Origin of the sequence: Pseudomonas frederiksbergensis (assembly GCF_000802155.2) — a bacterium.
GTDB lineage: Bacteria > Pseudomonadota > Gammaproteobacteria > Pseudomonadales > Pseudomonadaceae > Aquipseudomonas > Aquipseudomonas frederiksbergensis_A.
Map to the genome: position 1 here is coordinate 57,672 of NZ_JQGJ02000016.1, position 56,249 is coordinate 113,920.

The window sequence follows — 56,249 nt, forward strand, 5'->3', positions numbered from 1 at the left end:
TGGCTGACCTTGCCGCTGGACCCGGACCGCCTCGAACATCCGACCGCAGACCTCGATAGCCCCCTGCAAGGCGCACGGGTGCTGGTGGTCGACGACAACGACACCTGCCGCAAAGTCCTCGTGCAGCAATGCAGCGCCTGGGGCTTGAACGTCAGCGCCGTGCCGTCGGGCAAGGAAGCCTTGGCGCTGCTGCGCACCAAGGCTCACTTGCGCGACTATTTCGACGTGGTGCTGCTGGACCAGAACATGCCTGGCATGACGGGAATGCAGCTGGCAGCCAAGATCAAGGAAGATCCGAGCCTGAACCACGACATCCTGTTGATCATGCTGACCGGCATCAGCAACGCACCGAGCAAGATCGTGGCGCGAAACAGCGGCGTCAAGCGCATCCTCGCCAAACCGGTGGCGGGCTATACGCTCAAGACGACCCTGGCGGACGAACTGAACCAGCGCAACAAAGGCCAGGCGCCGAACCTGCCGGTCAATGCCGGCCCTCCCACTCCCGTGCAGGTTCCCAGCGATTTCCGGATCCTGGTGGCTGAGGACAACACCATTTCCACCAAGGTCATCCGCGGCATGCTCGGCAAGCTCAACCTGCAACCCGACACCGCCAGCAACGGCGAGGAAGCCCTCAAAGCCATGAAAGAACAGCGCTACGACCTGGTCTTGATGGACTGCGAGATGCCGATCCTCGATGGATTCTCCGCCACCCAACAGCTGCGTGCCTGGGAAGTCGGTAACCAGCGCACCCGTACGCCAGTGGTGGCGCTCACGGCGCATATCCTGGCCGAACACAAGGAACGCGCCCGCCAGGCCGGAATGGACGGGCACATGGCCAAGCCCGTGGAACTGTCGCAGTTGCGCGAGCTGATTGAACACTGGGTGGCCCAGCGCGATCAGCAGAACCGCACGGCACAAACCTCCTGAGCCGACAGGCGCCGAAACGCCTGATAGACTCCCGTCGTGTTCCTCCTTTCTCGAGTCTTGCCATGCTCCATGTGCTGTTCAGCGTTTACCTGAAGATGCTGGTGCTCTACAGCCCCTTCTTTGTCCTGTCGTGTTTTATCAGCCTGACTCGCGGCTACTCACGCAAGGAACAACGTCGACTGGCCTGGAAGGTGGCGACCGCAACGCTGGTGTCCAGCGTATTGCTGTACTTGTTCGGAAGAGTGATTTTCAGCGTGTTCGGCATCACGGTAGATGCGTTCCGTATCGGCGCTGGCAGCGTGCTGTTCATTTCGGCGCTGGGCATGGCCCAAGGCAAATCCGCCGTACAGACCGATAACGTGCAGCAGGACGTGACCATCGTCCCGCTGACGATTCCATTGACCGTCGGCCCCGGCACCATCGGGGCCCTGCTGGTGATGGGCGTGAGCCAGCCGCACTGGGACGACAAACTCATGGCCATCATCAGCATCGCCCTGGCCAGCTTCACCGTTGGCGTCGTGCTTTACCTGTCCAGCCGTATCGAACGGATTCTTGGCGACCAGGGCTTGCAGATTGTCAGCCGCTTGATGGGACTGTTCGTCTGTGCGTTGGCAGCGCAGATCATCTTTACCGGGGTGAAAGGCTACCTGGCGCCGTGACCCTGGCCAGTATTGAACTCAGGCATGCTTGCGACGACTGAAACGCTTGCTCAAGACTTCCCGACGATGTACGCCCAGGTATTCTTCGATTTCCTGCCGGTAGTCCTCGTAACGTGCCGGATTGAAGGTCACGAACGATTTGCCACGGAAGATCTCCCGCGCCGAAGCGCGCCAGTTTACGAAGAGCACGCCACCGTTACTGGAGGACCCGGTCTGTTTGACCGAGCTGGAGGACGCAATCAGAATACCGTTGGACAGTTGTTCGCAAGGAATGACGGATAGACGTGCGCCATCGGCCGCCTTGGCCTGGGTGCCGAACAGATTGAGGGTTTCCTTGTCCTGCTTCAAACCATCGATCGTGGTATTGACCACGGAACCCAGCACTGTCGCCGCGGGGATACTGGCTTTCACGCCGTCGACGATCCCTTTGACGATATCGCTGATCACCAGGTCCATATCCACCTGCAGGGAACTCTCGGAATAGCGGGAGTAACCGTCATCGGCGACGAAACAGCCGAGGTCCTGCAGGCAGCGAATGAAGGCGTCATACCATCCGCGGGTGTTTTTGCCACCGGGCACTTCGAAGTTGGCTTCCATGATCGCCATGGTCATCAGGTTTTCCATGATTGCCATGTTATTGAGCGACATGCCTTGGCCGTAGCCCACCAGTGCATCCCCCAGCATCAGCGCATCCATCTCTTTGGTTGGGTTGTCTTGTAGCGACTGTACCGCCGACCTGCGCATGCGCCGCATAGTCGAAGCCAACGCCTTGCGCCTGTTGATACGTGCACTCACCAGCTCAACGCTCTGTTCAACACTTACGTTACTTTCTAAAATTTCCATGATGCTTCCTTTATTAGATAAACGACCGCTCCTGCGGACAACTCAGAATCTAATTTATCGAACTAGGAATTAACATTGAAAACTAAATACAATATATGTAGCGCAGCCATTCCAAAACAACACATTCAGAGGCCAATAAAAGTTTCAACAGACTTGAATATCCTCACCGCAGCTGTATTCATATAACCTTCTACAACAGCAGACGGATGATTACCATGGACGAACAACCCTTAACCGGACTGGTGACAGGCCCGAATCTTTTTTCATATATCGGCGCGCCTCTTCAGCAAGACCACGACGACATCGCCGATTGCAATAACATAGCCACCGGCTCGGCCGATCTCGGTTATCACCGCTACGCCGATCCCAAGGGCTGGTTCGAGGAGTATGTGCGCACCCTTAATTTCCTGGGCTGGTCGCTGTACCACGACTCTATCTACACAACCACCCAGCATATGGTCTCGGGCTCCGTGGCGGATTTTCTGGTGGAGAGTGCCCAAGGCATGCGTGACTCATCACAGGCCAATGCGATGATCGATACGCTGGATACGCTGAAAACCAGCGAGGCGGCCATGCTGTCGCTGGACACGCAAACCCGCGAGGGCGAGTCATTTCAAATTGTTCCGGCGCGCTACGATTCACGGGGCAATCTGGTTATAGCCTTGTACAAGTTAGAACTGAGCGTCAGCACAAGAAAGCACGGCTTCTTGTTCTGGGAGTGGACAAAGAACTCTGCCAGCATTACCCAGCGAAAGGCATATTTGAAGTTGGACAGAAACGAGCTGGACAAGCGAAGAGCGCTTATCCGAAAGAAGCTGGATACACACGTCATGAGGCGTTTTGCCCTGCGAAAGAACGCTTGATCAAACTTGATTCGAAGCTATTACTTTCACCCGATGGGAGGCGGCGCAATAGATATAAAAGCCAATAGACATATGATCAAGGGTTGCAGCTGATGATGCCTGCAACCCTTTTTGTTCACTCATGGATCGTCCATCTAACCCATCAAGTTGTCGGGACCGCCGTCACCGCAAATACCTTACCCAGGGTTGTGCCGTTCTGGTTATCCGATAAAGCCCTCATACTTGATATCAAGAACGAAAGCTCACAGTGTCGGTCGTCACCGAAACTGAGCAACACATCGCCAAGCAAGTTGTCATCCGTGGCAAATACGTCGCGACCAATCACACTGCGCCCGCTGTCCGGGTCGATGATGACCAAGTGCTCGTCGACTTTGCTGAGCAGCAGTTGGTCGGGTTTATCCAGCTCCCAGATAAACTTGGACGGACTTGTCACCACGCTGCCCAATAAACGTTGACAGTCAAGGATGACCGAGTCGACCAGTAACAAGACCGTCTTTGACAAACGATAAGTGGTCTCCCCCAGCCCCAAGCGCAAGACAAGAGTGCGTACATCATCCGGAACCAGCGGGCGCAGGTCCCCGCTTTTCAAGGCCTGGCCCTCGACGACCATCACTTCCCCCTCACGTAGGACATAAGCGAGTGACGCGGTCTGTTTCGGCTTTGGCAAGAGGCGCAACTTTCCATCCGTTTTATCATGGAGTAATACGTTGTTGTGACTTAAGGTTCCCAACACGTCGAAGACTTGCGGGGCGGCGGACTTGGGAGCCTGGATCAATTTCCCGGTCGCGGCGACGAACCACTTGAGTTGATCGGCATCTTCCACCGTCAGCAGGGCACTGCACGACGGCTGGGCCGCCAGTCGCTCAAGCCCCTCGATTACCCGGTCCCCTTGGATAGCCACCCAATCCTCCGTGACCCCCGTGATCAACGCCGGCTCGCCTTCGCGCAGCGTAACGATCACACCTTCGAAGGTGACGCCCCGAAGCCCCGGCCCGTCGGTGGTCAGTTTGATGAACTGCAGGGGGTCCCATTCGCGTTCGGCGGCGGGTATCGCGCCAGCCTTCAATAACTTCGATCCGTTGCCAAACGCGAGCGTCAACGCTTGCGGGTCGATAAAGGCCTGGCGATACACCACGCCACCGGAAACATCGAACAACCAGGCGGCCTCGCTGTCCGGATTGGCCCTCAACAAGCGGACATCCTTTGCATAGCCGAGGTTAGCCAGCAATAGCCTGCCGCCCATGTACCAGGCGCATAATTTCGAGTCGCCAGCGGCATTGGTCAAACCGGCGATAGCAAAGCTATCAACCTTGTATTTTTCGCCTAGCGCTTCCAGGTCGGACCACCAATGCTGGCGGTCCTTGAGCCACAGCTCACCCACGCCGGCGAATGACAATTCGAATTGAGGCGTCAGGTTGAAAAACAACCCATCGCCATCCACCGCCACATACCCATTGTCGGCAGCCACAATATTGTTCAGTTTTGCGGGACGTTTCCAGCTAACGGTCCATTGCCCCTTGCCCCCCACGAGTGTGCGTTGCTGGTGACAAAGGAACTGGGTGAGTCTGTTGTAGATGATAAAACTATCACCACCATCTACCGGGGGAAGCAACGCCAGATCGGTCAGGTTCTTGATTGAATCGGGCCAGGCACGATAATGCTTGGGCCGTGGCGAGGGCCGGATGATCAAGCGATCACGGCTGCGAATCCATGCCATATCCCGTGATTCGTCATCAATCTTCCAGCAAACCGAAACGAAAGGAGCCGGCTGCCAAACTACGGTATCGAAGGCATGCCCGTTCGACAAATGCGCCTGGACGACAAAAGCCTCACGAAGCACGCTCGACCAGTCTGCCAACGTCTCGGCAGCATTGAAAACCGACTCCAGCCTGTTATCCCGGCCTCGAATCACTGAACTGAGGAGCAGTTTTTCGTCATGGATCAGATAACCCAACACATCGCGGGACCCGTCTTTATGGGCAACGTGCTGTGAGAAACTGATCATACCGCGGGCATCGACCTCGATACTTTGGACCTTGCTCGTCATGCTTTGTGGACACCACAACCAATAACAGCGGATCACCTGGCCATTGTCGGCGTCGACTTGCCAGATTCGCACTTCCTCCGGGTTGTAGAACCAGGCATAGCCGTCGGTCACTGCCCCGAGCTCTGCGTCTTCGACGCCCGGTATCTCATCCCGGATGTAGAGATGACGGTCCTTCTCGGCGTCGTACCAGGCCGTGACGTACCGGGGCTCATCCGGGTCCTCGAACGGAACCAGGTACTGGTGGACCGGCGTATAAGGCGCGACCAGACGATGCTGCTGGGCCAATGTTTTCATGTAATCGTGCGCGGCTTGCGAATCCATGCCAGGTTTCAGTCCCACCACGACATGGGATAGTTCGCCGGCATCAACCTTGAGTATCTGGTCTCGGTTGATCCTTATCAGCATGTCGTTATGCCCCGTTCCGGTAATCGACACCGCAACGTCACCGATGAATAACTTGTCGCTTCCCTCCAGTTGGACGTCGCTTTCCTCGGCCCAGGGTGCATCCAGCATCCATGCCGATTTCAGCGGCGCAGTCGTTTCGAGAATCAGGCTCACGCCTGGGTGGAGCAGCACGGAGCATCGTTTTCCGGCACCGCGAATGTGATATTCGATCTTGTCCATCCAAATCGGCTGCAGCTTGGGCACGAGCAACGAGCGATCGACATCGTCGAGCCAGACATCAACTGTCGTAGGGCGATAATCGGGACTGAAGAGACGATTGAGTATCTGGTGGCTCGGAAACGAATAGAAGGAAAACTGGAACAGCCATTGGCCTTCCTTCTCTTGCCATTTCTCCAAGCGCCGCGCCGTATCGAAACCGGTCCAATGGTACGAATTGGCAAACGGTAGCGCCTTGTATTCATAGCGATAACAGCTATGCGGGATATAGGGCAGGACAATGCCCTGGTTCGCCAGGGGCTTGAATTCGACTTGATCAGGCAGGCCAAGCTCCTTACGGATATCGATCGCCCGGTCGTAATCAAGGATCATGGTCGGCACGCCCAGATGATCGCGTTGCGGATACAGTTTGGGCCCGTCCACCGATAGGGTGGAGCTGCGCAGATCCATCGTCTTGATCACCAGGGACGAGTCGGGTTTCCAGAGCGTGTGGGTGGTATCGAATGTGTAGGCATGGTGGTGAGCCTTTTCGACATCATCGAAGAACAGCCCGACTTGCTTGGCTTGCTCGGCGATCACGGCGAAGCCCTTGACCACCGCCGACACCCCGAAGGCCAGCCCGCCCACTATCACGGCCGCCCCGCCAAGCACCGCCCCGGCGGTGGCGCCGGCGGCATAAGCCCCTCCCCACAACAACAGGCTTGCCGTATCGAAAGCCAACTGAGTGCCGAACTCGGCGCGCTCAACGTCGTTCTGTGTGGTTGCCAATTGGTAGATGTCGAGACCGACGCTCACAAACTGCAGCAGCCCGGCGGTCGCTTCGCTCACGCTGCTTCCCAACGAGGCCTTGATGGCCGGCGCAACGGTACTGGCAATGACCTTTTCGTCTTTCAAGGCCTCCCGAACCAGCTGGACCATAGCGTTGATATCGCTCAGGTGCCCCTGCGCCAATTGCGCATAACCCACATAGGCGTGCAACCGGACCGCCGTCGTAAGGGACCGATCATCCCCTTCGCGGCCCTGTAGCGCGTGCATCAGCGCCAAGATGCTGAAACCGGCATTCAACGTGTGAACGCCACCTACGTGGGTAGGGTCTTCCAACATATCGGGGGTGTTGGCCCCCATGGCCGTAAAATGCTCCGACAGATACCGTTTGATCTGTTTGAAACGAGGATCTTTCGTTTTGGCGTAGGTCACTCGCTGCGGCTGCTCACGATCAATCAGGGTGATGCGGAACCCACCCTCCGGCAGAGCCTCCAGGCTGTCGAACAGGGGCACCAGCGAAGGCGCCAGGTTGTTCGCTTCCCGCAGCTGAGTGGTCGCCTCGCTGATCTGCTGCGCCTGCCTATGGCCGTCCAGTGCCCGCAAGCTGCTGCCCAGTTCGACGTTGTTTTGAAGCGACTGTCCCAGAGCGCTGGCCATCCGTTTTCTGGCCGGGATCAATGATTGCCCAGGCAAGGCTCCAGGCCGAATCAGCTGCGAAACGGTCACTTCACCTGGCAATGCCAGGCTCGACAAACGTGCGCCGTCCAATTCGATCAAATCGAACGTTGTATGACCTGGGCCAAACGCGTCATATCTGGCAGCCATTTTCTGCTCGATGAATAACCGTTCCAACAAGTCCTTGAACATCAAGGTGTCAGTGGGGGAAAACAAACCGATATTTGGATCATAGAGATGATAAGTGCTGCTCGTGCCGTTGAAGACCCGGGCCACGAGCATGGCATGGTTACCCGAGTTGAGCATCAACGTAGCGGTCGCTGACTTGGCTTCGAGCACATCGACGATATTTTGCAGAGTCGAACGTTGCGTGGCGCCGAGGACAGTGTCGAGCTTCACGGTGCCCACCGACTCCAGTATGTTCAAAAACGTTGCCGAGTCGCTTGCGCCATGATCGTTCATCACCGCATAAAACCGGTCGAACAGGACGTCGACCGCCCCCCGGCCTTCCGACAAAGCGGCCGCCGTCACCAAGGACAGCGGGTAACAACGTCCACTTATGGAACCTTCTCTCGAGGTCAGCAGGTCCTGCGGTGCCACCTTCATCCGCGTTTCGGGCAACCCGTCCACGATCTTGTTGACCTGATTCTTCGTTGCTTTGTGTTCCAGTTGAGCGACCCGCTTGACCTCGGCAACACACCGCCCCCACTCGCGCAATGTCAGCCGCTGGTCCAGTGCGTAAGACATCAATTGCGAGGCGGTTTTACCATGCACCGGCGGGTAGTCACCCGTGCTGGCAAGCCCCGCCATGAATTCGGGCGCCCTGGACTGGAGGAGCGTTTGCTCAATTGTCGTATAACCGAAGGCGGTGCCAAACCTGCTGGTATTGTCGGCCAACTTGTCCAACTGCGGTCGAGCCGCTTCAAACCCGTGATTATCCAAAGCCTTCGCACCGATCAAGGGTCCCAACTGCAAGCGCTCCAACGGGCTCAACTCAATGGCAAGCAGTGGGCTTTCGGCATGCCGCTCCAACAACTCGCGAACAGACCGCTGTTTGTTTTGCGGATCGTTCAAGAAAGCCGGTGCAACAACGCCTTGGCTGCTGACATATTGGCGTTCTTCAAAGCTCAGCGGTATGGGCGAATCGAAGGTCTTCGAAACGTCGTGCCCGCGTTGCATGGCATCCTTGAAGGGCTCGCCCAGCTCTGCGGCCAGATGCTGCAACAAATCGGTGGACAAGATCGGGTGCCCCTCGATCGCCGGCCAGCCGCCGTTGAATTCAAGGGTGCTGCCTTTGAGCAATTGTGCGATCTTTCCCGCGTAACGGACCCTGAATTTCCCTTCTCGCCAGGATGTTGTCTCGCGCTCAAGCCAGCTTAGTTCAGGCGCATTCTCTAGCCATGAATGATCGGCCTCCTCCTCCGTAGCGTTGTTGAAACCCATATAGAGTCGAACGGATTCGCGGACGGCCCCAACCACGTCTGGCGTGAAAGCCTTGTCGTTATATTCTTCCAGCCCCGCTCGCAACGCCCCCGGCCCCGTCAGGTGTATCGTGCCTCTAGCCTGGGGCCGGATACCATCACTGAAATAGTCGGACATACTAATCGCCAAATTCTCTGGCCCAAGGTTCATCTGGTCTATTTTGGGCTGGGCGAAGTGGATTCGATCTTTGATCACTTCTATCGCGAGCTCCCACAAGCGGTTGGACTCATGGAATCCGATATTGCTCTTCAAGGCTTGGCGCTCGATCTCGAGCAAAGCCTGATGGTAGGTCTCGAAGCGCCGGATGATGGTCCACAAGGGAGCCGAACCGGGATGACTGACAATCAACGCATTGGATTCGCCCCCCTCGATGGACGGCAAACGCAAGCTGTCGACTGGAACGCTGGTTTGCTTGAACGGAGCAAATACCTGTTCCAGAGGCGGTCTGCTTTTTGCAAATCGCTCCAGCGCATCGCGATCATCTTTAAGAATAAAACGGATGTGATCCTTAAACCCTTCGCCCGACGCCCGGCGGCCAGGCATCCACTCGGGATTGTTGTCGAGCAACAACTGCAACACCCCCCGTCTCGGAGCGGTCGCCAACTGGTTGATATCGATACCTGCAACGTCATCGACAAACGGCGGCAAGAAATCCACGTCGCTGTAGATACCTCCCTCGGCAACTTCAACCAGCATCCGGACAAGATCGGAGGCCGCCGCAAGATTTCCACGCAGGCCCATTTCACGGTGGTAAAACTCCTTCAGCTCAGGAAATGTCGGAAGTTCGGTAACATTGCGCAATTGCAGCCCGTCCTTAACAAGGTCGCGCATGACCTGGGCATTTCTTTCCTTGAGTGCGCGCAGACGACTTTCATCCTGCCCATATCCTTTCACCAATAAGTCGATACGCGCCTCATCCGCACTTTCACCCCGCGCCATCGCTCGATTGATGTGCAAGAACATTTCGCGTTTCAGTGCGGTGATTCTTGCTTCATAGCGATCAGCCAGAACTTCAGGCGAACTCTGCGCCTGATCTTCGCTCACCCATGTCGCTGCTTTTCCCGCTTCGACAATAATCCGCGTGGCTTCGTGCGCCAACAAACCATCTTCGTCATGCCAGACATTCACGACGTAATCGTCCGGCATTACTTTTTTCCAGATATTGATGTAGTCAAGTTGAATCTGGCCCAGCGCCCCACCGAGCCAGACGAAATGCAATTTTTTCGGCACCGCGGTGGCAGGGGGGCGCTCAATACCATTGCGCAGTCGCGCTTCATAGTCCGTGACTCCTCCGACCACCTTTGTCAGGCCAACAGTACGGCCGCTATCGGGCCCCGCTGGCGTACGGCGTCGCCGTCCCCTCCCCTGTAACCCCTCCAACGTTTGCCTGAGCAGGCTGAGCGGTTCGAGCAGTTGCGCAGACCCCATTGAATCGACACAGCCGTCGTAATATCGAACCGCCTCTTCGTATTGTTCACTGTTCTTGTACGGCTCCAATACCCGCTCAAGTTCCTCGCGCGTCAACATGCTGACAAAATCAACATAAACTTCTTTTTCCGGCAACTTAACTTCACTCATTGACAACACATCCCTTTATTGCAAACAAGCAAGTACGCACAACCGACACCATGAGCATCGGCAGACACACCAGCACTAAAAAACAAAAAACTGAAATCGAGAAATAATTACTCACCCGAGCGAGCTTTCAAACCAACTCATCACCCTCAGAGCAATACTGATCGAGACCAACATACTTCACCCAGATGAAACACCACAACAAACCAAGGCTTCCAAAGATTTTCCAAATAAAACAAGTTGAGATATTACAAGCACATCCTCACCGCGCCGGCAGGCATCAGAACTAATACCTGCAACTAACGCATAAAGCCCCGTTCAATTGATTGAACGGGGCTTTATGCGTTAGTTGCAGGAAAACAATAGTAAGAAAAAACACCGCCTGAATCTGTCAGAGCGGTTTGTCGCCATACCAGCGCGGTGTGTACACCCAGTGGCCACCCTCGGCGCGAGGGAACACGCAGGTCGTGGAAGAGCCCACGATCACCAGGGTCCGCATGTCCACCTGATCCGGCGTCAATTGCCCCAGTGTCGTGACGCGCAAGGTCTGGCCGGGCCGGCCAATGTCACGCCCCAGGACGACAGGAGTGTCCGGTGTGCGATGTTGCGCGACGATCTCCAGCGCCCGCCCCAACTGCCATGGACGAGCACGCGAGATGGGGTTGTAGAACGCCAGTGCAAGGTCGGCTTGCGCCGCAAGGTCCAGGCGCTTCTCAATGATCGACCAGGGCTTGAGGTTGTCCGACAGCGACATCACGCAGAAGTCATGCCCCAGTGGTGCGCCGGCCTGGGCGGCCGTGGCGAGGGAAGCGGATACGCCCGGCAGGATCTCCAGATCCACCTGGTGCCAGGCCGGATCACTGGACTCATGCAGTGCTTCGAGCACCGCCGCCGCCATGGCGAATACGCCAGGATCGCCGGAGGACACCACCACCACCGAACGCCCCTGGGCTGCCAGTTCAAAGGCATGCCGGGCGCGCTGCATCTCTTCACGATTGTCGGTGCAGTGTTGCACCTGGTCGGCACGGAAAGGACCGGCCAAGCGCACATAGGTCTCATACCCCAGCACGTCGGTGGCGCGGTCAAGTTCGGCGCGCACGGCCGGCACCATCAGCTCAGCGGCGCCAGGGCCCAGGCCGATCACCGCCAGGCGCCCTCGCGCGCGGCCGATCCGTTGCGGGTCGAGGGGTTTTGCGGCGACGGCAATGGCAATGCTGCCCACGGCCTGGATCGATACCGACTGGCCCAAGGCATCTTCCAGCCACTGCGCGACATCGCCCACGGGCTCGACGAATCGCAACGGTACGCCCAGGGCCGAAGCCGCTTGCTGCAGTTCTGGACGCGCCATGTCGCTGTCCGCCGCCAACAGACAGGCCAGCGACTGCTCCGCGAGATCAGCCTGGGCCAGCGCTTGGGCAATAACCGTGGAGACATCCGCCGTGCCGGCACCTACTGCAATCACGACATTGCGCGGATAGATCCGTAACTCGTCCGCCGCCGGCGCGCCTGCGGCACTGTCGATACGAATCGCCAGCCGCGCCTGCGCATCCTGCGGCAATTGAGCCTGATCCAGCCACGGCGCCGCGCCTTCGATTCGCACCGGTTCACCGGCCAGCAGATCGGACACAAAGCGCTTGCCCTGCTCCAGGTCGCCGAGGCTGTAGCCGCTTGGCGGGTTGAGCAGGCACGTGCCGAAACGCAATTCGCCGCTGGTGGTGATCGCCGGGGCGACTTGCAGCGCTGTCGCAATCTCCCGGGCCATGACATTCACCCCGCCCAGGCCACCCAGCAACGGCACCACGGCGCTGCCGTCCTCGGCCACCGCGAGCACCGGCGGCTCGACGCCCTTCTCCAGCAACAGCGGCGCCAAGGTGCGGATGACGATGCCGGCCGCGCACAGGGCGATGATCGGCGAATCTTGCTGATAGAGCTGGCGAAGTGTTGCGCCGAACTCGGTGTATTGACGATCACAGCCCTCGACCCGACCGGCCAGGCCGTGGATCAAAGCCCCGGGATAACGCTGTTGGATTCGTCGGGCCGTCGCCAGGCTGCCCTGGCCGAGGATGACAATTGCCGCAACCGTTGGAGTCATCCCTGCCACCGTTCGCCAGGGACAATGATCAGCGAGAAATACGGCGAGGACATTGGTTCCACTTCATCCAGCGGCACGATTTTCTGGTTGGCCATGGTGGCCCGTTCCACATACAACGCCCGCCCGTCCATGCCCAGTTCCTGGAGCACCTGGCGAACCTTGGGGAAATTGCGTCCCAGCTTCATGATGACGGCGGCGTCGGCGTCGGCCAGGCGGCGCTTGAGATCGTCGTGGGGCAAGACACCGGAGAGCACCGACAAGCTCTGGTTGCGATAGACCAGCGGCGCACCGAGCACCGAGGCGCCACCGAGCATCGAGCACACCCCAGGGATGACTTCGGCGATGTAACGCTCGGCCAAGCGATCATGCAGGTACATGTAGGAACCGTAGAAGAACGGATCGCCCTCGCAAATCACCGCCACGTCACGCCCTGCGTCCAAGTGCACGGCCAATTGCTCGGCGGCGGTGTCGTAGAAATCGGCGATCACCTGTTCATAGGACAACGGCGCCGGCAGCACTTCGGTGGTGACTGGGTAGACGAGCGGCAGCAACGTCTGCACGTCTTGCAGATGGGCTTCGATGATGCCGAAGGCGTTGCCCTTCTTGCCCTTGGCGACGAAGTACGCCACCACGGGCGATTCGCGCAACAAGCGCAGTGCCTTGACTGTAATCAGTTCCGGGTCACCGGGCCCCACGCCGAGGCCGATCAGACGTCCAGGCTGCTGCATCATTCGATCTCCGTGGCAAGGGCGTTGACGGCGGCGGCAGCCATGGCACTGCCGCCCAGGCGACCTTGCATGATCACGAACGGCACGCCCCGGCTGTTGGCCGCCAGCGCGGCCTTGGATTCGGCGGCGCCGACGAAACCCACCGGGAAGCCGAGGATCAGGGCCGGTTTCGGCGCGCCGGCGTCGAGCATTTCCAGCAGGTAGAACAGCGCGGTCGGCGCGTTGCCGATGACCACGACGCTGCCCTCCAGGTGCGGTCGCCACAGCTCCAGCGCCGCCGCCGAACGGGTGTTGCCCAGTTCTTCGGCCAACGCCGGGACGCGCTCATCGCGCAGGGTACAGATCACTGGATTGTTGGCCGGCAGGCGGGCTCGGGTCACGCCTTCGGAGACCATCCGCGCGTCGCACAGGATCGGTGCGCCGGCGGCCAACGCCTGGCGCCCGGCCGTGCCAGCGCCCTCGGAAAACTGCAGGCCATCGACCGCCTCGACCATGCCGCAGGCGTGGATCACCCGCACCGCGAGTTTTTCCAGATCGGCCGGAATGCGCGCCAGGTTGGCCTCGGCGCGGATGATCGCGAAGGAGTTGCGATAGATCTCCTGGCCGTCGCGGATGTAATCAAGCATCAAGGGGGCTCCGGGGGTGAGCGTCGAGCCAGTGGTCGAGCGCTTCGATAGTCAGATTGTGTGCCTGCAACGCGCCGAAACCCGGCAGCGTGGCATCGCGAAAATACAGGTCATAACGACCGGGGGCGACCGCCAGCAAGGTGGCAGGCGCGATATGGGCCGCCGCGCAGGATCGCGGGCAACCGGAAAGATGGAATTCTAGCGCCTGCCCTCGTCCTTGCAGCCGCTCGGCCAGTCGGCGGGCGTCGGCCTTGGTGTCGGCCAAGGCCTTGGCGCAGCCACTGGAACCGGTGCAGGCGATGAGTTGCGCCAGGGGCTGATCGCTCGAAGCTAAAAACCCCAGTTGCTCAAGCCGCGCCAGCACTTCATCGGCATATTCGCGGCGCACGTTGGGCAGCAACAGGCTTTGCCAAGGGCTGAAGCGAAGGCTGCCATCGCCCTTCTCTCGCGCCAGTTGCGCCACTCCTCGTAGCATCGCTGCATCAAGCCGGCCCAAGGGTGCCACCGCACCGACGTAAACGCGGTCGTCGTACTGGGAATGGACGCCGATGTGCAGGCCATCGATGGACGCACCCCGCTGCCAATCCGGGCAAGGTTGCAGCGGCACGCGGCGAGCCAACCGAGCCAGGAGTTCATCCGCGGGGATGTCCGCCAGCAAGTGGCGCATGCGGTTCTGGTCCGGGCGGGCCAGGTCGAGAAACAGCTCCAGCACCGCCACCACCAGGGCATGCCCCTGGGCCAGGGGCACCCGGCCTGCCGGCTTGTCCAGCGGGACACCGGCCAAGCCGAAGGCCAGCCAAGGCTTGCCGTCGCCGGCCAGCGCCGACAACCAAAGATCATGGTGATGTTCGAGCATCGCCAGCGCTTCGCCACCGTCCAGTTGCACGGCGAACTTGGCCGACAGCTCATGGAAACGCTCATGGGTTTGCAGGGAAACGAGGATCTGCTCGGCCAACGGGCGCGTGTCGAACAGCATCTGCCGATCGATCCCGGCCGAGGGGCTGAGCATCAGGTTGCGCACGTCATCGCCGGCCGGGTTGCGCGGGCCAAGCCCGGCGGCCAGCAATGGAGCGATCAGCGCGTCTTGCTGCGGCCCGATCCCACGGATCTGCAGGTTGGCCCGGTTGGTCGCCTCGATCACGCCATCGGCGAACCGCTCGGCCACAGTGGCCACGGCGTCGGCCTGATCCGCCAGGATGGAACCACCATCGAGCTTGATTCGACATATCCCGCCGTCCAGCGCCTGGACGACACGCAGCAATCCCGGGCAACCGGAGGGGCGTACGACGCTGGAAGATGGACGTTCGTTCAAGGCTGGACCGGCAGGTAAGAAAACGCCACGACGGCGAGGGGTCGCCATTATGCCTGCTTTGCCGGGGGTCATGAAAAGCTTGCTGGTCGGATTAGCTGATGGCGGGGTACACAAATCCCTGGTTCACCACAAAATCCCCTGAGGGAGCGAGCCTGCTCGCGAAAGCGGCCTGCCTGAAAAACGTGACGCAGCCATCGCGAGCAAGAAAATCCCCATGGAGTTTGAAGATTACGGGGTATCCCGCGCGGCTCATCTGCCCAACCGCCGTATGATTTTTACCTTACCAAACAAATACATACCTCGACACAAAGGCGTCTTTGAACAAACAGAGAAACTTCGCTTTATTCATAAGGCAGTCAGTTACTTCATAATCGATAAGGAAATCGAGATATGTCAGAAGATTCAAAAAACTACACTGAACAAGAACTCACAGCGGCATTTGATGACATCGCCCTCGCACTGTTCAAAGACGTCACCGCAGAGCCAATACCCAAGATTCTCGTCGTCGCTGGCCTGCAAAGCTCGGGCAAAACCTACCTGTTGGAAAAAAGTCTGCTGCCCTCCGGGCGCTACGACAATTATGTTCGGCTGTACCTGCCCGAATACCGAGAAAAACATCCCCGCTACACAAGACTCATAGAACACGGTGTTCTGCACGCTTACGAGCACACCGAAGCGTTCATTCGGGACATTGGCAGCAAAATCTTCGAAAGGGCATTCGCTCAAAAATACAACATCGTCATGGAGGCAGCCTTCGACAGCCTGGGTTTCGCAGCTTTTCCTCCAGCGGCAACGAAGGCCGGCTATCAGTTCGAAACGCATGTCGTCGCCTGTTGCAAGGACTTCGCTCATTTATCCAGCATCAAGAGAGCCTTTAAGAGCATCCAGGTGGGTGAAATGGAAAGGTTCGTCACTGTGCCGATGCTCGATGCAAGCCTGGACCATGCCAAAGCGGCCCTTCCTGCGCTGGAGACGGCCACTCAAGCAGTCAGCGGTTCGACGTTCTATTTTTATGAACGTGGATTTGGCGCGTTCAAAGAACGACGTTTACGCGCGCGGAGCACTTATACCAAAGATGCGGAGAGAGACTTGATCATCTCTGGGGACCAGCAAAATTATGCGAGTCTTTTTGAAACAACCACCCGTCGTCCTATCTATGAACTGAAGGACCGAGAAGAAATGGTAAAGGAATGTCATCGGGCGCTACTCGCGACTCAGACATCGACTACACCGATGCCCGACTCCCTGTATCACGATCTTTACAGCTATATCCTCAGGTATGTGTATCGATAGCCCCAACCAAACCGCGCCCACAGGGTCGCGCCTTAACCTGAGGGGCACGGTATGATGGCGGCCCGGTTCGCGGCGGCATACGCCTGTCGATCAACCCCATCTATTCGAGGAACAGAGATGACCCCCTGGCTGACCGTAGTGGGCATCGGTGAAGACGGCTTCAAGGGCCTGGGCCGGACGGCTCGCCATGCCTTGCTGCGGGCGTCACGGATTCTGGGCAGCGCGCGCCAGTTGGAACTGTTGCCACTGTGTATCCGCGGCGAGCGGGAGCTGTGGCCCAGCCCGTTTTCCCTGGAACCGCTGCTGGCTCGGCAGGACGAACCGGTGTGCGTGCTGGCCAGTGGGGATCCGATGTTCTATGGCGTGGGCGCCAGCCTGGCCAGACAGGTGCCAAGTGATCGAATGCTGATCATCCCAGCGCCGTCTTCTTGTTCGCTGGCCGCGGCGCGCATGGGCTGGCCGTTGCAGGACGTGGTCACGCTGTCGCTGGTGGCCCGCCCTCTGGCGGCGCTCAATGTGCATTTATCCACAGGCGTCAGGCTGTTGCTGCTGAGCAACGATCGCCACAGCCCTGCCGCCGTGGCCACGTTGCTGCGTGAACGCGGATTCGGTCCGAGCCCCATAACCGTCCTGGAGCATCTGGGCGGTTCAGCAGAACGACGGATCGAAAGCACTGCGGCGCAATGGCACGATGAGACCGTCGCCGACCTGAACCTGATCGCTATCGAATGCCTTGCCGAACCCTCGACGCGCTCCCTGTCACGCCTGGCCGGCCTACCGGACAGCGCGTTCGAACATGACGGCCAGCTGACCAAGCGCGACGTGCGCGCCATCACCCTGGCCCGTCTCGCGCCGACGCCCGGTGAACTATTGTGGGATGTCGGCGCCGGCAGCGGCTCCATCGGCATCGAATGGATGCGCGCCCACCCCAGTTGCCGAGCGCTGGCCATCGAAGCCGACGAAGGCCGCCAAGGCCTGATCGAACGCAACCGCGACACCCTCGGCGTGCCGGGCCTGCAATTGATCCGCGGCAGCGCCCCGCAGGCGTTGGAAAACCTCGAACGGCCAGACGCGGTGTTCATCGGTGGCGGCGTCACCCGTGAGGGCGTATTGGACACCTGCTGGGCCCAACTCAAACCCGGCGGTCGGCTCGTCGCCAACGCCGTGACCCTGCAAAGCGAAACGGCCCTCATGCACTGGCGCGAACGTCACGGCGGTGAGCTGACCCGCATCCACATCGCCCAGGCCCAGCCCTTGGGCGAATTCGACACTTGGCGCCAGGCGCTGCCGATCACCTTGCTGGACCTGACGAAACCTCTCGATGCGTGACGAAACCGCCGAACAACCCGCCCCCCTGCGCAGCGGCCTGACCACCGGCAGCTGCGCCACCGCCACCAGCCTGGCGGCCGCTCGATTACTGCTGCGCGGCACCGAAGCCGACGCCGTGGAAATCATCCTGCCCAAGGGCAAGCAGGTGCAGATGCGCCTGGAGTTCTGCCGTTTGACCGCACAAGGCGCCGAGGCAGGGACGATCAAGGACGCCGGCGATGACCCGGACGTGACCCACGGCGCCCTGTTGTTTTCCCAGGTGCGCTTGACCGTCGAACCCGGCGTGCGCTTCGTCGCCGGGCGCGGCGTGGGCACGGTGACGCGGCCGGGATTGGTGCTGGGGGTCGGTGAGCCGGCGATCAACCCGGTGCCACGCCAGATGATCAACGATCACTTGGGCCGATTGGCCGAGGAAAACGGCTACGCCGGTGGTTTCGAAGTCACAGTCAATGTCGAGGGCGGCGAAGCCCTGGCGTTGAAAACCATGAATCCGCGACTGGGTATTCTCGGCGGCCTGTCGATCCTCGGCACCAGCGGCATCGTCCGGCCCTTTTCCTGCGCGGCCTACATTGCCTCGATCCACCAGGGCATCGACGTGGCGAAAACCAACGGCTACCTGCACATCGCAGCCTGCACCGGCAACGCCAGCGAAGACACCATGCGCCGGGTCTACAACCTGCCGGAAATCGCCCTGATCGAAATGGGTGACTTCGTGGGCGCCGTGCTCAAGCATGTGCGCAAGGTGCCGGTGGAAAAACTCAGCCTCTGCGGCGGCTTTGGCAAGATCAGCAAACTCGCCGCCGGCCACATGGACCTGCACAGCCGCCACTCGAGCATCGACCTGCCGCAACTGGCCGAATGGGCCGCCGCGATCGGTGCCGATGAGGTTTTGCAGCAAGGCATCCGGGAGGCCAATACCAGCCAGCAAGCCCTGGCGATGGCCAGTGCCGCCGGCATCGCCCTCGGTGACGCGGTGTGTGAACACGCGCTGGCGTTCGCCCGCAGTGTGGTGCCGGCCCAGGTCCAGGTCGAAGTCTTCGCCATCGACCGCCAGGGCGGGATCGTCGGTCACGCCGGAGCCTTCTCATGAAACGCATCCTGCTGCTCGGTGGGGTCACCGAAGCCCTGGCCATCGCCCGCACCCTCGGCCCCCAGCACATCTACAGCCTGGCAGGCATCGGTCGCATCCCCACCGACCTGACCTGCCAGGTGCGCGTCGGCGGCTACGGCGGCGCCCAAGGGCTGGCGCAATTCATCCGCGCCGAGGGCATCGACCTGCTGCTGGATGCGACCCACCCCTACGCCGCGCAAATCAGCCACAACGCGGCCCATGCTGCCCGCGCCTGTGGCGTCCCCTGCTGGGCGCTGCGCCGTCCGGCATGGCAGCCCCGGGCCGGCGATGACTGGCGCGAAGTGGTCGACTGGGCCGAACTGATCCATGCCCTGCAACCCTTCCACCGCCCCCTGTTCACCCTCGGCCGTGAGCCACTGCAACACCTGCATGAAATCCCGCCAGAGCAATTCTGGACCTTGCGAGCCCTGGACGTTTACCCCGGCAATGAACGCTGCGAAGTGATTGGCGCCCGCGGACCGTTTCACATCGAGGGCGAGCGTGAGCTGTTTGAACGGCGGCGGATCGATGTGCTGGTGAGCAAGAACAGCGGCAGCATGGCTACCGAGCCGAAGCTGGACGTGGCGCGGGAGCGGGGGGTACCGGTGTTGGTGTTGAAGCGGCCGGTGTTGGCGGGGGTAGATCGGGAGTTTGGCACGGTGGATGAGGTGTTGCAGGGGCTGCGGCAGTTGGTCTGACAGTCTCCAGCCCTCGCTCCCGCAGAGCTCTGTAGGAGCTGGCGAAGCCTGCGATCTTTTGATCTTCGCTTGAGACTCAAGTGCCGAGGGAAAAGATCGCAGCCTCGCTTCGCTCGGCGGCGGGGACTCCCTCGCCACAAAAGCGCCTACTTGAAGATCTATTGCTACTGTTAACACCAGCCCTGCGACCCTACACCGCACGTGGCCTTTTTACTTCTGCCCCCCGATCAGGCTAAATACCGCCACCTGATCGCCCAACCGAGCGGATTGCCCCATGTCCCGACAACGGCTTGCATTTGCCTGGATCGCCTGCTTCGCAGTGCTGTTCAACATGCTTGCCATGCCGCTTTCCAACAGCGGTGGCGCGACCGCTGATGCACCAGCCGAGCAGCTGTTGTGGGGCAGTTTCTGCTCATCCAGCGGCACGAAAATGGTGGCGATTTCCTTGGGCACGTTCGAACAGGGCACGCCGCAACAGGACAATCATTCGACGATGCAGCATTGCTGGTGCTGCTCAGGTCCGGCGCCGTTGGTGGCGCTCGCCGGACATGCGCCGCAGTTGTATCTGGACGCACAACGGGCCCCTCGCAATACCGTCCATTCACAGCTCGACTCCCCCACGCCGCGCCAGCAATGGCCCAGTCTCAATCCTCGCGCCTCGCCTCTGGCCTGATTCTTCCGCACACACCTGCGTCCTGAATCGTTCCGGAGAACTGCCATGTTGAACAGACTTATCCTGCTGGCCGCCCTGCTGCTTCCCATTGGCTTCGCCCAAGCTCACCAATACAAAGCGGGCGAGCTTGAGATCGCCCATCCATGGTCCCAGGAATTGCCGCCCAACGCGCCGACCGTGGCTGCGTATTTCGTCATCCACAACAGTGGCACGACCGCAGACAAACTGCTCAGCGTCGACTCGCCCATCGCCGGCAAGGCCGAGCTCCATGAGCATGTGATGCAAAACGACCTGATGAAAATGCAACCGGTGCCCGTCGTGGCCATCGCCCCCGGTGCGACCATCACCTTCGCGCCGATGGCTTATCACGTGATGCTGCTGGACCTGAAGGACCGCAGCCTGCTCAGCGACGGCAAGCGTTTCCCCATGACCCTGCACTTCGAAAAGGCCGGGGATGTCACGGTGGATGTCGCAGTGCAGAAAAAGGCACCGGACGGCACCAAGACGCATAAGCACGAACAGTAAGACGTAGCCGCCCCATGCAACCTCGTCGCGCCAGCCTGCCCAACCGCCGCCGTCAGCCCATGAGCCTGACCCGCGGTAGCTGGATCAGCCTGTTCGCCATGCTGATGATCTTCATTGGTCCACTGGTTTCCCAGTCGATGCCGATGGATCAACGCATGTCCATGCCTATGAGCATGAACATGGAGATGGGCATGGACATGTCGGCGCACGAAGCGCCGGCAGCCGAGCATTGCCCGCCACAAAGCGAGCACCATGCGCTGTGGGAAAAGTGCGGTTATTGCAGCCTGTTGTTCAATTGCCCAGCGCTACCGGGCGGCCACACCTTCGCCGCCTTCGACACACCCCATACCAACACCTACACCAGCCCTTCCCCACGCCTGGGTCATGCCCGGCCAGCATTCTTCCCCGGTGCCCGTACCCGCGCACCGCCCATCGTCGCGTAAGCCCGACACTTATCTCACCCCGGTCGCAAAAGACAGCCCCAGGCTGCCCGACCGTGTCGTCTACGTCTGTTCGATGGAATCATCATGTCCAGGTTTTCTGCTGGCATCGCTGTGGGCTCTGCCCAGGTCCGCTGCCCTCTGAACGAGCCACCGGTTCGTTTGCGCCAAACCCTCACCGCACTTTGCGGCGTGCTGCTCACCCCGTTCGCGGTGGCCGACGAGCACGAGCATCACGGCCATCAGGTCGAAGAACTGAGCCCGACGGTCATCACCGCCATCGCGCCCAGCTCGCCGCTGACCGTCGTCACCAACCCCAAGGACCCGCGCCAACCGGTGCCGGCCAGCGATGGCGGCGACTACCTCAAGACCATCCCCGGCTTCGCCCTGGTGCGCAACGGCGGCACCAATGGCGACCCGGTGTTGCGCGGTATGTTCGGCTCGCGGCTGAACATCCTCACCAACGGCAGCATGTTGCTGGGTGCCTGCCCGGGCCGGATGGACGCGCCGACGTCCTACATCTCGCCGGAGACCTACGACAAGCTCACCGTCATCAAAGGCCCGCAAACCGTGCTCTGGGGCCCCGGTGCCTCGGCTGGGACCGTGCTGTTCGAGCGCGAGCCGGAACAGTTCGGCGAGCTCGGCACGCGGGTCAACGCCAGCGTGCTGGCCGGCTCCAACGGCCGCTTCGACAAAGTGGTGGATGCCGCCGCCGGTGGGCCGCTGGGTTATGTACGGGTGATCGGCAATACCGCGCATTCGGACGATTACCGCGACGGCAACAATGACACCGTGCCGTCGCGCTATGACAAGTGGAATGGCGACGTCACCCTCGGCTGGACCCCGGACACCGATACCCTGCTGGAGCTGACGGCCGGCAAGGGTGACGGTGAAGCGCGCTACGCCGGGCGCGGCATGGACGGCTCGCAGTTCAAGCGCGAAAGCCTCGGGCTGCGTTTCGAGCGCTCGAACATTAGCGAGGTGCTGGACAAGGTCGAGGCCCAGGTCTACTACAACTACGCCGACCACGTGATGGACAACTACACGCTGCGCACCCCGTCCGGCACTGGGATGATGGCCGGGCCCATGGCCTCCAACGTCGACCGTCGCACCCTCGGCGCCCGCATCAAGGCCACCTGGCGCTGGGCCGATGTGCAATTGATCAGCGGCCTCGACGCCCAGACCAACGAACATCGCCAACGCAGCAGCATGGGCGTGGATACCTACAAGGCGCTGCCGTACACCAAGGATGCCGACTTCCACAATTACGGGGGGTTCGGCGAACTGACCTGGTACGCCGCCGACCGCGACCGAGTGATCACCGGCGCCCGGCTCGATCGCGCCTCGGCCAAGGACTATCGCCAGAGTATCGGTTCCGGTATGTCGGCCCGTCCCAACCCCACCGCCGGCGACACCCGTGCCGACACACTGCCCAGCGGATTCCTACGCTACGAACACGACCTGGACGACAGTCCCGCCACCCTCTATGCCGGCGTCGGTCACGCGCAACGCTTCCCGGACTACTGGGAGCTGTTCTCGGCGAACGTTGGCCCCAGCGGTTCGTTGAATGCCTTCGACGCGATCAAGCCGGAGAAAACCACTCAACTCGACTTCGGCCTGCAATACAAGACCGACAACCTCGAGGCCTGGGCGTCGGGTTATGTCGGGGAAGTCCGCGACTACATCCTGTTCGATTACACCCCCGGCATGATGGGCACCACCTCCCGGGCCGAGAACATCGATGCGCGAATCATGGGCGGTGAACTTGGCGCGGCCTACAAGCTGAGCGAGCGCTGGAAAGCCGATGCCACCCTGGCCTATGCCTGGGGCAAGAACAGCAGCGACGGCAGCGCCCTGGCCCAGATGCCGCCGCTGGACGCTCGCCTGGGCCTGACCTACAGCGAAGACCGCTGGAGCGCCGGCGCCTTGTGGCGGGTGGTGGCGGCGCAGCACCGAGTCGATGAAAACAAAGGCAACGTCGTCGGCAAGGACTACGGCAAAAGCTCGGGGTTCGGGGTCTTCTCGCTCAACGGTGCCTATCGCATCAACCAGCATTGGAAGATCAGCAGCGGCGTCGACAACCTCTTCGGCAAAGCCTACGCCGAACACTTGAACCTGGCCGGCAACGCCGGGTTCGGCTACCCGGCAAGCGACCCACAAGCCATCAACGAACCGGGGCGTACGCTCTGGACGAAGGTGGATATGAGTTTCTGACAACACGGGCGAGGCCTGACACCTGACTCTGTGGCGAGGGAGCAAGCTCCCTCGCCACAGGTTTGTGTTTATCCAAGGCTCACCGGGCGGTTGCGCAGCAACCGCCAAAAACATAACAACCCAATTAGCCCTGCGGAGCGCTTTCTAATGAGCCAACCGAAACCCAATTTCTACAACCTGGCCTGGCGCTGGCATTTTTATGCCGGGCTGTTCGTGGCGCCGTTCATGGTGATGCTGGCCCTGACCGGGATCATTTACCTGTTCAAGCCACAACTCGATCCGCTGATGTACGGCAGCCTGCTGAACGTCCCGGCCGGGCATCACACGCTCGCAGCCGACGACCTGCTCAAGCAGGTCCACCAGGCTTACCCCGAAGGCCAGGTCAAACAGTACCTGCCCCCGGTCAACGCCGAGCGCAGCGCGCAGTTCGTGGTGATCGACAAGGGCCGGGAGCTGAACGTGTTCATCGACCCGTACCACGGCGACGTCCTCGGCGAGCAGGATGCGAAGAGCAACCTGCAAGCCATGGCCCGGGCGATCCACGGCGAGTTGCTGATCGGCACCGTCGGCGATCGGCTGGTGGAAATGGCCGCCGGCTGGGGCGTGGTGCTGGTGGTCTCCGGCCTATACCTGTGGTGGCCGCGCGGACAATCGTCGGCCGGCGTGCTGTGGCCGCGCTGGAGCGCGCGCGGTCGGCTGTTCTGGCGTGACTTGCACGTTGTCGTCGGTTTCTGGGGCGCGGCGTTCCTGCTGGTGATGCTGCTCAGTGGCATGACCTGGACCGGCTTCTGGGGCAAGCAATACGCGGACCTCTGGAACCACTTCCCGGCGGCGATGTGGAACGAGGTGCCCAAGTCCGACGTCGAGGCCGGCAGCCTCAACAACGCCCATCGCCAGACCGTACCCTGGGCCATGGAAAATACGCCGATGCCGATGTCCGGCGACCATGCCGAGCACATGGCCCATGGCGGCATGCATGAAGGCCCCGCCGCGCCGACCGTCAGCCTGCAAGCGGTGCAGGACATCGCCACGGCGCGCAAGGTCGAGCCCGGTTACAGCATCACCTTCCCAACGACCGCGTCGGGTGTGTTCACCATCGCTGTGTTCGCCGATGACCCGCGCAACGACGCGACCCTGCACGTTGACCAGTACACCGGCAAGGTCCTGGCTGATGTGCGCTGGGAGCACTACAGCGTCGTGGCCCGCGCCACCGAAACCGGCGTGATGCTGCACGAAGGCAAGATGTTCGGCCCGCTGAACCAAATCCTCGTGTTGCTGGTTTGCCTGATGATTCTGCTCAGCGCCGTGAGTGGCCTGGTGATCTGGTGGAAGCGCCGGCCCCAGGGCAAGCTCGGTGTACCGCCACTGCGTCACGATCTGCCGACGTGGAAAACCGGAGTATTCATCATGCTCGCCCTGGCGGTGGTGTTCCCGCTGGTGGGCGCTTCGCTGGTGGTGGTGTGGCTGTTGGACCGGCTCGTCACACGGTTCAATCGCCAGCCTGAGATCGCTTCATCTTCAAGCTGAAGACAGTGCGTTAACGGAAAGCGGTGCGAAACCTCTACAATTGCGCCCGCTTTCCAAACCACGAACACCGTTCAAAGGAACTGTGTTTCAAAACAAATGCTGAGTGAATGCATGACCTCCCTAACCCTCTCTCACCTCGCCTGGACGCCCCTTGGTCATGGCCATTGCCATCACCAGTTCCAGCTGCGTGATGCCACGCTGCAGGTGGGGGCAGGGGAGTTTGTCGGGTTGATCGGGCCCAACGGCAGCGGCAAGACCAGCCTGTTGCGCTGTGCCTATCGCTTCAGCCGACCGGAACAGGGCGAGGTGAAACTCGAACATCACAACCTCTGGCAACAGTCCTCGCGCTGGTGCGCCCAACGCATCGCGGTGGTGCTGCAAGAATTCCCCGACGCCTTCGGCCTGACGGTGGAAGAGGTGGTCGCCATGGGTCGAACGCCCTACAAGGGGTTGTTCGACAGCGACAATCATGAAGACCGCCGGCTGGTACGACAGGCATTGGCATCGGCCGGACTCGATGGCTTTGGCGATCACGCCTTCGCCACGCTGTCGGGAGGCGAAAAGCAACGGGTGATCCTCGCCCGCGCCCTGGCCCAGCAGCCGCAGTTGCTGATCCTCGATGAACCGACCAACCACCTCGACCCGCGCTATCAATTGCAATTGCTGCAACTGATCAAGGGCCTGGGCATCGGCACCCTCGCCAGCCTGCACGACCTGAACCTGGCCGCCGCCTTCTGTGATCGCCTGTATGTGATCGAACACGGGCGCATTGTCGCCAGCGGCACGCCCAGAAATGTCCTCACCGCCGAGCTGTTGCGCGAGGTGTTCGGCGTCGAAGCCCTGGTGGACGAGCATCCGCTGTCCGGCTACCCACGAATCACTTGGATAACCCAACCATGACCTTGCGTTTCCTGCTGTCGCTGCCGCTGTTGCTGGGCAGCGCCCATGCCCTGGCGGAAGCCACCCACTACCCGTTGACGATCCAGAGCTGCAACCGCCCGGTGGTGTTCAACGAGGCCCCTCGCCATGCGGTCAGCCATGACATCAACATGACGCAGATGATGCTCGCCCTGGGTCTCAAGCCGCGCATGGTCGGCTACAGTGGCATCAGCGGCTGGAAATCGGTGACACCCGAGATGGCCAGGATTCTCGACGGCCTGCCGGAACTGGCCGCCAAATATACCTCGGTGGAAACCCTGCTCGATGCCAACGTCGATTTCTTCTTCGCCGGCTGGGACTACGGCATGCGGGTGGGCGGCGACCTGACGCCGCAGACCCTGCAACCGCTGGGCATCAATGTCTACGAGTTGACCGAGTCCTGCGCGTTCGTGATGAAGCGTCCGGCAGCTTCGCTGGAGGACACCTACAACGACCTGCGCAACCTCGGGAAAATCTTCGACGTGCAGGATCGCGCCAATGCACTGATCGCCACGATGCAGGCCCAAGTGGCCGACGTGCGCAAGCAACTGCCAACCGAGCGACCACGTGTGTTCCTGTATGACAGCGGCGAAGACCGGGCCATGACCTCCGGCCGCCTCGGCATGCCCCAGGCCCTGATCGATGCGGCTGGTGGACGCAACATCCTCGATGATGTGCAAACCAGTTGGACCCGGGTGAACTGGGAGAACGTGGTCGAGCGCAACCCGCAGGTGATCGTGATCGTCGATTACGGTGAAGTCAGCGCCGAGCAGAAGCAGCAATTCTTGCTGGACAACCCGGCCCTGCAGTCAGTCGACGCGATCAAGCAGCGGCGCTTCATCGTGATCCCCTACGTGCAAGCCACCCCAGGCATCGATAACGTGTTGGCGGTGCAAACCCTGGCGCGGGGTTTCCACGGCCAATGAACGATCGTCGCTACGCCGTCCTGCTGATGCTCCTCGGTGCGCTGCTGCTGGTGTCATGCGTGGTGTCACTGGGCTTCGGGCCGGCGCGGGTGCCGGTGCCCGTGGTCTGGGACCTGCTGCTGCACAAGGCCTTCGGTGTGGGCGAGGTCTATTGGACGCCCGGCCAGGAACATATTGTCTGGCTGATCCGCGTCCCGCGCCTGTTGCTCGGCGCCTTGGTGGGCGCGGGGCTGGCGCTGATCGGCGCGGTGCTGCAAGCGGTCACGCGCAACCCGCTGGCCGATCCGCACCTGCTGGGCGTCACCTCCGGCGCGACCCTGGGGGCGGTCATCGTTGTGTTGCATGTCGGTGAAATCATGGGGCTCCTGACGCTACCCCTCGCCGCCTTCATCGGCGCATTGCTGAGCATGTTGCTGGTATTGGCCATTGCCGCCCGCCAAGGCCGGCTGGAGAGCGATCGGCTGTTGCTGTGCGGCGTGGCGGTGTCCTTCGTGATGATGGCGGCGGCCAACCTGTTGTTGTTCCTGGGCGATCATCGCGCCAGTTCGGCGGTGATGTTCTGGATGCTCGGCGGCCTGGGCCTGGCCCGTTGGGAACTGCTGGCCGTGCCGGCCGCCAGCGTCGGGTTGGGGCTGGTGTTGCTGCTGGGCATGGCCCGGCCGCTGAACGCGCTGATGGCGGGCGAACAAACCGCCGTGACCCTGGGCCTGAACGCGGCGAAGGTGCGGTTGTGGATTTTCCTGATCGCGTCGTTGATGACCGGTGTGCTGGTGTCCATCAGCGGTTCGATCGGCTTTGTCGGGCTGATGGTGCCGCACATTGCCCGCCGCCTGGTGGGCGCCGAGCATCGCCGGTTGCTGCCGGCCTGCGTGTTGCTCGGCAGCCTGTTCCTGGTGTGGGTGGACGTGGCGGCGCGGACGTTGATCGCGCCGGAAGACTTGCCGATTGGGGTCGCTACCGCGGCCATCGGCGGGCTGTTCTTTATCGGTCTGATGCGCCGTCGCTGAAGAGGTGCTTCTTTTGGTAGACGCCGAATAGCTCGGTCCCAAGGCCTCCATTTCGAAAATGCCCAAGCTCGGCGCGAACCAGATCGATGACTAACGCCCGGTCCTGCGCTTTTTCAAGATTGAAATTCCCGCTGTAGGCAAGGTTGACCATTCGCCACAGGAAGCAATTGGTGCGGTAGACATTTACCGGCGTCAGCCAACGTTCAAGGAGCGCAGTAATGTCCTCGCTTCGAATCCCCTCGAAGCACCCAATCGAGTGGTCCTTGTCTGGAATGACAGCATCGACAACCTGGGTATCGGCATTTAACCGGTAGCGCGCCGGCAACGCCGAGAACGCCGCATCGGCGGCAATTATCGCGTCGGGCCACAAGCGATTACCGTTACGTCCCACGGCCTCGCCCACACTCCAGAACTCGCCATCGTTTTTCAAACTGCGGGAGATAAAGAGCATGACTTTTTCCAGCTCTACCAAATGGTGCAATGCCGAAACACAAATAATGACGTCCCACTGTTCATCGGTAGGCACCAGGTTATTCGCATCCGCCACGATCAAATCGAGACCGGTCCCTGGCGGAAACTGCCTTGCCGCGATCTGGAGCAGGTCTTCATTGATATCCAACAGTGACCATTCGATACCTTCGGGAACAGCCGCTGACAAACCAGCCTCTATCCGTGCGGCACCGCTGCAGATGGACAAGACTTTTATTGCGCCGTGGTCCAAGACTTTCTGGCGCAACCTCGCTTGGAAATCGGGAGGGACTTGCGGGACGTTCGCCCTCAGGAGACGAGTCGCATAAGCGTAGGCGACCTCACCTTCAAACGGTTCCAGTATGACAATGTCAGCCTGCGCAGCCTGCCCTGGCGCATGAGCCAGCCCATTCAATCGGCGAACCTTGCGCACAACGCCCCTTGCAGTTTCACTCTGTCGCTGCTGAACGCTTGAGTAAAACGCGTTCCGGTAGACGCTACTGAAGTGTGCTATCTCGTTTTCCATACGCAATGATTGATGTGTTTTCGCCAAGAGCGCCTTCCTCTCTCCCTCCCTGGCGACGCACAAGTCAGCTATCGCCAGCCAGTCGGCCGTAGGATCGTTCTTTGCACCGGGCCCACACGCGACAAGGAGACGGCCACGCTTGCCCGCCAACCAGGCCAAATCCAGATCCACCGTCCTCCATTCCGACGGCGAAGTTGCTCCGCAAAAATGAAACATCCCTATTTGGAACTCGGCCTGAGTTCCGTCTTCAAGAAAAACAACTGAACAGGTGAGTCCATCCAAACTGATGCTCGGTAGAGCAGCCGAAAAACGAACGAATAAGGTTGAATCAGAGAACACCTCCAACTTGCTACTTCGAAGATGCTCTCCAGCGGTGAGAATCAGCGAATACCTTCCTTCCCTCAGGTGCGTCACATGCATCCATTGCGGATGCTCGGCCAATTCAACTTCAGGCGACACGTCGAAAACCGCCGTCTCATCGAGAAGAAAATAGCTTGCAACGCCAGAGTCATTCAAACCGACTTCTCCACTTCAGCACGGTAAAAAATTCAGCATAGTCGTGCGGTCGAGAATCTCACCTTGGATTCATCCGATTCCACGCCCCAATGCGGAGCACCAGATTGCACCAGCGCCCGCGATACGGTCACTGATGGTGCATCGTCATTTTCCGCTCTCGCTGCCAGCCCCACATTTCAAAGCCTTCTCCCGACCGGGCACATCCCTTGCAAAAGCGCCTTCAGCGTTTGCATCTGCCACCGAAAAAAACTCATAAGTCCATGGAGATCGCACAATGAAGCGTCGTAGCTTGATCAAGGCTTTTACACTCTCGGCAAGCATTGCCGCGATGGGCATGGCCTGGACCGTCCAGGCCGCCGAAACCATCAAGGTCGGCATCCTGCATTCGCTGTCCGGCACCATGGCAATCTCCGAGACGTCCCTCAAGGACATGGCGCTGATGACCATCGATGAGATCAACGCCAAGGGTGGCGTGAACGGCAAGAAGCTTGAGGCGGTAGTCGTGGACCCGGCATCGAACTGGCCGCTGTTCGCCGAAAAGGGCCGGCAGTTGCTGACCCAGGACAAGGTCGCCGTGGTGTTCGGCTGCTGGACGTCGGTGTCGCGTAAATCCGTATTGCCGGTGTTCGAAGAACTCAATGGCCTGCTGTTCTACCCGGTGCAATACGAAGGCGAAGAAATGTCGCCGAACGTCTTCTACACCGGCGCCGCGCCAAACCAGCAGGCGATTCCGGCGGTGGAATACCTGATGAGCGAAGAAGGCGGCAGCGCCAAGCGTTACTTCCTGCTGGGCACCGACTACGTCTACCCGCGCACCACCAACAAGATCCTGCGTTCGTTCCTGCACTCCAAAGGCGTGGCAGACAAGGACATCGAAGAGGTCTACACCCCGTTCGGCCACAGCGATTACCAGACCATCGTGGCCAACATCAAGAAATTCTCGGCTGGGGGCAAGACCGCGGTCATCTCCACCGTCAACGGCGACTCCAACGTGCCGTTCTACAAAGAACTGGCGAACCAGGGCCTGAAGGCCACCGACGTGCCGGTCGTGGCGTTCTCGGTGGGCGAGGAAGAACTGCGCGGCATCGACACCAAGCCATTGGTGGGCAACCTGGCGGCGTGGAACTACTTCGAATCCGTGGATAACCCTGCGAACAAGAAATTCGTCGATTCGTGGAAAGCCTACGCCAAGGCCAAGAACCTGCCTGGCGCCGACAAAGCGGTGACCAACGACCCGATGGAAGCCACTTACGTCGGTATCCACATGTGGGCGCAAGCGGTGGAAAAAGCCAAGTCCACCGACGTCGACAAAGTCCGCGAAGCCCTGGCCGGCCAGACCTTCGCCGCACCATCGGGCTACACCCTGACCATGGACAAGACCAACCATCACCTGCACAAGCCAGTGATGATCGGCGAGATCCAGGCCGACGGGCAGTTCAACGTGGTCTGGCAGACCGAAGGGCCGATCCGCGCGCAACCGTGGAGCCCGTTCATCGAAGGCAACGACAAGAAGCCTGACTACGCGGTGAAGAGCAACTGAGCCCATGGGTGTCGGCCCCGGATCCCCGGGCCGACACGACTCCCTTGTGGGAGCGGGCTTGCTCGCTCCCACAAAAGAAGTTTTGCGCAAGGCCAACAATATGCCCACTGCCCTCCACCGCTTGATCCTAGCCATCGTACTATTGCTGCCGTTGGCCTCACACGCCGGCGACGCCGAAGACTTCGTCGCCGCCAACCCGACCCAGCAGGCCAAGCTTTTGGAAGCCTGGGCCGCGCAGCCGGAGCCTGGGCGCGTCGAACTGATCAACGCCTTGCAACAAGGCCAGTTGACCGTCGACGGCCAACCCAAGACCCTGCGTTTGAACAACCGCTTGCGCGGTCTGATCGAAACCGCGCTCGCCAGTCACCAATTACTCGCTGTCGACGCCCGCGTACGCCTGGCCGCCGCGCAGCAATTGCAAAAAAGTGCTCGCCCGGCGCAACTGGCTTTCCTCGATCGACAACTGGCCGGTGAACAGGACGAAGACGTACACGCCGCCCTGAGCTTGGCCCTGGCGAACCTGCAACTGGTGGACACCAACCCGAGCGTGCGCCTCGCCGCCGTCCGCCTGCTGGGGGAAACCGGCGACCCGCTGGCCCGCACTCGCCTGGAAGGCCTGCTTGAACCCGGCGTCGAAACCGATGCCGCCGTGCGCACCGCCGCCGAAACCAGCCTCGGCCAGGTCAAGCGCAAACTCCTGGTCGGCGAGTTGCTGGGCCAGGCGTTCAGCGGCATGTCCCTGGGCTCGATCCTGCTGCTCGCCGCCCTCGGCCTGGCGATCACCTTCGGCCTGTTGGGGGTGATCAACATGGCCCACGGCGAGATGCTCATGCTCGGCGCTTATTCCACTTACGTAGTGCAGATGCTGTTCCAGCGCTTCGCCCCGAATGCCATCGAGTTCTATCCGCTGATCGCCTTGCCAGTAGCGTTTTTCATCACCGCCGCCATCGGCATGGCCCTGGAGCGCACGGTGATCCGTCACCTCTACGGGCGGCCGCTGGAAACCCTGCTCGCCACCTGGGGCATCAGCCTGATGCTGATCCAACTGGTGCGCCTGGTGTTCGGCGCGCAGAACGTCGAAGTCGCCAACCCGGCCTGGCTGTCGGGCGGGATCCAAGTGTTGCCGAACCTGGTGCTGCCGTACAACCGCATCGTGATCATCGCCTTCGCCCTGTTCGTGGTGGTGTTGACTTGGCTGCTGCTGAACAGGACGCGCCTGGGCCTGAACGTGCGCGCGGTAACGCAGAATCGCAACATGGCCGCTTGCTGCGGCGTGCCCACCGGGCGCGTGGACATGCTCGCCTTCGGCCTCGGCTCGGGCATCGCCGGGCTCGGTGGCGTGGCCCTGAGCCAGATCGGCAACGTCGGCCCGGACCTGGGCCAGAGCTACATCATCGACTCGTTCCTGGTGGTGGTGCTCGGCGGCGTCGGCCAGTTGGCCGGCAGTGTGTTCGCCGCGTTCGGCCTGGGCATCGCCAACAAGATCCTCGAACCGCAGATCGGCGCCGTGCTCGGCAAGATCCTGATCCTCGCGCTGATCATTCTGTTCATCCAGAAGCGTCCGCAAGGCCTCTTCGCGCTCAAAGGACGGGTAATCGACTGATGAACCAGCCCCTGATGCTCACGGCCACGCAAAAGGCCGGCCCCAAAGTCACCCTCGCCGTCGGCGCACTGATTCTCGCCGTGCTGTTGAGCCTGCCGCTGCTGTCACTGCTGGCGGTGGACAACCCGCTGCACGTCTCCGCGTACACCCTGACCCTGGTGGGCAAGATTCTGTGCTATGCCATCGTCGCCCTGGCGCTGGACTTGGTCTGGGGCTACGCCGGCTTGTTGTCCCTGGGCCACGGCCTGTTCTTCGCCCTGGGCGGCTACGCCATGGGCATGTACCTGATGCGCCAGGCCGCCGGCGATGGCTTGCCGGCGTTCATGACGTTCTTGTCGTGGACCGAGCTGCCCTGGTACTGGACCGGCACCGACAGTTTCCTCTGGGCGATGTGCCTGGTGGTGCTGGCGCCGGGTTTGCTGGCGCTGGTGTTCGGTTTCTTCGCCTTCCGCTCGCGGATCAAGGGCGTGTATTTCTCGATCATGACCCAAGCCCTGACCTTCGCCGGGATGCTGTTGTTTTTCCGCAACGAGACCGGGTTCGGCGGCAACAACGGCTTCACCAATTTTCGTTCGATCCTGGGCTTTGGCATCACCGAACCAGGGACCCGGGCGGTGTTGTTTTTCGCCACGGTGTTGCTGCTGGTGGCGAGCCTGTTCATTGGCTGGCGCCTGGCCCGCAGCAAATTCGGCCGGGTGCTGACCGCCCTGCGCGACGCGGAAAACCGCCTGATGTTCTGCGGTTACGATCCCCGTGGTTTCAAGCTGTTCGTCTGGGTGTTGAGCGCGGTGTTGTGCGGCCTCGCCGGGGCGTTGTACGTGCCCCTGGTAGGCATCATCAACCCCAGCGAAATGTCGCCGACCAACTCCATCGAGGCTGCCGTGTGGGTGGCCCTCGGCGGGCGGGGAACGCTGATCGGGCCATTGCTCGGCGCGGGCGTGGTGAACGGCATGAAGAGCTGGTTCACCGTGGCGTTTCCTGAATATTGGTTGTTCTTCCTCGGCGCGTTGTTCATCGTCGTGACCCTGTATCTGCCCAAGGGCGTGATCGGGCTGTTGAAGAAAAGGAGCGAATGATGCGCATCACACCCACGGCGGATTTCATGCTCGAACCGATCATTGAATCCAATAAGGATGAAGGCAGCAGCCGCGACGCCATCGGCCTCGGCCAGGCCGCCGGCGTTGGCCTGAACACCCGTCACGGCACGATCCTGACCCTGGAAGACATCAGCGTCAGCTTCGATGGCTTCAAGGCCTTGAACAATTTGAACCTGTACATCGGCGTCGGCGAATTGCGCTGCATCATCGGCCCCAACGGCGCGGGCAAGACCACGCTGATGGATGTCATCACCGGCAAGACCCGCCCCAGCCACGGCAAGGCCTGGTTCGGCGAGACCCTGGACCTGACGACCATGAGCGAAGTGCAGATCGCCCAGGCCGGCATCGGACGCAAGTTCCAGAAGCCGACAGTGTTCGAAGCCCTGAGCGTGTTCGAGAACCTGGAGCTGGCGCTCAAGACCGACAAATCGGTGTGGGCCAGCCTGCGGGCGAAACTGACCGGCGAACAGCACGAGCGCATCGACGAAGTGCTCGAGACCATCCGTCTCACCACCTCGGTCAACCGCGCCGCAGGGTTGCTGTCCCACGGCCAGAAGCAGTTCCTGGAGATCGGCATGCTGCTGGTCCAGGACCCGCAATTGCTGCTGCTCGACGAGCCGGTGGCCGGCATGACCGACGCCGAGACCGACTTCACTGCGGAGCTGTTCAAGACCCTGGCGGGCAAGCACTCGCTGATGGTGGTGGAACACGATATGGGCTTCGTCGGGGCGATTGCCGACCACGTCACCGTGCTGCACCAAGGCAGCGTGCTGGCCGAAGGGTCGCTGGAACAGGTGCAGGACAATGAGCGGGTCATCGAGGTGTACCTCGGTCGCTAGATCTGCAAACGCATTCCCTGTGGGAGCTGGCTTGCTCGCTCCCACAGGGGCCTTGAGGGGGATTCAGGACATGTTGCAAGTCGACAAGCTGCACCAGTACTACGGCGGTAGCCACATCCTGCGCGGCCTGTCGTTCGACGCCAAGGTCGGCGAGGTGACGTGCCTGCTGGGGCGCAATGGCGTGGGCAAGACCACCCTGCTCAAGTGCCTGATGGGCCTGTTGCCGGCCAAGGAAGGCGTGGTGAATTGGGAAGGCAAGGCCATCACCACGTTCAAGCCGCACCAACGGGTGCACGCCGGCATTGCCTATGTGCCCCAGGGCCGGGAGATTTTTGGCCGGCTGACGGTGGAAGAAAACCTGCTGATGGGCTTGTCGCGCTTCCCCGGCTCCGAAGCCAAGGAAGTGCCGGCCTTTATCTACGAATTGTTCCCGGTGCTGCTGCAGATGAAACAACGCCGGGGCGGCGACCTGTCCGGCGGCCAGCAACAGCAGCTCGCTATTGGCCGGGCCCTGGCCAGCCGGCCGCGCCTGCTGATCCTGGATGAGCCCACCGAGGGCATCCAGCCTTCGGTGATCAAGGAAATCGGTGCGGTGATCAAGAAACTCGCCGCCCGCGGCGACATGGCGATTTTGCTGGTGGAGCAGTTCTACGACTTCGCCGCCGAGCTCGCCGATCAGTACCTGGTGATGTCCCGGGGTGAGATCGTGCAGCAGGGCCGCGGAGAAAACATGGAAGCCGAGGGTGTGCGCGGCCTGGTTACGATCTAGTCTTAGCGTCCCGACGATCATCAGAAAATCATGAATCTACCTGTTTCGCCATCCGCCCTGTTCACCCCCAGCTGGCATGCCGAGCTGGAACTGGGCTACGCCCGCTTCGGCGATTGCACGCGCCCGGTACAACGCCGGCACAAAGGCCCGCTGCGGGTGCAGAAGCACCTGTACGCCGAAGGCCCCGAGGTGTGCCAGCACATCATCGTCCACCCGCCCGGCGGGATTGCCGGCGGGGATCGGCTGGACATCTCGGCCCACGTCGGCCCGGGCGCCTGGGCGCAATTGACCAGCCCTGGCGCGGCCAAGTGGTACCGAGCCGCCGGCCCGGCGTACCAGCAACTGACCCTGAGCGTAGCCCCCGGCGCGACCCTGGAATGGCTGCCTCAGGAAACCATCGTGTTCAGCGCGGCCCAGGCCGAACTCAGCACGACCATCGACCTGCAAGGCAATGCCCGGTTGTTCTATTGGGACATGGTTGCCCTCGGACGGCCAGCCAGCGGCGAGCGATTCGACCTGGGGCACTTTCAATCGCGGCTGGACATTCGCCGCGACGGCCAGTTGCTGTGGCATGAGCGTCAGCGCATCGTTGGCGATGACGGACTGCTTGACTCGCCCATCGGGCTGGGCGGTGACCCGGTGTTTGCCACCTTACTGGTGACCGGCGAGATCGACAGCGAGCTGCTGGAGCGCTGCCGATCCCTGGGCCATGCCGTGCGTGGCGACCTGACCCAGTTGCCCGGTTTGCTCGTGGCCCGTTGCCTGGCGAGCGAAGCGTTGTTGGCGCGGGGGTGGCTGATTGAGTTATGGCGGCTGCTGCGCCCGGCTCTGCTGGGGCGAGAAGCTGAACCACCAAGAATCTGGAGCACCTGAATCCGCTTTCCCCCAGCGAATGCGTCTAAAACGACTATTTTTATCTGCCTTATGGATTGCACATGGACCTGACCCCACGCGAAAAAGACAAGCTGCTGATCTTCACCGCCGGCCTCGTCGCCGAACGGCGGTTGGCCCGGGGCTTGAAACTCAACTACCCGGAGGCCATGGCCTATATCTCCGCCGCGCTGCTCGAAGGCGCCCGTGACGGCCAGACCGTGGCCGAGCTGATGCATTTCGGCACCACGTTGCTGAGCCGCGAACAAGTGATGGAAGGCATTCCGGAGATGATCCCGGAGATCCAGGTCGAAGCGACGTTTCCCGACGGCACCAAACTGGTCACCGTCCACCAACCCATCGCCTGAGGCCGCGTCATGACTTTTCAGATTCGTGACGCCCAGCCCTCGGACCTGCCGGCAATCCGCGACATCTACAACGACGCCGTGCTCAACACCACGGCGATCTGGAACGAACAAGCCGTGGACCTGGGCAATCGCCAGGCCTGGTTCAGCGCCCGACGTTCCCAGGGCTACCCGGTGCGGGTGATCATCGACGCCGAGGACAACGTACTCGGCTACGCTTCCTTCGGCGACTGGCGACCGTTCGACGGCTTCCGCCACACCGTCGAGCATTCGGTGTACGTCAGCCGCGACCAGCGCGGCCATGGCCTCGGCCCGTTGCTGATGGCCGACCTGATCGAGCGCGCCAGGGCCTGCGGCAAGCACGTCATGGTTGCCGCCATCGAGAGCGGCAACGCGGCGTCGATTCGCCTGCATGAGCGGGCCGGTTTCGTCACCACCGGGCAGATGCCGCAGGTGGGCACCAAGTTCGGCCGCTGGCTGGATCTGACTTTCATGCAGTTGGTCCTCAATCCCGGGGCGCCACCGCCCGCCGTCGTCAAGGAGTGATACCGATGAACGCCGCCCAGTTGCGTCGAGTCCACGCTGAAAGCTTTGCGCATTATCGCCAGGGCCTGATCGATCTGTTGCTCGACGCCGTCGGGTATGGCGCCAGCGTGGGGTTCATGGCCGATCTCGACGCTGTCCAGGCCCGGGCCTATTTCGACGAGGTCCAGACCAGCCTCAACCAGGGGCACCTGCTGCTGTGGGTGGTGGTCAAGGATGAGCAGGTGCAGGCCAGCGTCCAGCTTGCCTTGTGCCAGAAGCCCAACGGCCGCAACCGTGCCGAGGTGCAAAAGCTGTTGGTGCGCGGCGAGGCTCGTCGTCGGGGCCTGGGCCAGCAATTGATGAGCGCCCTGGAGCTCGGTGCCCGCCAACACAAGCGTGGCCTGCTCTACCTCGATACCGAGGCCGGTTCCGAGGCCGAGGCGTTCTACCGCGCCATGGGTTATACCCGCGTCGGTGAACTGCCCGACTACTGCCAGAGCCCGGACGGGACCTACACCCCGACCGCCATCTACTACAAGATTTTGGGGCAACCGCAATGATTCCAGGGCAATACCAGGTTCAACCCGGCGACATCGAACTCAACGTCGGCCGCCGTACCCTCACGCTGAGCGTCGCCAACAGCGGCGACCGGCCGATCCAGGTCGGCTCGCACTATCACTTCTTCGAAACCAACGACGCCCTGGCCTTCGACCGCGTCGCCAGCCGTGGCATGCGCCTGAACATCCCGGCCGGCACCGCGGTGCGCTTCGAACCGGGCCAGAGCCGCGAAGTCGAGCTTGTCGAACTGGCCGGGCATCGCCGGGTGTTCGGGTTTGCCGGGCGGGTGATGGGCGACCTGGACTGAAGCTCCCTCGCCACAATGGACCGCATACGACTTAAGAACCTCAAGGCGAGCACATGAAGATTTCGAGACAAGCCTACGCCGACATGTTCGGCCCCACCGTCGGCGACAAGGTCCGCCTGGCCGACACCGAGTTGTGGATCGAAGTGGAAAAAGACTTCACCACCTACGGCGAAGAAGTGAAATTCGGCGGCGGCAAGGTGATTCGCGACGGCATGGGCCAGAGCCAACTGCTGGCCGCCGAGGTCGTCGACACGCTGATCACCAACGCGCTGATCATCGACCACTGGGGCATCGTCAAGGCTGATGTCGGCCTCAAGGACGGACGCGTCAAAGCCATCGGCAAGGCCGGCAACCCGGACATCCAGCCCGACGTAACCATCGCCATCGGCGCCAGCACCGAAGTGATTGCCGGCGAAGGCATGATCCTCACGGCTGGCGGCATCGACACCCACATCCACTTCATCTGCCCGCAGCAGATCGAAGAGGCGCTGATGAGCGGCGTAACCACCATGATCGGCGGCGGCACGGGCCCGGCCACCGGGACCAACGCCACCACTTGCACGTCCGGGCCGTGGCACCTGGCGCGCATGCTCCAGGCCGCCGATGCCTTCCCGATGAACATGGGTTTCACCGGCAAGGGCAACGCCAGCCTGCCGGAGCCGTTGGTCGAACAGGTCAAGGCCGGGGCCATCGGCCTGAAATTGCATGAAGACTGGGGCACCACCCCGGCGGCCATCGACAACTGCCTGAGCGTGGCCGACCAATACGACGTGCAGGTCGCGATTCACACCGACACCCTCAACGAGTCCGGTTTCGTCGAGACCACGCTGGCCGCGTTCAAGGGCCGCACCATCCACACCTACCACACCGAAGGTGCCGGTGGCGGGCATGCGCCGGACATCATCAAGGCTTGCGGTTTCCCCAACGTGCTGCCCAGTTCCACCAACCCGACCCGGCCGTTCACCCGCAACACCATCGACGAGCACTTGGACATGTTGATGGTCTGCCATCATCTGGACCCGAGCATTGCCGAGGACGTGGCGTTCGCCGAAAGCCGCATCCGCCGCGAGACCATCGCCGCCGAAGACATCCTTCATGACCTGGGCGCCTTCTCGATGATCAGCTCCGACAGCCAGGCCATGGGCCGTGTCGGCGAAGTCATCACGCGCACCTGGCAGACCGCCGACAAAATGAAGAAGCAACGTGGCGCCCTCCCCGGCGACGGCGAAGGCAACGACAACTTCCGCATCAAGCGCTACATCGCCAAGTACACCATCAACCCGGCGATCACCCACGGCATCAGCCATGAAGTGGGTTCCATCGAAGTGGGCAAGTGGGCCGACCTGGTGCTGTGGCGCCCGGCGTTTTTTGGGGTCAAGCCGACGCTGATCCTCAAGGGCGGGGCGATCGCCGCCAGCCTGATGGGCGACGCCAACGCCTCGATCCCGACGCCGCAACCGGTGCACTACCGACCGATGTTTGCAAGCTATGGCGGCTCGCGGCATGCCACCAGCCTGACCTTCATCAGCCAGGCCGCTGCCGAGGCCGGGCTGCCGGAACAGCTTGGGTTAAAGAAGAAAATCGCCGTGGTCAAAGGCTGCCGCGATGTGCAGAAGACCGACCTGGTCCATAACGACTACCTGCCGAGCATCGACGTCGACCCGCAGACCTATCAGGTCAAGGCCGATGGCGTGTTGTTGTGGTGTGAACCGGCAGATGTCTTGCCGATGGCGCAGCGTTACTTCCTGTTCTGAACCAACAGTTGCCTGTGGCGAGGGAGCAAGCTCCCTCGCCACAGGTTTTCATTGGGTCAAGAAACAGCCGGACCGGCTTAACCCTATAGATCAGTACTTTCCTTCAACGCATCCAGCTCCGATTGAGTCAACGACTGAATCAGCTCCGCCTCCTTGACTTTGAACTGCAAGGCCAGCGCCTCGGACTGAGAGGCATAATCGGCTGCCTCCAGGGTCCCTGCGGCCTTTGCCTCATCCAGTTCAATCTGGTTGGCAATCAGCGTATCCGTCAATGCCTGGAAGGACGTCGGATGGTGTTCCTTCAGGTAATCAATCCAGAAATCCCGTCCCACCAGCGATTGGAACTGCTCAGGCGAATCGTCCAGGGCCAGGACCTGCTCGGCAGCCGCATCAAGCGCCTCTTGCGTGACACCGGCCAGCATCAGGAAGCGTCCGCCTGCGGGCTGTTTGGGCAGTTCCAGTCGCGCCTTCAGCCCGACACGATAGGCCAGGCGAACCTCGACCTCTTCGATCTGCTGTAGGTGTTGGGCCTTCTGCGCTGCCGTAAGATCACGACGCGCATTGATCGCATCACGACGCTGCTGAATATCCTGCAGCGCAATGCGTTCCACCTCATCGAGACGAAACAGCCCTTTCGCCAGGCGGACCAACACCGCCGCCTCATCCGTTCCCCCAGCCAGGGCCCGGGCGTTGTGGATCATCAACCTGATTTCCAGGTAGCTGAACGACAACGCCGCGCGGTCCTCGCACGCCGGGGCGCCGGCCAGCTCGAACAGTTCACGACGCAACTGCGTAGAGTCCCTGGCCGCCTCAAGCATCTGCCAGACGCGCGCCTGGAGGTCCGGGTAGTTTTCTTCGCCCTGATAAGAACCCGCCAATCGATTCAATAACCTGAACAGCTCCTTGGACTGTGGCTCGCGCGCCAGGCTTCGCCACAAGTCCTTTCTTGCCTCCAGTTCGGTGCTTGGCAAATTACGCAACCACTGCTGCACGTTCGAAGGCCTGCCAGGCAGGGCATGACCAAACGCTCCGGGCGAGCGCAGAGCCATCCATTGCGGATGCGTCAGGGAGATGTTCGCCCAGTACTCACCCAAGCGCTGCTGAGTCAGTTCGCTCAACGGATTTCCCTGCAACAGGGTCACGCCATTGAGGCGCGCCGTGATGAGCGCGCGCGCTGGCGGTGGATCAATCAGGTCGTCCGGGACCTCGGTCAACCGATTGTCGCGTAAGTCAACGCGCTCCAGGGGCAGCTCACCGAGGCCGCGGGGCCAAACGCTTATATCGGTGCTTTTCAGATACAGGCCGCGCAAGGCGGGGAAGTGGCTGAAATCCGGCAACCGATCCAGCGGGTTGTTTTCCAGATTGAGGATCTTGAGCTGGGTCAGGTCTTGCAGCGTCCCGACGCTGCGACTGGTCAAGCGGATCTGATTCGACCCCAATTGGAGCCTGGTCAGGCCATTCATTGCGCCCAGGGCGGCGGGTACATCGGTCAGCCTGTTGAGGGTCATGTCCAACCAGCGAAGGGAAGAAAAACCGGTCAGGAAACTTTCGCTGCCCTCTCGCGTAAGTCCCATGTCGTTCAGCTTCAGCGACGCCACATGGCTGAAATTGGCGGTCAGGTCGGGAAGCTCCCCGACATATTGTTGGCTCAAGACCAGTTCATAACCCACCCTGCTGCCGTCCACTGCCGTTACCACCGGGACCTGGCGCCGCCAACAACGCTTGATCCGCTCAGCCACCGCGCGCCTGGCCTGCGGTTCCACCAGTTGATGACGCTGGCGACCCACCTCGCGCCAGCCCGGTGTGTTGGCCCAGAGGTCCAGGTCGCGATCGAGCATCTGCAACTCGACCTTGCGTCGCTTCAGTTCACCGACGGCGCCGTCGCCAAATGCCTCCAGCAAGGCCTGGACTTCTTGCTCGGTGTAGTCCGGGTACAGCTCAAGAACCCGACTTTGCGGGGACCGACTCAACCCCAACCGTTCGCGCAAACCGCCTAGCGGGTAGCCGACCTGGCCGGATGCCAGACGCATCGGCGATATATACGACGGTTTTACCGGCGGTAGCTTCAACAGGCTTGCCAGGGAATCTCGGCTTGCCGGCGCAGCACCGATGGCCTGTTTCAACAGATCGCCCTGATGAATCGAAGGACGGCCCATGGCCTGGCGTTCGGCAGGGCACGCTGCAACGCATCGTAGAGGCTGCCCCAGTGGCTCAGGTCGTTGCCTTGGTCGTCCAAGGACTTGTAGGCACCGCCATCCTTGATCACGTATTTGGTCTGCTGCGCACCCTGTGGCCCGATCGCACCGATCAAGTCGCCCGTGAGGTCATCTGCGCGCAACTCGATGCGCACCGTGTCACTCCATCCCGACAAGGCTTCCAGCGTCGCCAGGGCCAGTCGGGGCGTATCGGCAGTGGCCAGCGGCTCTTGGTACAGCCCTTCGTAGGCGCGGTTCATCCGCACCGTGCGCTGAAAATGACGCAGCTCTTCGGCGATACGCAGCGGGATGGGTTTGGTCTGGGCGGCATCGGCGAAATCCCACTCGGCCATCTGCTGTGTTTCAGCCGATGTGGCACGGGCCAGCATCTGGTCGATTGCCGCGGCGGGGACCGAAGGGAAACGGGATTTGATCAGCGTCGCGCGCGGGTCGCTCGAGAGGTCCTGCTTGGCATAGTAATCGTTGAACAGACTGACTTTTTCGCGCACCACGAGCTCGGCGAGCTGCTTGCGCAACTGACGGACCCGAGCCGGCATATCGGTTTTCGCGATGGCCGGGCTCGCATCGGCCAGCAGGTCGCCGCCGGCGGCATCCACCGCCTCGATCAGGTTTTTCAACACCGAAGGCGTGCGCACGTTCGCTTCGGCGAGGCTGACACCTCGGGCCGCGGCGCCAGCTTGCGGACCCGGTGCGTATTGCCATAGACGCTGGCCCGAGCGATCGACCACCTCCAGTTGCAAGCCTTTTGGCCACGGGCCATAGCGCGTAAGCAGGTGCAGTTGGGTCATCGGCTCGGCTTTGTCGTAGTCCAGCGCCTCCTCGCTTTGCAGTTGCACGGTCAGCGTCTCGATTTGTCGGCAAATGTCGAAACGCGTGAGCGTATCGGCCAGCAACGCCGGCATCGGTGCGCCCTCTAAGTGCATACGCCGCAGCACGTCCTCAGCGGTGCCGCTGGCGATGCGGATCTGCTCCAGCTCCGCCGGGCTGAAATGCTCGACCCGATGCCCCAGCCGTTTCATCAACTTCGCACCCGTCCAGCCATGGGGATGCTCCAGTTCATGGCGCCACGCACCGCTGCCATTGTCTGTCAGCTTGGGCTGATAGGCTTCCGGCCGGGAGGGATGGCGAATGCGATACCGCTGCGTAGCCGGATCCAACTGCACTTCATAGTGCTGGCCATCCAGCGCCAGGATCTGGCGCCCGTTGACCCGGTGCAGGCCTCGCGCGTCCGGCACTGCGCCGGCAGGTGGGACGAGATCGCTCCGGTAGGGGGCCAGGTCCGGACGCCAGAGCCGTGACTCGCCGCTGTCCAATCGGAGCGGTTCCAACTGCTCCACGGCGTTGGACCATTGGATATGCGGCAGCACTGCGGCGCCCGTGGCCACGAACGCGGTGTTGAGGGCGACGCTGGAAAAATGCGCCCACATTTCCTGGGTCTCCCCGCGCTCGAACGCTTCGATGCCTTCAAAGGCCTCGTTGAACATCTGCACCGCCCCTACCGTCAGCATCAGCGGCCCCAGCCCTGGCACAACGAACGCTCCCAGGTTGAGCACATCGATGACCGCGTTCAGATAACTCTCCTGGCGCGCCAGGCGGGCTTTCTTGTCTTCGTCACCAGTGGGCACCGCTACCGCGCGGGCGTCGAGCTGGATCTTCTGGACCTGGCGTAGCCGCAACGACTCCCACAACGGGGCGGGAATGGGCGAAGTGTCCATGGGCAGCCGTCGCAGATTCGATTTGAGCGGGTAGTCGACCAGGCTGTTCTCCTGCTCGGAAGGTTGGTAGAGCCGGTTGAACTGCTCGAAAAAAACGCCTTGCTTGCGCAGCGGGACAAAACGGCTGAAAAAGCGCCGATAGCCGATGCCGTGCAGGCGCCGCCGCGTTTGCGCCATGAAGTCGGCGCTGGAAGCAAACTCCTTCAGCGGCTGCTCGGGATCACCGGGAAGGTAGGCCACGAGCCGCTCGACTCGCCGGCTGTTTTCACGCTCCGGTCCGATCAGCAACGGGCCAACCAGTTCGATATCGAAGACTTTCAGTGACGTGAAGGTCACCGCGCGGTCGTCCAAAGTGATCGCATCCTGATCGCCGACGACCTGTTGCAACATTCGATAAGCCGCCTGACTGATATCCCCCTTGGCCCGGGCGATCTCCATGCTCAGCGCCAAACCTTGCCGGTGATGATCACGCAGTTGGCGATCCAACTGGTTGCGTGATGCCTCGTTTGCCGGTCGCACGATCGCGTTGATGTGTTCTTGATAGAGACGCCCCAGGTCCAATGTGCGGCATAGCCTGGCGAAGGCTTGCGGCGCAATCGGCAACGCCCCCGCCCGAAAGGCGCTGGTGGACGGCATGACCTCCCCACCGTAGAACGGACGCTGGGTGGTGATCAGCGTGCAATCGGCACAACCGGGCCGGTTTTCTTCGTCGGGTTCGAAATTGGCCAGCGCGGCCTCCAGCAATGAAGAGCCGTGGTACTCGTACTGGTTGAACTGGCTATCGCCCTTATCCAGCACGAGTGCGCCGAAGAAATCACCGCGGACTTGCCGTCCGTACTTGCGGACGAAATAAACCTGGTTGACGTCGAGCGTCTGCTTGAATTCAGCCTTGATCGCCTGCTCCAGCAGCGGCTCGGCAAAGGCGCGGATGTCCTGGATATCGGCCAGGACGTTGTCGACCTGATTCAAGATTTCGCGGTAGCGGGAGTGACTGCTCTTGAGGCTGGCCCTGGTTTCGTAGGGGGCCTTTGCGTACCAGTCCGGCAGCTCAAGCGTATGATCGCTCAGCTCCCGCTGGCGCTGCACGATGGCTGCGCTGTACCAACCGGGCACACGCGCCTTGAGCAAATCCAGGTGCAGATCGCGGGCGACAGGCATTACCGGGCGAAGAATGGGTTCTGGCATATCGGGTCATCCTTGATATTTGGAAACCCGAGCCTAACCAGCGCCTCGCCTACAGATGCGGTAACTATTTATTCTCTTGGGCAGGGCATGACGCACGCGGTGCCTGCGCGGCTCAGCCCACCCAACGTCCCAACTGCTGGCGCAGCCGACGGTTCTCGGCTCGCAGTTGCTGGACTTCTTCCAGCAGGTCCAGCGCCAGGGCGACACCTTCCCATTCCAGCTCCAGGTCACGCCGCAGCTTGGCGGCACGCTTGGCCAAGGCCAGTTCGTAATCGGTAAAACGCCAATCCGTCGGGGCCGTGCCATGGGGCTCGAGGATGCCATGCTCGACGATTTCGATCACATGGACATCGGCCAATGCGGCGGCTTCACAGAACTCCACCAGGTTCAGTTCAATGATCGGGTTGTTCATGGTCTGCTTCTCCCAATGCTTCAACTGTCGAGTCTAGCCCCGCCTGCCCATGTGGACACAGACATCACAAGATGTATCAGCAGGTCAGAAATTCTCCCGCGGATCGAACGCGGCTTTCTTCGCCAGCTCTGCCCACAACGCCTTGACCGATTCGTCGCTGGTCTTGGGCATCACGGCCTTGAGCTGCACGAACAGGTAGCCGCGCTCGCCGGCCTTGTTGCGCAGGCCGTGGCCCTTGGCGCGCATGCGCTGGCCGTTCTGGCTGCCGGCCGGGACCTTGAGGTTGATCTTGCCGGTGAGGGTCGGCACCGCTACTTCGGTGCCCAGCGCCAATTCCCACGGCGCCAACGGCAAGGTGATGATCAAGTCCTGGCCTTCAACGTCGAACTTGGGGTGCGGCGCGAAGCGAATGGTCAGGTACAAGTCGCCATTGGCACCACCGCCGACGCCCGGCGCGCCCTGGCCCTTGAGGCGGATGCGCTCGCCATCGGTCACGCCCAGCGGGATCTTCACGTTCAGGCTTTTGCTGGTGTTGCTCACATGCTGGCCGGCCGCGTTGTACTGCGGCACCTGGAAGCTGACCTTTTTCGATTCGTTCGACAGGGTCTCTTCCAGGAAGATCGGTAATTCCATTTCCACGTCTTGCCCCCGACGGCCGGCGCTGCGACCCGATTGTCCGCCACCGAAACCCGGCCCGCGATTGCCAAAGATCGAACTGAAGAAGTCCGAGAAATCCCCGGTATCCTGACCGCCAAAACCGCCACGGCTCTGCCAGCCCGGCGGGCCCTGGAACGGCTGGCCGTGCTGGCCATACCGGCGCAGGTCGTCATATTCGGCGCGCTTGTCGGCGCTTTTCAGCGCTTCATAGGCTTCGGAGACGTCCTTGAACTTGGTCTCGGCGTCCTTTTCCTTGCTCACATCCGGGTGGTACTTGCGCGCCAGTTTGCGATAGGCGGCCTTGATCGTGGCGTCGTCGGCCGTCGGCTCGACACCCAGGATCTTGTAATAGTCTTTGAAGTCCATCGAAGCATCACCATCCGTTATCGATATCGCACCGCCATGCACAGCATGCTCGTGGTACAAACCCCGGAGTTTGACCAATCTCAAGGTTTGTGACCGGGCGGCGCTTCAGAAGTTTATCGGCAGCCGGTGGCGGTTCTTGTGCCCGCCCTGTGGCTGCCAGTGGCCTGTGTGGTCGGTTCGTCAGTTCAAATTCGGATGCCAGAAGTCCCTAGCCAAGACGCTGTGACGAGTCATGGCCCGCTATGGCGAGGAACAGCAACGCAGGCTAGGGGCTTCTGGCATCCGAAGTTGAGCTAACAGAACTGACCATACAGGCCACTGGGCTCATGCCAGAAAGTTTGGGGGTGTCGGGGTGTCTTTCAAGGCCTGTGTTTGCGAATTAGCAGATAACCGGCCTTCGAATCCGCGCCGCACTGACATACACTGCGCGGCCGTTTTTTCAACTGGAACCCGAAAGACATGAAAAACGCATCCCCGGCCCGTGCCTGCGGCATCGACTTTGGCACGTCCAACTCCACCGTCGGCTGGCTGCGCCCCGGCATGGAAACGTTGATCGCGCTGGAGGACGACAAGATCACCCTGCCCTCGGTGGTCTTTTTCAATCTCGAGGAACGCCGTCCGGTGTATGGCCGCCTGGCCCTGCATGAATACCTGGAGGGCTACGAAGGCCGGTTGATGCGCTCGCTCAAGAGCCTGCTGGGCTCCAAGCTGATCAAGCACGACACCAGCGTTTTGGGCACGGCCATGCCGTTCAAGGACTTGCTGGGGTTGTTCATCGGCCAGTTGAAGAAACGCGCCGAAGCCACCGCCGGTCGGGAATTCGAAGAAGTAGTGTTGGGACGCCCGGTGTTCTTCGTCGACGACGATGAACTGGCCGACCAGGAAGCCGAGAACACCTTGGTGGACGTGGCCCGCGCCATCGGCTTCAAGGAAGTTTCGTTCCAGTACGAGCCCATCGCCGCGGCGTTCGATTATGAATCGACCATTGCAAAAGAAGAGCTGGTGCTGATCGTCGACATCGGCGGCGGTACCTCGGACTTTTCCCTGGTGCGCCTGTCGCCCGAGCGGCGCATGCATGACAACCGTCACGCCGACATCCTGGCGACCGGCGGCGTGCACATCGGCGGGACCGACTTCGACAAGCAACTCAGCCTGCAAGGCCTGATGCCGCTGTTCGGCTACGGCAGCCGGATGAAAAGCGGCGCCTACATGCCCACCAGCCACCACATGAACCTGGCGACCTGGCACACCATCAACTCGGTGTACTCGCAGAAATCCACCCTGGCCCTGGGCAGCATGCGCTACGACATCGAAGACACGGCGGGCATCGACCGGCTGTTCAAGCTGATCGAACAGCGCGCCGGGCACTGGTTGGCGATGGAAGTGGAAGAAACCAAGATCCAGCTGACCCACGCCGACCAGCGCCACGTGCCCCTGGACCGGATCGAGCCAGGCCTGAGCGTGGACTTGAGCCGCGCCCTGTTCGAGTCAGCGATCGACGGCCTGTTGGAGCGCGTGCGCAACAGCGTCACGCAGTTGCTCAACGATGCCAACGTGCGGGTCGATCAGGTCGACACGGTGTTCTTCACCGGTGGCTCCAGCGGCATCCCGGCACTGCGCAACAGCGTCTCGGCCATGCTGCCCCAGGCGCGGCATGTGGAAGGCAATATCTTTGGCAGTATCGGCAGTGGGTTGGCGATCGAGGCGATGAAGCGGTACGGAGTCCAGGACTGAACGCCCCTGATCTGGCCGAGCCTGTTCGGGTGGGGCCCGCAGACCAGGGAGCGCAACTGGCCAATTATTTCATTGGTTTCAATTCGCGAAGATTGAAAGTCAAAGATTGAGTGAGCTCTCGATCTTGTTCTTGAACCAGTCAGAGGAATATTGCCCGACGACCGTTTCCGTCTGGATGAGTAGGGTCGTCGGGGCAGACTGGACGTCGTAGTTTTTTTCAAGCATTCCCGTTGCTTCAAATTTCTTCTGCGCCACTTTGACTTTACCGCCAAGGTCCTGGGCCAACTCATCAAGGACATCCTTCATCCTGCCGCTAGCCTTGTTGTCGCTTATGAACGCCAAGACCACCGGAATCTTCGATTGATGCACTTCGACAGTAAATGTCTCGTCATCGATAGTGATTACACTCATGGATATGCTCCTGGTAGCTGGGTTTGCGAGGGATGCAAACCCTTACTCGAAGCTAACGACTCCCGAAATCACCGTCTACTGTCAAAAATAACAGGTAAGACGACGGTGCTATACCATCCCCACCTGCTTCAACTCACTCTTGAGATACGCATAATAAATCGGCCCCGCCACCACCCCCGGCAGGCCGAACGCGGCTTCGAACACCAGCATCGCCATCAGCAGTTCCCAGGACTTGGCGCTGATCTGCCCGCCGACGATACGGGCGTTGAGGAAGTATTCGAGCTTGTGGATCACGATCAGGTAACCCAGCGCCGCCACCGCCACCCAGATCGACAGCGACAGGGCAACGACGGTGATCAGCGTGTTGGACATCAGGTTGCCGATCACCGGCAACAGCCCCAGCAGGAACGTCATCACGATCAGCGTCTTGGTCAACGGCAGCTGGATGCCGAACAGCGGCAGCACCACCGCCAGGAAAATCCCGGTGAAGAAGGTGTTGAGCAGGGAGATCTTGATCTGCGCAAAAACGATATTGCGAAACGCCTTGACCAGCAGGTTCAGGCGATCGAACAGCGCGGCAGCCAAGGGCTTGCGCTTGGTCAGGTCGGGGATGCGCTGCAAGGCGATGATGGCGCCCAACACCATGCCAATCAGCAGCGTCACGAACATGTGGGCCGCGTCCTTGCCCACGAGCTGCAAGTCGCTCAAGTGCTTGCTCACCCAATCACCGATCGCCACCCGGAACTCCGCCGCGCTGGCGGGCAGATAAGCATCGATAAAGGGCGGCAACTGACCACGGGCGCGATCGACCACCGCCATGAATTTGTCCAGGGAAGCGCCTGGATTTTCCGCTTCGTGCAGCAGGAAACTGAAAGCCCCGGCGAAGATCAGCGACAGCACGCTCACGACCAGTGTGCCCAGCAACGCCACCGCCAGCCAGCGGGCGCGGCGGCCTTCGATCAGGCGTTGCAACTGCGGGGTGAGCATGTTGACCAGCTCGAACACCAGCAATCCGGCCAACAGGCTCGGCAACAGGCGCAGCGGCAGCACCAGCAACAACCCACCAAAAATGATCACCCAACTGATCACCAACAACACATGACGCTGAGAAAACGTTGGCATACAGCCCCAGGACAAAACGGCGTGAAAGGATCGGCAGTCTGCCAGCGATCCGCTGGCAGCACTAGGGATTGTATCGGCCGATTTGTGCCAGGGTTCAGAAGATTGCGGCGCTCATTTCTTCTTCAGGCACTCACTCATGAACGCCTTGCGAGCGTCACCCTTCAGCGCCTGCTCGGTGGCGGTGGCGTTGCAGGATTTCATGCGCTCCTGTGGGGTAGCCTTGAGGCAGTTGCTCATGAAGGCCTTGCGCTCGTCACCCTTGAGGGCCTTGGCGCTGGCGTCGGCGTTGCAGGTGGTCATCTTGTTCTGCTGCGCCGTCTCGGCGTAGCCCTGGGCGCACAGCAACAGACCGAGCATCAACAAAGGCACACGAAGCATCTTCATGGTGTTTCTCCTGGTTGCCGCACGAGGGTACGGCGATGGGGTGCAGTGTAGACAAGGCCTGTTACACCTTCATCTTTTGACCTTTAGTGCCTGAGCGGCCGCCATCGTCGGATCGCCGCCCGGAGCAAGCTGGCTACACCCCGGCCGCCTTCAACCGCTCGGCATGCTCGACAAACAGCCGGATCGGCTCTGCTCCCTTGCCCACCAGCCCTAACGACTGATTGACGATGTCGAAGTGGTCCAGCGGATAATCATCCCGGATCACGGTCCCCAGGTGCGAACTGTAGCGCCCGACCATGCCGTCGCATTGTCCCGCTTCCCTGACAAAGGTGCGGGCAAACAAACGGCAAGTGCGGTTGGTGCCGTCGAACAGGTTGCGCCCTTTATCGGTCTTGCCCGGCTGCAACGTTCCCGACCAGGAGTAATAACGCACGCCATTGACCTCTTCCGGGCCGTGCCCACCCCAGGCTTGCGGCAAGCCCTGTGGGTAACGCTCGTTGAACAGCGCCACGCCCGCGGTCGTCAGCGAGGCATGGGAGGCCTGCAGGTCAGCCGGCAGCCGAGGTCCGCGATAGCCGGTGTCCAAGCGGCTCATGATGGCGTTGATCAGCCGCAGCAAGGCACTGAGCACCCGGCCCTTGGCGCTGTCGGCCGGATAATGGGTTTGCAGGTAGTCGGCCAGTTCGGAGCCGTGGTTGGTGCCGGCCACCGAAGTGACCGACGCCACCAGGTCCGGGCGCTTGGCCGCGGCGTAGCGGGCACTGAGGGCGCCCTGGCTGTGGCCGATCAAGTTGACTTTGTGTGCACCGGTTTGCTTCAGGATTTCCTCGATCCGCGCCAGCAACTGCTCGCCGCGAACCTCGGATGAGTGCAAGGGCGAGACCTTCACCGGGATCGCCACGGCCCCGCCCCGGCGCAGAGCCTCCACGATGCCATACCAGTACGGATACAACACCAGGCGAATGAAACCGAGCATGCCCGGGACCAGCACCAGCGGGTAACGAGTGGCACAGCGTTGCGACATGGCGACATCCTTGCGATCAAGAGGTGGTCAGCATCAGTACCGATGATGACCAGTCTATGACACCCACGTCACTTCAGCCCGGTCACAGCAGGGCCCAGTCCATCAGAACGTCCGCGCCAGTGCCAGCAAGCGCTGCTCGGCCTCGGCATAGGAACGCGCGAAGCTGTGCTCGGCCGATTCCTCGCCTTCGGCGGCTATCACCGTCACGTCGTTGATGCCGATAAAACCCAGGACCGCCCGCAGCCACGTGTCGGCATGATTCATTGCCTCCAACTGGCCGCCGGGGCCAAAGCCGAAATCGCCGCGACTGGTCACGATTAGCGCCTTCTTGCCCGACACCAGCGGCTCGTACTGCGAAACTCCGTTGTCGAGACTGTGGTTGAACGTCACGCCGATGCGTACGATCTGGTCGACCCAGGCCTTCACACCGCTGGGCACCCCGAAATTGTGCATGGGTGCGGAGATCACCAGGCGGTCATGGGCTTGCAGTTCGGCCACCAGCGCATCGCTCAACGCCAGGTCGGCCTGCATGGTCAACGGTCGCGCCTGGGGCTCGGGATAAAAAGCCGCAGCGATAAAGGCTTCATTGACTGCCGGGAGGACGGTGCGCCCCACCTCGCGGCGAGTCGACCGGGACTGGGGGTTGGCGCCCTGCCAGGCCTGGATGAACGTCTCCGTCAGACGTCGGGAGTGGGAACGCTCGCCACGGGGGCTGCCTTGTACGACAAGAATACTGTTCATCTCTAACTCCTTCGTTGCGACTACAATCGGAACTGCTTTGTGGCCTTTAGCTTGAGTTCCGGTAGCGCTTACTCTCAAATGAGCGTTAGTTCATCGAGATGAACTCATTTCATCCGTGCGGAGATTTGCAATGTTTGCCAGCCTGCCCCTGAACGCCTTGCGCGCCTTCGAGTCCGCTGCCCGCTTGCTCAGCTTCAAGGCGGCGGCTGAAGAGCTTTCGGTCACGCCAACGGCGATTTCCCACCAGATCCGCTCACTGGAAACCTGGCTGGGGGCGCAGTTGTTCGAACGCCTGCCGCGTCGGGTGCGTCTCACCGACGCCGGGCAACGCCTGTTCCACAGCCTGCACGGGGCATTGCTGGAAGTTGCGCAAAGCGTCGACAGCCTCCGTCCGCTGCGCAGCACCACTCATTTGACGATTTCCACCACCGCGGCGTTTGCCGCCCTGTGGCTGGTGCCGCGCCTGGGACGGTTTTATGCGCGCCATCCAAACATCAAGGTGCGGCTGGACACTCATTGCGAGGTCATCGACCTGCATCAGGACGCCAGCGTCGACATGGTGGTGCGCTACAGCCTGGACGGTTACTCGAACCTTTACGGCCTGTGCCTGTTTGAAGAGAGCTTCGGCGTGTATGGCTCACCGGAACAAGTCGCGCTGGCCACCCGGCAGCCGCCGACGCTGATCAGTGTGCGTTGGCACAATTCCAAGCTGTACGCCCATGGCTGGGATGCCTGGTGCACCCAGGCAGCGGAAAACTGGATGAGCCAGCAGCCTTGCATGCGTGAATACGACGAAGAGCACTACGCCTTGCAAGCCGCTATTGCCGGCCAAGGCCTGGTATTGGCGAGCAATATCCTCGCTTCGCAAAGCGTCGCCAGCGGCCTGCTCGTGGGTTATCGCCCGCACGTCCAGGTCAATGGCGCAGGCTACAGCGCGCTGTGCGTGCCGGGACGTGAGCGGCACCCGCCCGTGCGGGCATTTTTCCAATGGGTGGAGGAAGAAGCACGCCTGTCCGGGCACGCGCTGAAAAATCCGGTAAAACTTTTCCAGGACAGCGTCGCTCAGAACTAGAGCGATCGCGCCAGCAGAGCGTGACGCCAAACCGGATCAGCCTCCAGGAGAACGAGATGAGCGACATGCACTTATCCGACGTCACGACCTTGCGCGAACGTGCGCGCCAGAACGTCCAGAACGGCGCGGTCACCGAAGGCTACAGCGCCGACCGCCAGGAAATCATCCGCCTGCTCAACGAAGCACTGGCCACCGAGCTGGTCTGTACGCTGCGCTACAAGCGGCACTACTTCATGGCCACCGGCCTGAAGGCAAGCGTCGCGGCGAGCGAGTTCCTCGAACACGCCAACCAGGAATCCGAGCATGCCGACCGGCTCGCCGAACGCATCGTACAGCTGGGCGGCGAACCGGAATTCAACCCCGACCTGTTGACCCGGCATTCCCATGCCCAGTACGTGGCGGGCAATACGCTCAAGGAAATGGTGTTCGAAGATCTGGTAGCCGAACGCATAGCCATCGACAGCTACCGGGAAATCGTGCAGTACATCGGCGAAAAAGACCCGACCACGCGGCGCATCTTCGAGGACATCCTGGCCCAGGAAGAAGAGCACGCCGATGACATGGCCGATATCCTGGCCGATCTCTGATTCGCCCCAGGGCGTCATCGCCGACCGACCGCAAGTCTGGCTATCGGGTGGGCTTGACGGTCACCGGCGCCTTGCCCGCCTTCATCTGCTCCAGCAACGGCGCGCACTGGTTCGGCTCGCCGCCGCTGGGTGCCACCAGGGCCAACAGCCCAGCCGCCGGCGCGGCGATGACACCCAGGGCAACCATGCCGGCACCGCGCAGCATCAGCGGTACGGCCTTGACCCCTGCGGCAGGCTTTCCAAAGGAACCTCGCACGTATAGCGGCGAGCGCAGGGAAATCAACCGCCAGCCCTTGGACTCGGGCGTGACGGTCAGGTCCAGTTGTTCGGTGGCCATGTTCGCCGTGCCGTCGATATAGATAATCGCGTTCTCGGTATCGAATACGAACAGGCGCGTGGTTGCCAGGCCGGTCTTGATATCGAAATCAGCCGCTGCGCAGTTGATCTTCACTTCCTTGTCGCCAAAGATTTTCCCCACCACGTAGTTGCCCACGTTTAGCCCCGCCAGCTCCATCAGCTCGCGGCTGATGGCGCCGTCGTTGATGAGCATCTTCAGGGTGCCGTTGGACGTGCCCAGCAACGCCGCCACCGAGTTGCCGCGCCCGGAAATATCCGCGTCGCCGTTGAGTTCACCGAAACTGGTCTTCATCGGTTCGAACCCCGGGAACAGCTGCTTGAGCTTGAAGCCTCGCGCGGTCAATTTAGCTTGGCCTTCGAGAGGCTGGGTGTGGCCGTTGAGGCGGATCTGCGCATCGAGCCGGCCGCCGGCCACGCCAAAGCGCAGGGGTTCCAGGCTCAGTTGGCCATCGTTGAGCACCAAATGCGTGTAGAGGTCGGTAAACGGCAACTGCTCGCTGTGGACGATACGCTTGCCGGTGAACTCCACGTCGGCATCCATCACGCTCCAGCGTTCGGTGCGGAATTCTTCCACCGGCAGTACCTTGTCGGACGGCTGTTTGCTGGCGCCCCCACGGGCTTTTTGTTCTGAGTTGGAGTCTGCGCCGATCAGCGGCGCCAAATCGCTGAACAACAACTGATCGGAGACCAGCGCGCCGCTGAGTTTGGGCCGGGGCTGGCTGGCGACATAGGCCAGGTTGCCGTGAATGTCGCTGTCGCCGATCTTGCCGTTGAACGCCTCATAGCGAAACTGGGCGCCGTCCGGCTCACGGAGCTTGGCGATCAATCGACCATCCGTGGAATAAGGGGGCGAATCCGGCAGGGTCACACCCGTCAGCGGATAAAGATTGGCCAGGCTGTTGCCGGCCAGTTTCAAACGCAGATCCAGGGCGCCGAGGTTTTTCGGGTCGGTCAGGGTACCGGCCAGTTCGACGCGGGTATCGGCGATCTTCGCCTGGGCCTGTAGCGGGAAAGGTTGCGCCGCATCCTGCAACGCCAGCAGGCCACCGACCTTGCCGGATCCGCTGAGACTCTGCCCGTGATATTGCCCGTCGACCTTGAAGGCAAAGGCATAGTCCTGGGGTGACGAACCCTGCTCGCGGGTTCTTTTCGCGGTTTTTTCGCCGACGATATCGCTGAAGGGAATCGGCTTGCCCAACGGGTCGACCAACACGTCGAGCCGGGTCTTGAGCGTCTGGTCATCCAGCGTGACGTGCCCCTTGTCAAAACCAATGGCGCCGATGTCCACGACCCAGCTGGACGGTTCGGCGTCCGGGTCCTTCGGATCGAACTGGAAGATCCAGTTGGCGCGACCATCGGCCAGGCGCTGCAGGCTGGCGTCGGGCCCTGTCAGGTCGATACGCGGGATGGCCACCCGCCGGGCCAGCAATGCCAAGGGTGAAACGCGCAACTCAACGCGCTTGAGCGTGACCATCTGTGGGGTCTTCGACCATTCCGGGTTTCCCAGGGTCAGGTCCTCGGCCACCACGTGCGGCCATGGCAACCATGCCCGCCAGCCACCTTCGTCGAGCTCGCGGCGCCAAATCACCGCCAGGTTGCCATTGATTGCGAACGAGCGATGCAACTCCTCGGAAACCTTGGCGTTGAGCGCCGGCTTGATGCGGTTCCAATCGAAAAACGCAATGACCAGCACCAGCACGGCCAGCAGGACAATGAGGCAGGCAAAGCCCCAGGCGAAGATTTTTGAGGTGCGCGTCATGCACAAGGCTCCTGAGGCAAATGGGCGTCCGGACTACGACGCCTGGGCAATCGAACCTGTAGCCGGCTCGTTGTCGATGATCGTTGGACAGGCAAAACGGCCGACAGGTTTACCACCAAGGGTGACGAACGGCACTAAAAAACACACGGGAACCTGACCGACTCGACAGCTACCTGTTACCGCCGCCGCACATTTGCGGGGCGCGAGTGAGTACAAACTACCCACTCCGGGGCGAAAACGCTCCGCTGAAAGCCGCGTTCTAGAGCCTTTCCGCCGAACAATCAATTCCGTTGATTATTACCATTGTGTTTATGAACTTTTATATCGACTTATCGAGAGTAGCATTGCCCTCGTACCCACTTTTTAGCCCTCCCAAGGAGCAACGATCATGAAACGCCAACTACTGATGAGCCTTTCCCTTTCACTGCTGGCCTCGACCGCTTTTGCCCTGCCAGCTTCCGAACAAGCCACACCGCAGGTCAAGGACAGTCAGCCTGTCTACAGCCAAACCGTAGCCGAAGGTGGTCGTGACCGCCTGGAGCAAAAAGGTCTGGTCGAAGACGGTTCCGACCGCACCCCACAGGGCCAGACCTTTGCTGCTGACGGCTCCGACCGCACTCCGGGCCAGACCCTGGCTGCTGACGGCTCCGACCGCACTCCGGGCCAGACCCTGGCTGCTGACGGCTCCGACCGCACTCCGGGTCAAACCCTGGCTGCTGACGGCTCCGACCGCACTCCGGGCCAGACCCTGGCTGCTGACGGCTCCGATCGCACTCCGGGTCAAACCCTGGCTGCTGACGGCTCCGATCGCACTCCACAAGGTCAAACCCTGGCCGAAGGCGGTGGTGATCGTGTAATCGAACGCAACAGCACAGTGAGCTGAGCCCATGGTGG

Annotated in this window: 48 protein-coding genes (1 of these 48 only partly in view); 30 read left to right on the plus strand and 18 right to left on the minus strand. The window is 61.3% G+C overall.

Going from position 1 to position 56,249, the window contains the following annotated elements:
• Positions 1-927, plus strand: partial view of a hybrid sensor histidine kinase/response regulator gene (locus JZ00_RS23105; RefSeq protein ID WP_039593517.1) — the 3' portion only. It extends 1,845 nt beyond the left edge of the window; the window shows 927 of its 2,772 coding nt (coding positions 1,846-2,772); its start codon lies beyond the left edge, outside the window; its stop codon occupies positions 925-927.
• A 62-nt stretch (positions 928-989) separates the two neighbouring features.
• On the plus strand, positions 990-1,586 hold the full coding sequence (locus tag JZ00_RS23110) for a MarC family protein (protein ID WP_039593516.1): 597 nt from the start codon (positions 990-992) through the stop codon (positions 1,584-1,586).
• Positions 1,587-1,604: 18 nt separating this feature from the next.
• Here JZ00_RS23110 and JZ00_RS23115 read toward each other — a convergent pair whose 3' ends face one another.
• Positions 1,605-2,429 carry a hypothetical protein gene (locus JZ00_RS23115; RefSeq protein ID WP_039593515.1) on the minus strand — a complete coding sequence of 275 codons (825 nt, stop codon included), beginning with the start codon at positions 2,427-2,429 and terminating at the stop codon, positions 1,605-1,607.
• Between the two features lie 215 nt (positions 2,430-2,644).
• Between JZ00_RS23115 and JZ00_RS23120 the strand changes: the two genes are divergently transcribed.
• Positions 2,645-3,292: a hypothetical protein gene (locus JZ00_RS23120; RefSeq protein ID WP_039593514.1), complete on the plus strand. Its 648-nt coding sequence runs from the start codon at positions 2,645-2,647 to the stop codon at positions 3,290-3,292.
• On the opposite strand, the gene JZ00_RS31745 is transcribed toward JZ00_RS23120, so the two are convergent.
• The 6 genes from JZ00_RS31745 to cobG all read right to left on the minus strand — a co-directional run bounded on the left by JZ00_RS31745 (position 3,293) and on the right by cobG (position 15,287).
• Entirely contained in the window at positions 3,293-3,415 is a 123-nt protein-coding gene (locus JZ00_RS31745) for a hypothetical protein (RefSeq protein ID WP_268794922.1), read from the minus strand.
• A 19-nt stretch (positions 3,416-3,434) separates the two neighbouring features.
• Positions 3,435-10,460, minus strand: a complete 7,026-nt coding sequence (locus JZ00_RS23125; protein ID WP_039593513.1) for a TcdA/TcdB pore-forming domain-containing protein — start codon at positions 10,458-10,460, stop codon at positions 3,435-3,437.
• Positions 10,461-10,848: 388 nt separating this feature from the next.
• On the minus strand, positions 10,849-12,549 hold the full coding sequence (gene cobJ, locus JZ00_RS23130; protein WP_039593512.1) for a precorrin-3B C(17)-methyltransferase: 1,701 nt from the start codon (positions 12,547-12,549) through the stop codon (positions 10,849-10,851).
• A complete protein-coding gene (locus JZ00_RS23135) occupies positions 12,546-13,277 on the minus strand; it encodes a precorrin-2 C(20)-methyltransferase (protein WP_039593511.1) in 732 nt (243 codons plus the stop codon). Before JZ00_RS23135 ends, cobJ begins: the two co-directional genes overlap by 4 nt.
• Positions 13,277-13,903 (minus strand): precorrin-8X methylmutase, encoded by a 627-nt coding sequence (locus JZ00_RS23140; protein WP_039593510.1) that lies wholly within the window; start codon positions 13,901-13,903, stop codon positions 13,277-13,279. Before JZ00_RS23140 ends, JZ00_RS23135 begins: the two co-directional genes overlap by 1 nt.
• Positions 13,896-15,287: a precorrin-3B synthase gene (cobG, locus tag JZ00_RS23145; RefSeq protein ID WP_152668464.1), complete on the minus strand. Its 1,392-nt coding sequence runs from the start codon at positions 15,285-15,287 to the stop codon at positions 13,896-13,898. The genes JZ00_RS23140 and cobG overlap by 8 nt, the downstream gene beginning before the upstream one ends.
• Positions 15,288-15,605: 318 nt before the next feature.
• Between cobG and JZ00_RS23150 the strand changes: the two genes are divergently transcribed.
• The 12 genes from JZ00_RS23150 to JZ00_RS23205 all read left to right on the plus strand — a co-directional run bounded on the left by JZ00_RS23150 (position 15,606) and on the right by JZ00_RS23205 (position 27,876).
• Complete coding sequence (locus JZ00_RS23150) at positions 15,606-16,508, plus strand: zeta toxin family protein (protein WP_039593509.1); 903 nt, start codon at positions 15,606-15,608, stop codon at positions 16,506-16,508.
• 117 nt (positions 16,509-16,625) lie between these two features.
• Positions 16,626-17,837: a bifunctional cobalt-precorrin-7 (C(5))-methyltransferase/cobalt-precorrin-6B (C(15))-methyltransferase gene (locus JZ00_RS23155; protein ID WP_039593508.1), complete on the plus strand. Its 1,212-nt coding sequence runs from the start codon at positions 16,626-16,628 to the stop codon at positions 17,835-17,837.
• Positions 17,830-18,927 (plus strand): cobalt-precorrin-5B (C(1))-methyltransferase, encoded by a 1,098-nt coding sequence (locus JZ00_RS23160; protein ID WP_039593507.1) that lies wholly within the window; start codon positions 17,830-17,832, stop codon positions 18,925-18,927. The genes JZ00_RS23155 and JZ00_RS23160 overlap by 8 nt, the downstream gene beginning before the upstream one ends.
• On the plus strand, positions 18,924-19,646 hold the full coding sequence (locus JZ00_RS23165) for a cobalt-precorrin-6A reductase (RefSeq protein ID WP_039593506.1): 723 nt from the start codon (positions 18,924-18,926) through the stop codon (positions 19,644-19,646). The genes JZ00_RS23160 and JZ00_RS23165 overlap by 4 nt, the downstream gene beginning before the upstream one ends.
• A gap of 274 nt (positions 19,647-19,920) precedes the next feature.
• Positions 19,921-20,319, plus strand: a complete 399-nt coding sequence (locus JZ00_RS23170) for a DUF2946 domain-containing protein (RefSeq protein WP_039593505.1) — start codon at positions 19,921-19,923, stop codon at positions 20,317-20,319.
• A gap of 45 nt (positions 20,320-20,364) precedes the next feature.
• The gene (locus tag JZ00_RS23175) at positions 20,365-20,844 is read left to right on the plus strand and encodes a copper chaperone PCu(A)C (protein WP_039593504.1); all 480 of its coding nucleotides are present in this window, start codon (positions 20,365-20,367) and stop codon (positions 20,842-20,844) included.
• 59 nt (positions 20,845-20,903) lie between these two features.
• The gene (locus tag JZ00_RS23180) at positions 20,904-21,287 is read left to right on the plus strand and encodes a DUF2946 domain-containing protein (RefSeq protein WP_039593567.1); all 384 of its coding nucleotides are present in this window, start codon (positions 20,904-20,906) and stop codon (positions 21,285-21,287) included.
• 84 nt (positions 21,288-21,371) lie between these two features.
• A complete protein-coding gene (locus JZ00_RS23185; protein ID WP_039593503.1) occupies positions 21,372-23,498 on the plus strand; it encodes a TonB-dependent copper receptor in 2,127 nt (708 codons plus the stop codon).
• Positions 23,499-23,645: 147 nt separating this feature from the next.
• The gene (locus JZ00_RS23190; protein WP_039593502.1) at positions 23,646-25,025 is read left to right on the plus strand and encodes a PepSY-associated TM helix domain-containing protein; all 1,380 of its coding nucleotides are present in this window, start codon (positions 23,646-23,648) and stop codon (positions 25,023-25,025) included.
• A gap of 111 nt (positions 25,026-25,136) precedes the next feature.
• The gene (locus tag JZ00_RS23195) at positions 25,137-25,925 is read left to right on the plus strand and encodes an ABC transporter ATP-binding protein (RefSeq protein ID WP_039593566.1); all 789 of its coding nucleotides are present in this window, start codon (positions 25,137-25,139) and stop codon (positions 25,923-25,925) included.
• Positions 25,922-26,869 carry an ABC transporter substrate-binding protein gene (locus JZ00_RS23200; RefSeq protein ID WP_039593501.1) on the plus strand — a complete coding sequence of 316 codons (948 nt, stop codon included), beginning with the start codon at positions 25,922-25,924 and terminating at the stop codon, positions 26,867-26,869. Before JZ00_RS23195 ends, JZ00_RS23200 begins: the two co-directional genes overlap by 4 nt.
• Complete coding sequence (locus JZ00_RS23205; RefSeq protein WP_039593500.1) at positions 26,866-27,876, plus strand: FecCD family ABC transporter permease; 1,011 nt, start codon at positions 26,866-26,868, stop codon at positions 27,874-27,876. The genes JZ00_RS23200 and JZ00_RS23205 overlap by 4 nt, the downstream gene beginning before the upstream one ends.
• On the opposite strand, the gene JZ00_RS23210 is transcribed toward JZ00_RS23205, so the two are convergent.
• On the minus strand, positions 27,851-29,386 hold the full coding sequence (locus tag JZ00_RS23210) for a class I SAM-dependent methyltransferase (RefSeq protein WP_039593499.1): 1,536 nt from the start codon (positions 29,384-29,386) through the stop codon (positions 27,851-27,853). The genes JZ00_RS23205 and JZ00_RS23210 overlap by 26 nt on opposite strands.
• A gap of 274 nt (positions 29,387-29,660) precedes the next feature.
• On the opposite strand from JZ00_RS23210, the gene urtA reads away from it, so the two are divergent.
• From urtA to ureC, 11 genes are all read left to right on the plus strand, one after another.
• The gene (urtA, locus tag JZ00_RS23215; protein ID WP_039593498.1) at positions 29,661-30,926 is read left to right on the plus strand and encodes an urea ABC transporter substrate-binding protein; all 1,266 of its coding nucleotides are present in this window, start codon (positions 29,661-29,663) and stop codon (positions 30,924-30,926) included.
• 100 nt (positions 30,927-31,026) lie between these two features.
• Positions 31,027-32,529: an urea ABC transporter permease subunit UrtB gene (gene urtB / locus JZ00_RS23220; protein ID WP_039593565.1), complete on the plus strand. Its 1,503-nt coding sequence runs from the start codon at positions 31,027-31,029 to the stop codon at positions 32,527-32,529.
• A complete protein-coding gene (urtC, locus tag JZ00_RS23225) occupies positions 32,529-33,605 on the plus strand; it encodes an urea ABC transporter permease subunit UrtC (protein WP_039593497.1) in 1,077 nt (358 codons plus the stop codon). Before urtB ends, urtC begins: the two co-directional genes overlap by 1 nt.
• Positions 33,605-34,465, plus strand: a complete 861-nt coding sequence (urtD, locus tag JZ00_RS23230; RefSeq protein ID WP_039593496.1) for an urea ABC transporter ATP-binding protein UrtD — start codon at positions 33,605-33,607, stop codon at positions 34,463-34,465. The genes urtC and urtD overlap by 1 nt, the downstream gene beginning before the upstream one ends.
• 70 nt (positions 34,466-34,535) lie before the next feature.
• Complete coding sequence (urtE, locus tag JZ00_RS23235; RefSeq protein ID WP_039593495.1) at positions 34,536-35,234, plus strand: urea ABC transporter ATP-binding subunit UrtE; 699 nt, start codon at positions 34,536-34,538, stop codon at positions 35,232-35,234.
• A 30-nt stretch (positions 35,235-35,264) separates the two neighbouring features.
• Positions 35,265-36,107 carry an urease accessory protein UreD gene (locus tag JZ00_RS23240; RefSeq protein ID WP_039593494.1) on the plus strand — a complete coding sequence of 281 codons (843 nt, stop codon included), beginning with the start codon at positions 35,265-35,267 and terminating at the stop codon, positions 36,105-36,107.
• A gap of 62 nt (positions 36,108-36,169) precedes the next feature.
• Positions 36,170-36,472, plus strand: a complete 303-nt coding sequence (locus tag JZ00_RS23245; protein ID WP_039593493.1) for an urease subunit gamma — start codon at positions 36,170-36,172, stop codon at positions 36,470-36,472.
• Positions 36,473-36,481: 9 nt separating this feature from the next.
• The gene (locus JZ00_RS23250; RefSeq protein WP_039593492.1) at positions 36,482-37,015 is read left to right on the plus strand and encodes a GNAT family N-acetyltransferase; all 534 of its coding nucleotides are present in this window, start codon (positions 36,482-36,484) and stop codon (positions 37,013-37,015) included.
• Between the two features lie 5 nt (positions 37,016-37,020).
• Positions 37,021-37,554: a GNAT family N-acetyltransferase gene (locus JZ00_RS23255; RefSeq protein ID WP_039593491.1), complete on the plus strand. Its 534-nt coding sequence runs from the start codon at positions 37,021-37,023 to the stop codon at positions 37,552-37,554.
• The gene (locus JZ00_RS23260; RefSeq protein ID WP_039593490.1) at positions 37,551-37,859 is read left to right on the plus strand and encodes an urease subunit beta; all 309 of its coding nucleotides are present in this window, start codon (positions 37,551-37,553) and stop codon (positions 37,857-37,859) included. The genes JZ00_RS23255 and JZ00_RS23260 overlap by 4 nt, the downstream gene beginning before the upstream one ends.
• Before the next feature lie 53 nt (positions 37,860-37,912).
• The gene (gene ureC / locus JZ00_RS23265) at positions 37,913-39,613 is read left to right on the plus strand and encodes an urease subunit alpha (protein ID WP_039593489.1); all 1,701 of its coding nucleotides are present in this window, start codon (positions 37,913-37,915) and stop codon (positions 39,611-39,613) included.
• An 83-nt stretch (positions 39,614-39,696) separates the two neighbouring features.
• Here ureC and JZ00_RS31605 read toward each other — a convergent pair whose 3' ends face one another.
• From JZ00_RS31605 to JZ00_RS23280, 4 genes are all read right to left on the minus strand, one after another.
• Positions 39,697-41,769 carry an NEL-type E3 ubiquitin ligase domain-containing protein gene (locus JZ00_RS31605; protein WP_235433110.1) on the minus strand — a complete coding sequence of 691 codons (2,073 nt, stop codon included), beginning with the start codon at positions 41,767-41,769 and terminating at the stop codon, positions 39,697-39,699.
• Positions 41,733-44,729, minus strand: coding sequence for a dermonecrotic toxin domain-containing protein (locus JZ00_RS31610; RefSeq protein ID WP_235433111.1), 2,997 nt, complete (start codon positions 44,727-44,729; stop codon positions 41,733-41,735). Before JZ00_RS31610 ends, JZ00_RS31605 begins: the two co-directional genes overlap by 37 nt.
• Before the next feature lie 112 nt (positions 44,730-44,841).
• The gene (locus tag JZ00_RS23275) at positions 44,842-45,141 is read right to left on the minus strand and encodes a chaperone modulator CbpM (RefSeq protein ID WP_039593488.1); all 300 of its coding nucleotides are present in this window, start codon (positions 45,139-45,141) and stop codon (positions 44,842-44,844) included.
• Between the two features lie 84 nt (positions 45,142-45,225).
• On the minus strand, positions 45,226-46,164 hold the full coding sequence (locus JZ00_RS23280; RefSeq protein ID WP_039593487.1) for a DnaJ C-terminal domain-containing protein: 939 nt from the start codon (positions 46,162-46,164) through the stop codon (positions 45,226-45,228).
• Positions 46,165-46,623: 459 nt separating this feature from the next.
• On the opposite strand from JZ00_RS23280, the gene JZ00_RS23285 reads away from it, so the two are divergent.
• Positions 46,624-47,898: an Hsp70 family protein gene (locus JZ00_RS23285; RefSeq protein WP_039593486.1), complete on the plus strand. Its 1,275-nt coding sequence runs from the start codon at positions 46,624-46,626 to the stop codon at positions 47,896-47,898.
• Positions 47,899-47,997: 99 nt separating this feature from the next.
• Here the strand turns inward: JZ00_RS23285 and JZ00_RS23290 are convergent, their stop codons facing one another.
• The 5 genes from JZ00_RS23290 to JZ00_RS23310 all read right to left on the minus strand — a co-directional run bounded on the left by JZ00_RS23290 (position 47,998) and on the right by JZ00_RS23310 (position 51,580).
• Positions 47,998-48,309, minus strand: coding sequence for a thioredoxin family protein (locus JZ00_RS23290; RefSeq protein ID WP_039593485.1), 312 nt, complete (start codon positions 48,307-48,309; stop codon positions 47,998-48,000).
• Between the two features lie 108 nt (positions 48,310-48,417).
• A complete protein-coding gene (locus JZ00_RS23295; RefSeq protein ID WP_039593484.1) occupies positions 48,418-49,431 on the minus strand; it encodes an AI-2E family transporter in 1,014 nt (337 codons plus the stop codon).
• A gap of 111 nt (positions 49,432-49,542) precedes the next feature.
• Complete coding sequence (locus JZ00_RS23300; protein ID WP_039593483.1) at positions 49,543-49,815, minus strand: PsiF family protein; 273 nt, start codon at positions 49,813-49,815, stop codon at positions 49,543-49,545.
• A 133-nt stretch (positions 49,816-49,948) separates the two neighbouring features.
• Positions 49,949-50,839 carry an esterase/lipase family protein gene (locus tag JZ00_RS23305; RefSeq protein WP_039593482.1) on the minus strand — a complete coding sequence of 297 codons (891 nt, stop codon included), beginning with the start codon at positions 50,837-50,839 and terminating at the stop codon, positions 49,949-49,951.
• Between the two features lie 102 nt (positions 50,840-50,941).
• Complete coding sequence (locus JZ00_RS23310; protein WP_039593481.1) at positions 50,942-51,580, minus strand: FMN-dependent NADH-azoreductase; 639 nt, start codon at positions 51,578-51,580, stop codon at positions 50,942-50,944.
• Between the two features lie 130 nt (positions 51,581-51,710).
• On the opposite strand from JZ00_RS23310, the gene JZ00_RS23315 reads away from it, so the two are divergent.
• Both JZ00_RS23315 and JZ00_RS23320 read left to right on the plus strand, forming a co-directional pair.
• Positions 51,711-52,652, plus strand: coding sequence for a LysR substrate-binding domain-containing protein (locus tag JZ00_RS23315; RefSeq protein WP_039593480.1), 942 nt, complete (start codon positions 51,711-51,713; stop codon positions 52,650-52,652).
• 56 nt (positions 52,653-52,708) lie between these two features.
• Positions 52,709-53,239: a ferritin-like domain-containing protein gene (locus tag JZ00_RS23320; protein ID WP_039593479.1), complete on the plus strand. Its 531-nt coding sequence runs from the start codon at positions 52,709-52,711 to the stop codon at positions 53,237-53,239.
• Positions 53,240-53,279: 40 nt separating this feature from the next.
• Here JZ00_RS23320 and JZ00_RS23325 read toward each other — a convergent pair whose 3' ends face one another.
• Entirely contained in the window at positions 53,280-55,355 is a 2,076-nt protein-coding gene (locus JZ00_RS23325; RefSeq protein ID WP_039593478.1) for an AsmA family protein, read from the minus strand.
• 388 nt (positions 55,356-55,743) lie between these two features.
• Here JZ00_RS23325 and JZ00_RS23330 point away from each other — a divergent pair, with 388 nt between their 5' ends.
• The gene (locus tag JZ00_RS23330) at positions 55,744-56,238 is read left to right on the plus strand and encodes a hypothetical protein (protein ID WP_039593477.1); all 495 of its coding nucleotides are present in this window, start codon (positions 55,744-55,746) and stop codon (positions 56,236-56,238) included.
• Positions 56,239-56,249 lie beyond the last annotated feature (11 nt).

What these genes read in the sequence shown, in the direction of transcription:
- JZ00_RS23255 (WP_039593491.1), top strand. Translation starts at nt 37,021, where the DNA reads ATGAACGCCGCCCAGTTGCGTCGAGTCCACGCTGAAAGCTTTGCGCAT.
- cobJ (WP_039593512.1), bottom strand. Translation starts at nt 12,549, where the DNA reads ATGACTCCAACGGTTGCGGCAATTGTCATCCTCGGCCAGGGCAGCCTG.
- JZ00_RS23330 (WP_039593477.1), top strand. Translation starts at nt 55,744, where the DNA reads ATGAAACGCCAACTACTGATGAGCCTTTCCCTTTCACTGCTGGCCTCG.
- JZ00_RS31610 (WP_235433111.1), bottom strand. Translation starts at nt 44,729, where the DNA reads ATGCCAGAACCCATTCTTCGCCCGGTAATGCCTGTCGCCCGCGATCTG.
- JZ00_RS23165 (WP_039593506.1), top strand. Translation starts at nt 18,924, where the DNA reads ATGAAACGCATCCTGCTGCTCGGTGGGGTCACCGAAGCCCTGGCCATC.
- JZ00_RS23135 (WP_039593511.1), bottom strand. Translation starts at nt 13,277, where the DNA reads ATGCAGCAGCCTGGACGTCTGATCGGCCTCGGCGTGGGGCCCGGTGAC.
- JZ00_RS23160 (WP_039593507.1), top strand. Translation starts at nt 17,830, where the DNA reads ATGCGTGACGAAACCGCCGAACAACCCGCCCCCCTGCGCAGCGGCCTG.
- urtE (WP_039593495.1), top strand. Translation starts at nt 34,536, where the DNA reads ATGTTGCAAGTCGACAAGCTGCACCAGTACTACGGCGGTAGCCACATC.
- JZ00_RS23300 (WP_039593483.1), bottom strand. Translation starts at nt 49,815, where the DNA reads ATGAAGATGCTTCGTGTGCCTTTGTTGATGCTCGGTCTGTTGCTGTGC.
- JZ00_RS23280 (WP_039593487.1), bottom strand. Translation starts at nt 46,164, where the DNA reads ATGGACTTCAAAGACTATTACAAGATCCTGGGTGTCGAGCCGACGGCC.
- JZ00_RS23180 (WP_039593567.1), top strand. Translation starts at nt 20,904, where the DNA reads ATGAGCCTGACCCGCGGTAGCTGGATCAGCCTGTTCGCCATGCTGATG.
- JZ00_RS23295 (WP_039593484.1), bottom strand. Translation starts at nt 49,431, where the DNA reads ATGCCAACGTTTTCTCAGCGTCATGTGTTGTTGGTGATCAGTTGGGTG.
- JZ00_RS23190 (WP_039593502.1), top strand. Translation starts at nt 23,646, where the DNA reads ATGAGCCAACCGAAACCCAATTTCTACAACCTGGCCTGGCGCTGGCAT.
- JZ00_RS23240 (WP_039593494.1), top strand. Translation starts at nt 35,265, where the DNA reads ATGAATCTACCTGTTTCGCCATCCGCCCTGTTCACCCCCAGCTGGCAT.
- JZ00_RS23250 (WP_039593492.1), top strand. Translation starts at nt 36,482, where the DNA reads ATGACTTTTCAGATTCGTGACGCCCAGCCCTCGGACCTGCCGGCAATC.
- JZ00_RS23200 (WP_039593501.1), top strand. Translation starts at nt 25,922, where the DNA reads ATGACCTTGCGTTTCCTGCTGTCGCTGCCGCTGTTGCTGGGCAGCGCC.
- cobG (WP_152668464.1), bottom strand. Translation starts at nt 15,287, where the DNA reads ATGACCCCCGGCAAAGCAGGCATAATGGCGACCCCTCGCCGTCGTGGC.
- JZ00_RS23155 (WP_039593508.1), top strand. Translation starts at nt 16,626, where the DNA reads ATGACCCCCTGGCTGACCGTAGTGGGCATCGGTGAAGACGGCTTCAAG.
- JZ00_RS31745 (WP_268794922.1), bottom strand. Translation starts at nt 3,415, where the DNA reads ATGAGTGAACAAAAAGGGTTGCAGGCATCATCAGCTGCAACCCTTGAT.
- JZ00_RS23285 (WP_039593486.1), top strand. Translation starts at nt 46,624, where the DNA reads ATGAAAAACGCATCCCCGGCCCGTGCCTGCGGCATCGACTTTGGCACG.
- JZ00_RS23320 (WP_039593479.1), top strand. Translation starts at nt 52,709, where the DNA reads ATGAGCGACATGCACTTATCCGACGTCACGACCTTGCGCGAACGTGCG.
- JZ00_RS23150 (WP_039593509.1), top strand. Translation starts at nt 15,606, where the DNA reads ATGTCAGAAGATTCAAAAAACTACACTGAACAAGAACTCACAGCGGCA.
- JZ00_RS23260 (WP_039593490.1), top strand. Translation starts at nt 37,551, where the DNA reads ATGATTCCAGGGCAATACCAGGTTCAACCCGGCGACATCGAACTCAAC.
- ureC (WP_039593489.1), top strand. Translation starts at nt 37,913, where the DNA reads ATGAAGATTTCGAGACAAGCCTACGCCGACATGTTCGGCCCCACCGTC.
- JZ00_RS23305 (WP_039593482.1), bottom strand. Translation starts at nt 50,839, where the DNA reads ATGTCGCAACGCTGTGCCACTCGTTACCCGCTGGTGCTGGTCCCGGGC.
- JZ00_RS23175 (WP_039593504.1), top strand. Translation starts at nt 20,365, where the DNA reads ATGTTGAACAGACTTATCCTGCTGGCCGCCCTGCTGCTTCCCATTGGC.
- urtC (WP_039593497.1), top strand. Translation starts at nt 32,529, where the DNA reads ATGAACCAGCCCCTGATGCTCACGGCCACGCAAAAGGCCGGCCCCAAA.
- JZ00_RS23205 (WP_039593500.1), top strand. Translation starts at nt 26,866, where the DNA reads ATGAACGATCGTCGCTACGCCGTCCTGCTGATGCTCCTCGGTGCGCTG.
- JZ00_RS23290 (WP_039593485.1), bottom strand. Translation starts at nt 48,309, where the DNA reads ATGAGTGTAATCACTATCGATGACGAGACATTTACTGTCGAAGTGCAT.
- JZ00_RS31605 (WP_235433110.1), bottom strand. Translation starts at nt 41,769, where the DNA reads ATGGGCCGTCCTTCGATTCATCAGGGCGATCTGTTGAAACAGGCCATC.
- JZ00_RS23120 (WP_039593514.1), top strand. Translation starts at nt 2,645, where the DNA reads ATGGACGAACAACCCTTAACCGGACTGGTGACAGGCCCGAATCTTTTT.
- urtA (WP_039593498.1), top strand. Translation starts at nt 29,661, where the DNA reads ATGAAGCGTCGTAGCTTGATCAAGGCTTTTACACTCTCGGCAAGCATT.
- JZ00_RS23245 (WP_039593493.1), top strand. Translation starts at nt 36,170, where the DNA reads ATGGACCTGACCCCACGCGAAAAAGACAAGCTGCTGATCTTCACCGCC.
- JZ00_RS23125 (WP_039593513.1), bottom strand. Translation starts at nt 10,460, where the DNA reads ATGAGTGAAGTTAAGTTGCCGGAAAAAGAAGTTTATGTTGATTTTGTC.
- JZ00_RS23170 (WP_039593505.1), top strand. Translation starts at nt 19,921, where the DNA reads ATGTCCCGACAACGGCTTGCATTTGCCTGGATCGCCTGCTTCGCAGTG.
- JZ00_RS23275 (WP_039593488.1), bottom strand. Translation starts at nt 45,141, where the DNA reads ATGAACAACCCGATCATTGAACTGAACCTGGTGGAGTTCTGTGAAGCC.
- JZ00_RS23315 (WP_039593480.1), top strand. Translation starts at nt 51,711, where the DNA reads ATGTTTGCCAGCCTGCCCCTGAACGCCTTGCGCGCCTTCGAGTCCGCT.
- JZ00_RS23310 (WP_039593481.1), bottom strand. Translation starts at nt 51,580, where the DNA reads ATGAACAGTATTCTTGTCGTACAAGGCAGCCCCCGTGGCGAGCGTTCC.
- JZ00_RS23110 (WP_039593516.1), top strand. Translation starts at nt 990, where the DNA reads ATGCTCCATGTGCTGTTCAGCGTTTACCTGAAGATGCTGGTGCTCTAC.
- urtD (WP_039593496.1), top strand. Translation starts at nt 33,605, where the DNA reads ATGCGCATCACACCCACGGCGGATTTCATGCTCGAACCGATCATTGAA.
- urtB (WP_039593565.1), top strand. Translation starts at nt 31,027, where the DNA reads ATGCCCACTGCCCTCCACCGCTTGATCCTAGCCATCGTACTATTGCTG.
- JZ00_RS23185 (WP_039593503.1), top strand. Translation starts at nt 21,372, where the DNA reads ATGTCCAGGTTTTCTGCTGGCATCGCTGTGGGCTCTGCCCAGGTCCGC.
- JZ00_RS23115 (WP_039593515.1), bottom strand. Translation starts at nt 2,429, where the DNA reads ATGGAAATTTTAGAAAGTAACGTAAGTGTTGAACAGAGCGTTGAGCTG.
- JZ00_RS23325 (WP_039593478.1), bottom strand. Translation starts at nt 55,355, where the DNA reads ATGACGCGCACCTCAAAAATCTTCGCCTGGGGCTTTGCCTGCCTCATT.
- JZ00_RS23140 (WP_039593510.1), bottom strand. Translation starts at nt 13,903, where the DNA reads ATGCTTGATTACATCCGCGACGGCCAGGAGATCTATCGCAACTCCTTC.
- JZ00_RS23195 (WP_039593566.1), top strand. Translation starts at nt 25,137, where the DNA reads ATGACCTCCCTAACCCTCTCTCACCTCGCCTGGACGCCCCTTGGTCAT.